Raw genomic sequence first — 55,550 nt, 5'->3', positions numbered from 1 at the left:
GCACCACCCAGAGCACCGACCGGTCGTTGCCCGCCGGCAGCCGGCGCAGGAAGGTGGCCCCCTCCGCCGCCGTGATCTCCGCGCGCTGTTGCATGGACGCGGCAATCAGATGGACCTCGGCGAAAGCCCGCAGCCACCGCCCGGGCAGTGGCACCTTCTTCTCCACCAGCGGACCGTCGAGAGTGGATACGGTCAGGTCGTCCGGACCCACCGACAGGTGCAGCGGGTCGATGCCGCCCACCCGGGCCAGCGCCTCCCGCAGCGGCGCGTTCACGTCGACGTTCGTGGTGCCGTGCTCGACGATGTCACCGTCGAACCCGGCCGGCACGACGTCCAGCCGCGCGTACACCCCACAGCAGCCGGAGAACGACTCGAAGCGCATCCGGTCCCGGCTGCCGGTGACCACAGGATCGAGGCTCGCCGGACTGACCGGCTGGTGATACCGGGTGCGGGCGACCTCGGCGACCGCCAAGAGCCCGGCGGCAGCCGCCGGCGGAGTGGTCAGAAAACCGGAGAAGAACCGCGGGTTGGTCGCGGGCCCGCCGCTGGTCTGCAGCGCCAGGTCACCCCGGTGCAGCGTGGACGGCTGGAGGTAGCGGTAGGTCTGCAAGGCGTTCACGGCTGCAGAACTTACGACCCACCCCCGACACGACGACTACGCTGCGAGCGTGATCAAGGGACTCCTGCTGGACTTCTACGGCACGGTGGTCGAAGACGACGACACGATCATGCAGGCGATAGCTGACCAGGTAGCCGCCGACGCCGCAACATCCGTCTCTCGAGGCCACGTCATGGACGCGTGGACCCGAGAGTACGAGGCGGTCGCCGCCGGCCCGCAGTTCCGAACGCTACGACACTGCGCGATGCGCAGCCTGGCCACGGTGATGGCCGAGGTGGGCTGCGCCGGTGACCCGACCACACTGTGCGCGGCGCAGTTCAGGTACTGGCAGTCGCCGCCGATGCGTCCAGGTACCCGGGAGTTCCTCTCCCAGGTCACGGTGCCCATCTGCGTGGTGTCCGACGTCGACCGCGCCGACCTGGACACGGCGATGGCCCACCATGGCCTGGCCTTCGCCGCCGTCGTGACAAGCGAGGACGTCCGTGCCTACAAACCGGACCGCGCCATGTTCGCCCGCGCGCTCGCCGCGCTGGACCTGGGTGCGGACGAGGTGCTGCACGTCGGCGACTCGATGAGCGCCGACGTGTACGGGGCGCACGCGTCCGGCATCCCGGCGGTGTGGATCAACCACCGTGGGCAGGCCCTGCCGAGTGGGACACCTGTCGCAGCTGAGATTACGGACCTCACCGGCCTGATCGAACTCATCGCATAGTCACGATCCGGATGCTCTGCACCCGCCGCTGCCCTGCCGGTGTTCGGCCGGGCTGAGACCGCGTACCCGTTTGAAGGCCGCGCTGAGTGCGAATGAGCTGCCGTAGCCGACCTGGCGGGCCACCGCGCCGACGGTGGCGTCCGGTTCGCGCAACAGGTCGGCGGCCAGAGCGAGCCGCCAGTTGGTGAGGTACGCCATCGGAGGCTCGCCGACCAGTTCGGTGAACCGACGGGCCAGCACCGCCCGCGAGATACCGGTGCCGGCCGCGAGGGTGGCCACCGTCCAGGGCTTCGCCGGGTGGTCATGCAACAGCCGCAACGCGCTGCCGACCACCGGATCGCCGTGCGCTCGGTACCAGGCGGGCGCCGCCGCCTCCGGCCGGGAGAACCAGGCCCGGAGTACGGCGATGAGCAGGAGGTCGAGCAGCCGGTCCAGGACCACGTCCTGCCCCGGCTCGTCCTTGGTCATCTCGTCGCCGAGCAACGGGATGAGCGGGCTGTCAAGTGCTCCGGCCGGCAGCACCAGGAGATGGGGCAGGACCCTCAGCAGCCGTTGGCTGACCTCGCCCTGCAACTGGTACGTGCCACTGAGCAGCACCGCCGACCCGTCAGCGCGTTCGCCCCAGGTCCGGAGACCCAGGTCCATCACCTCGCACAACTCGTCCCCGGTGGGCGTGGTGCTGTGCTCGCCGGGATGAATCACCGCCTGCGGCGCCGTGGCCGGGTCGTCGGCGATCGTGTACGGCTCCGGGCCACGGATGATCGCGACATCGCCGGGGCGTAGCGGCACCGGATCGCCCTGGTCCGGCACCACCCACGCTGTGCCGCGCAGCATGGTGACAAGGGTGATTGGCGCGCGATCCTGGATCCGCACCGACCAGGGTGGGTCGAACACCGACCGCATCAGGAACGCACCGCGCGCCCTCGGCCCGTCCAGCAGCCCCGCGAGCGCATCCATGCGCTCAGGTTAGCCCTGCGACGCGGGTGGTCGAGACGCCGGAACATGCGATCGAGAGTCTCGCCCATTCCCGGTGCGCTCGCCCTCGACTTGACTTGTCGGCATGACGAAGACCGCTGATGATCAGCCAATCCTCGTACTGGGCGGCACCGGCAAGACCGGGAGCCGGGTGGTGGACCGGCTCGCCGAACTCGACAGGCCGGTACGGGTCGGCTCCCGCTCCGGTGAGCCGCCGTTCGACTGGACCGACAAGCGCACCTGGGCACCCGTACTGGACGGGGTGTCGTCGGTCTACCTGGTGTACTACCCGGACCTGGCCGCGCCGGACGCCCGCGCGACGATCCGCTCGTTCACCGAACAGGCGGTGTCCGGCGGGATCCAACGGCTGGTTCTGCTTTCCGGCCGGGGCGAGGAAGAGGCCAGACTCAGCGAGCAGGTGGTCCAGGACTCCGGAGTGGCCTGGACGATCGTGCGGGCGAGCTGGTTCAGCCAGAACTTCAGCGAAGACTTCCTGACCGACCCGATACGCGGCGGCGAGGTCACCCTCCCGGCCGGGAACGTGCCGGAACCGTTCGTCGACGCCCGCGACATCGCCGACATCGTGGTCGCGGCGCTTACCGACGACAGGCACGCGGGGGAGGTCTACGAGGTGACCGGCCCGCGGCTGCTCACCTTCGCCGAGGCGACCTCGGAGATCGGCAAGGCGCTCGGTCGGGAAATCCGCTACCGATCGGTCTCGCCCGAGGAGTACGCCGCAGTGATGGCCGGGTACGACGTACCGGCGGAGCTCGTGGCGGTGCTGACCGAGCTGTTCGGCAAGGTGTTGGACGGCCGCAACGCGCAGCTCGCCGATGGTGTGCAACGGGCACTGGGCCGAAGCCCGCGCGACTTCACCGACTATGCCCGGGACGCCGCCGCCGCTGGTGCATGGGACACGTCACCCGATGGGGACTGGGCATGAACGCCACTCTGGCTGCCTGGTCGGCGGCGGCGACAGTGGCGGTGACGGGTGCGATCACCGGTGTCTACTACGGCTTCTCGGTGGCGGTGATGCCCGGTCTGAACGCCGCCGACGCCGGCACCGCGATCCGGGCCATGACGAGCATCAACCAGAGGATCCAGAATCCGCTGTTCTTCGTCACGTTCTTCGGCCCGCTCGTCGCCGCCACGGTGACAGGTGTGTTCCTGCTGATCCTCGGGATGCGGTCGGCGGGGGTGCTGTTCCTGATCGCCGCGGGGGTGTACCTGGTGGGCGCGTTCATCCCGACGGTGGCCATCAACGTGCCGATGAACGACAACCTCGACGCCACAGGCGTACCGACCGATCCTGCGGAGGCGGTCCGGGTGTGGGCTTCCTACTCGTCGGCCTGGACGCGGTGGAACTCGGTACGCGCCGGTGCGAGCCTGATCAGCCTGTTGCTGGCTGGACTCGGGGTCTACCTCTCGGGCACGTCCTGATGACGTCGCCGTCCGGTGCGGGCTGGGTGGCCAGCTCCGGGCGGCCGGTGGGCCTGCCCCACGTGCGGCCCATCGGTCTGGATCCGCTGGTCGCAGACCAACGGGTGGGTCGCGGCATGTCCGTAGCCGTACCGGGGCGGACATCTGCCGCTGACAGCGACGCGCGACTCGACGATGGGGTCTGCCGATGGGAGCGCAGGTGACCATCACGGCGGTGGGTGATCGGCGACAGATCGCTTGACCTGCCTCGGCCAGTCCGCTCGGACAAGGATGCCGGTGGCGACCTCGGCCGGGGCACTGTCGTTCGTGACCGTGAAGTCCTCGACGGCGGTCTCGGGTGGTGAATGCTCGTGCTTGTCCAGCGCCCTGAGGTGCTGCTCGAGCTTCGACCCGGTGTCTCGTTGGCGCAGGCGGGTGCGGACGGTATCTCCGTCCGCGATCAGCCTGACCACCTGGACGTCACAGTCCGCGAGGCTCTGCACATAGCGTTCTCGCTGGGCCGCGCTGTCGATGACCGCCGAGACGACGACGAATCGTGCGCCCGCGGCCCTGAAGTTCGTCCACACGGACGCCAGGTTGGCGCACTTGAGTTCGTCGTAGAGTTGTCCACCCGCGGGGCCCACATTCGGCGGCGGCCCGAACTGGGCCAGCATGTCCGTGTCCACGACGGCCGTGACGTGGCCCGCTGCGGTCAGCGCCCGTCCGAGTGCGTCCGCCACTGTTGACTTGCCGACGCCGCCGACGCCGGTAAGAAGCAAGGCGCGACCCGCAGAGGTCTGACGGGCGTCCAGACTCGAGACGGGGCGAACCGGCGCCGTCTCGGGCGGATTCAACAGGAACCAGTAGCTGACCGTGGGGCCCTGTGCGGCCAGGCCACCGCCCAGTGACTCGTAGAGTGCCCGCGCAGGGGCGTTTGCCTCACCGGTCGTCAAGAACATCCTGGTAGCACCAGCCTGCGCACCGGCCAACATGAATGCACGCAGAAGTGCCCGCCCGATTCCCCTCCGACGGTGTTCTTGCGCCACCTCCAGTCGATGAAGGTAGAGCATCGAGGAGGCATCGGGGCGGACCAGTTGGTGGCCCCAGCACCACCCGAAGATCTCTCCCGCCTCTGCGGCCACGAAGGCCAGTGCACTGGGAGCCTCCAGGAACGTCTGGCTGCCGCCCGACACCGCGTCGAACATGTTCCTGGCACTGTCGAAAAGTCGGAGGTCGCCTGCTGCCACTCGGTTGATCACACGTCATTCTGGCCCTCGACCTGTCAAGATCACGGGGCGCCGGCGTGCACCGATCTGCCGCGACGTGCGTCGCTGGCCCTGGAGCGCGGCGCACGGACGGAGGGGTCGCGTCCGTTACCAGGTGGATGGGGTGCACCTCTGCTGCGGAACCGCCAGGGCGACGCCTACTTCGGTGTGGTCAGGGCCAGGACGTCGCACAGGTATCGGCGAAAGGCCCGGGCTGCCGGCGACCTGTCGGTGCGCCTGGTGGTGGCGTATATCTGCCTCGTCAGGCCGGTCGGCCTGGCGATCGGCAGGTAGCTCACGCCGGGCTGCGCGACGGCTGCGAGCTGCGGCACGAGCCCTACCCCGAAACCGGCGCCGACCATTGCCAGGACCATCGGGTAGCTGTGCACCCGGATGTCGACGCGGGGGTCGAAGCCGGCCGCTCGGCAGGCCATCTCGGTGGCGGCCTGGAAACCGGTGCTGGTGAGCGCGGCGACCCACGGAGTCGTGGCGAAGTCGGCGAGGTCGGCAGCCTCGGTCTCGGCGGCTGTCAGGCCTCGGGGCACGGCCAGCAACATCGGCTCCCGGTAGAGCGGCCGCTGGTCGAGTCCGCGCTGATCAGGTCGCGACAGCGGAGCGTACTCATGGGTGACCGCCAGGTCGATGGTCCCCGCCTGCACCATCGGGAGCGCCTCGGCCGACTCCAGTTCGGTGAACCGCAACTCGATGTCGGGGTGCCTCCGCCGGAAGACGGTGAGCGCCGGAATGACGAAGCTGATTCCGGCGGTGGCGAACGCCGCGATCCTGATCGTGCCACCGCGCAGGCCGGCCACGTCACGGACGGCTCGTTCAGCGTCAGCGAGCGAGCTCAGCAGCCGTCCGGCATGGTCCGCGAGAACCCGGCCCGCCTCGGTGAGCCGGACGCTGCGCGCCGACCGCTCCAGCAGCGCGGCACCGACATCGCGTTCCAGGCCGGCGAGTTGCTGGGAGGCGGCTGCGGCGGTGCAACCGGCACGTTCGGCGGCGGCAGCGATGGTGCCGGTGACCGCCACGTCGCGTAACAGGCTGAGTCGCCGATAATCGAGCATCGGAGAAGCTTATGCTCAGTGCTCGCCGTCCGGTATGGATCTATCGCTGGGCTCCCGGCACGCTGAGACGATGCCGTTCGATCCGCAGTTGCTTGCCGCCTTCACCGCCGTCACGGTCGTTGCCATGATCGCGCCTGGCCCGGACATGCTGTTCGTGCTCAGCTGCGGGATGCGCGGTGGGCCGCGGGCCGGTCTTCTGGCCACCGCAGGGCTGGCCACCAGCGAGGCGATCCACGTGCTGGTCGCGGCGGCCGGTTTGACCGCCCTGTTCACCGCGGTGCCGCAGGCGTTCACATTGCTGCGAATCGCCGGTGCGGTGTACCTGGCGTACCTCGGCATCCAGATGATCCGGCAGCGCGGCGACATGATCCCCGGGACGGAGGCAGCCGGAGTGTCCGGTCGGCGCGCCTACCTCAGCGGTTTCCTGACCAACCTCTCCAATCCCAAGATGATCGCGTTCTCGGTGGCCTTTCTGCCGCAGTTCGTCGATCCAGCACTCGGTTCCGTCTGGGTCCAGTTCGCCGTTCTCGGGCTGATCCTGATCGCGCTGGAGTTCGTGGTGGACGGCGCTGTCGGAGTGTTCGCCGGCCGGATCGGAACGTGGCTGCGGCATCGCCGCACGCTGAGTCGTCGCATCGACGCAGTCACCGGCGGCGTTCTCATCGCCCTCGGCCTACATCTGGCCGCCGAACGGTAGGAACCTGACGAGATGTGGACGTTCCTACTTCAGTCGGGGCCGGCGGGCCGTGTGTAGGGGAGGGCACCGTGAAACGGCGCGTCGGATGCACTGCGGGTTCTGCGGTTGAAGCGGCTAGCCACGTATCTTCCGCGCCGCAGGGGGATGGGCTGTGCCGATCATTCGCCCCAGTCGAGCTGATGCTCTGGCACGCCGTTCAGTCTTCCGTACTGCACTGCGGCGTCCCTACCGGCGTGATCGCCAACGGTGTAGTGGAACACCCGCCCCGGATAGACGATCACATGATCCGTGCCGACGCGAAAGTCGGCGTACCAGCCCTGGCCGTCCGCGAGCGACCCGGCCAACGCCTCGGCCAGTTCATCCGCCGCCTCGTCCGGCGCTTCCACGTCCAGTAACGTCCAAACTGCTGGCTGCTGCGGTGCCCGCGACCCAGCGACGTCCTCACGAGCGATCCGGACTATCCGGAGCCCGGGCACCTGGATGTCACAACCAACGCGAAGGCTTTCGGCCAAGATCCGTCCGATCAGCATCGGCACATGCTGGCAGACACGCCGAAGAGACGCACTCTCAGTGGCCTGACCGCGATCGTGCCGAACGTCAGGTGGGCCGAAACCTGAGACCTTCGCGGAACCAGGAGACGGCCGGAGCGTAACCGGTCGCTGAGCACGAGGCGAACGCCGGACGCAACGGGGATGAGGGACGGACCCGAGCTTCTGATCAGGTCACCATGCCGGGCGGTGCGGGCCGGGTCAGGTGCCCCCGGCCTACCGAGTCGACGGGCCCATACGAGGGCACGGAGCCAGGTCGGCGACCTCGGCCGGTGGCAGCGGGTGCCCGGGAGCAGCTCGCGCACGTCGTAGACATAATTTATTAAATAATATTGACACTCGCGGTAACGGCTTGCAAGATCGATCGAAACAACCCAGGAGTACGGGCCTGCCCACTGCTGTGAAGGAACCCCCTCGTGAGACGACATCTGATCGCCGCCCTGTCCGCCGTCACGGCCAGCCTGCTGATCGTGCCCGCCCCGGTCCACGCCGCAGCCGCGAACGACGCTGCGGTAGCCGCCGACCATGCACCCCAGCAGGTGCTCAGCCCGACGCCCTACCAGGGCTGGAACACCTACTTCGGCCTCGGCGGCGACTTCTCCGAGGAGTCCGTACGGGAGGTCGCCGACTCGATCGTCAGCCGTGGCCTGGCCAGGGCCGGCTACGACATCGTCTGGCTGGACGGCGGCTGGCAGGACCCGGAGCCGCGGACGGCCGCCGGTGACCTGCAGGCCGACCGGAGTCGCTTCCCGAAGGGGCTCAAGCCGCTCGTCGACTACATCCACGCCAAGGGGCTGAAGGCGGGCATCTACACCGACGCCGGCCCGTACATCCCCGGCAAATGTGGGCTCGGCAGCGGCGGCGGCTACTACCAGCGCGACGCGGACCACTTCGCCGCCCTGGAGTTCGACGCGGTGAAGGTGGACTTCCTCTGCGGGATCGCCGCCGACCTGGACCCGAAGACCGCCTACACCGAGTTCGCCCGGGCGCTGCGGAACAACGCCAGCAAGCGACCGATCATCTTCAACCTGTGCAATCCGGTGACCTCCCCGGACTGGGGCAACTACCCGGAGCAGCAGCAGTCCACGTACTCCTGGAGCTATGCCCCGCAGATCGCGCAGTCCTGGCGGACCTACACCGACGTGGGCTTCGTCGGTGACATCAAGTTCAAGGACGTGCTGCGCAACTACGACGCGAACGCGCGACACCCCGAGGCCGCCGGACCGGGTCACTTCAACGACCCGGACTACCTGGCTCCCGGGCTCGGCATGTCCGAGGAGGAGTTCCGTACCCAGATGACGCTCTGGTCCGCGGCCGCCGCCCCGCTGGTGATCGGCAGTGACATCCGCAAGCTCAGCCAGGCCTCGATCGACACGCTCACCGACCCCGAGGTGCTGGCGATCAACCAGGACCCGGCCGGTGTCCAGGCCGTACGCGTCGGCCCCGCCGGCACGACCGAGACCTGGGTCAAGCGCCTGGCCAACGGTGACCGGGCCGTCGTGCTGCTCAACCGCGGTGAGAGCTCGACAATCATCACCACGAAGGCGGCGTCCGTCGGCCTGTCCGGAGCCCGCTTCACCGTCCGGAACGCGTGGACCAACCAGGTCACCGAGAGCGCGGGCACCCTCAGCGCCGCGGTTCCGGCACACGGTGCCGCGCTGCTCCGGGTGGCTCCGGCGCGGGGTCTGCCGGGTGCTCCGCACGTGACAGTGGGTCTTCCGCAGGTCACGAAGGTCGGTAACTCCGCCACGCCGGAGGGGACCGCGCCCGTGGTCGGTGGCGGGGACCAGGCGCGGGTCGAGGTTGTCGTCCGCAACGACGGCCTGCTGCCCGTCCTCAAGCCGCAGGTCCGGCTCACCGCGCCGGCCGGCTGGACGGTCCGGGCACTCAGCGGGGCGCCGATCCTGCTCGCTCCCGACCGGTCCACCACCTTCGCCTTCACGGTGACCCTGCCGGCCACCGCCGCCGCCGGGGCTGCCGCGCTTACCGCCGCCACGTCCTACGAGGTGGTCGGGCGCGACACGTCACGCCAGACGTCGGTGTCGTCGGTGCTTGTCGCCCCGGCGCCGCCGACCGGTGACGTCGTGCTGTCCCACCACACCTGGATCAGCGCCACCAGCGGCTGGATGACCCCGACTGTCGACCAGAGCGTCGGCGGCGGGTCACCGATCAGCATGATCGGCCAGGTATACCCGACCGGCCTCGGCGTCGCCTCGCCCTCCACGGTCCGTTACTACCTGGGCGACAGGTGCGACAGGCTGACCGCGACCGTCGGCCTGGACGACGCGGTACGCAACGTCGGTCCCGAGGGAGCCACCTCGACCTTCCAGGTGGTCGGCGACGGTCGGGTCCTGTTCGACAGCGGTGTGCTGACCCGTGACGACATTCGTCAGGTCGACGTCGACCTGACCGGCGTACGGGTGCTCGACCTGCTGGTCGGCGACGGCGGCGACGGTGGTTACAACGACCGCGCCAACTGGGCCGGCCTGAACGCCACCTGCTGACGCCCCGGACACTCCTCGCGTGATCGAAGCTCCGGCCCCGGGTTGAGCCCGGGCCGGAGCTTCGATCATTGAACAGGAGTGGGCCTTCGGGCTCGCACGAAGGTGGCGGGGGAGGGCCGCGCCGCCTGGTTACTGACGGTAGGTGGAGAGGAAGGTGCGGATCCGGGAGACGGCGTCGTCGAGGACGTCCGTGGCGGCCAGGAAGACCAGGCGGAGGTGGTCCGGGGTGTCGAGGTTGAAGCCGGTGCCGTGCGAGATCAGGAGGTGCTGCTGCTCCAGGAGGTCGATCACCAGACGCTCGTCGTCGTGGATCTTGTGGATCTGCGGGTCGAGGCGGGCGAAGAGGTAGAGGGCGCCGGCCGGCTTGACGCAGTCGACGCCGGGGATGTCGATCAGGGACTGCCAGGCGTGGTCGCGCTGGCGCAGCAGGCGGCCCCCGGGGCCGGTCAGATCCTCGATGCTCTGGTATCCGCCGAGCGCGGTTTGAATGGCATGCTGGGCCGGCACGTTCGGGCAGACCCGCATGTTGGCAAGCAGTTGCAGTCCGTCCAGGTAATCCGAGTCGGTGCCGCTGAAGCCGCTGGTGGCGAGCCAGCCGGAGCGGAAACCCGCAGCCCGGTAGGCCTTGGACAGGCCGCCCATACTGACCACCGGCACGTCCGGGGCGAGGGCGGCGAGCGTGTGGTGCGTCGCTCCGTCGTACACGATCTTGTCGTAGATCTCGTCGGCGAAGATCAGCAGATCGTGCTTGCGCGCAAGCTCGATCATGCCGAGCAGCACCTCCCGGGAGTAGACCGCGCCGGTCGGGTTGTTCGGGTTGATCACCACGAGCGCGCGGGTCCGGTCGGTGATCTGCGACGCCAGGTGCTCCAGGTCCGGTGCCCAGCCCGCGCTCTCGTCGCAGCGGTAATGCACAGCACGACCGCTGCACAGGTTTACCGCGCCGGTCCAGAGCGGGTAGTCCGGGCTCGGCACCAGCACCTCGTCGCCCGTGTCCAGCAGCGCCTGGAGCACCATCACGATCAGCTCGGAGACCCCGTTGCCGAGCAGCACGTCGTCCGGCTGCACGCCGGGCACGCCGAGAGTCTGGTAGTGCTGGGCCACCGCGACGCGGGCTGAGTAGATGCCCCGCGCGTCGCTGTATCCCTGAGCGGCCACGATGTTCTGCACGACGTCGGCGATGATCGGCTCTGGCGTGGCCAGCCCCCACGGCGCCGGGTTGCCCAGGTTGAGCTTGAGGATCCGGTGCCCGGCGGCCTCCAACTCCTGCGCCCGGCGCATCACCGGGCCACGGATGTCGTACCGGACACTCTTCAGCCGCTGCGACTGTCGCATCGGACCCCCTTCGCGAAACGTCGTGTGCCGAGGACCGATGCTATGTCCACGAGCGCGTTCGTGGCGCGTTGCGGACGAACCCCCGACCGGCGTCGAACGATTCCGGCCCGCATCTGGCCACAGCGTTGACCGCCTCGCGCGGGTCCTCCCCAACCGGTGCGGCACAGAGCACGGGCCGCGTGGGGCGACCGCCTGGACGGCATCCTCGGACATCACCTGGCACCCCGCAACGTCTATGCTGTGCCCTCGGCTACCGCACGATCTTGGCTGTCGTCACATGCCCTCAATGATCATGCGATGGCGTGCTCCAGTTGCGGCGGTCTACGGAGACGATGTGGCGAACCAGTTCCAGTACGCCATGCGGCTGATGCGCAGCCGCGATCCGCAGAAGCAGGAGGACGGATTCCACCTACTTCGACCCCACGCCGCGCAGCACCTCGACGAACTGATCACCGAGTTCAACCGCGAACCCGACCACGGTCTGCGCTGCTGGTTGCTTGAACTCATCGGCGACGCACGCTCGGCGGACGCGCTGCCAGTGCTGGTCGTCCAGCTCCACGGCGATGACGAGCGGCTACGCTTCTGGGCCGTCAAGGGCCTCGAACAACTCGACACCACACAAGCACGCCGTCAGCTGTATCAAGCGCGGTCCGCAGGTTTGATCCGCTGACCTCATCCGGCTGGATCGCAAAGTGTCACTGGGTGCTGGACGGCAGTGGGCGATACTGGGGTGATGCAGGGGCAGGTTTCGTGGTGGACGTTCCTGTCTCCGCAGGTGCTCGATCGGATCGACGAGCAACTACGCCAGCAGCGGCTGATCCATGCCGTCAGGCTGTTGCGCGTGGATGGCGGCCTTGATCCTCGACCGGGTCTGTACGAAGCCCAGGACCTGCTGGTTGAGCGCTTGGCGTGGCTCCGCGCGGAGGGTTGGGTAGAACCTGAACGACCGTCGGTCGAGGTGCCGCAGTTGGTCGAGACAGTCCGGGCGATCACGGACCGGGTTGTCGCTGTGGAAGCTCTCTGGGATGGGGACACCCAGGGCTGGCATGTGAGGCTGTACGCGATTGTGCGTCGGCCAAGCCACCACCATCCCTGCTTCGACGAGCAGCCGCTGGCGTTGTTCAGCCACGGCAGCGACCGCCGCTTGTTCGCCGGTGAGGTTCCGCCCTGGCCGGAAGCCGCGGAAGCCTCCGAGAAAGGCCGGGCGGTAGCGGACAGCATCGGCGTGCCGTTCTTCTTCGCCAGTCCGGACGTTCCCGATATCGACCTGCGCCGTTGGTGGGACCCGCCGGCTGATGAGTGACGCCCACCTCGGCGCAGCCGCTGGCCCGGACGTCCTCACCGCGCAGCAGGTCGGTTACGTGCCTCGGACGCTTCGCTGGATGCGCGCCCACGTGACGAGGCCTGGCGCACGACGAGCCAGTTCCCGATGATTGGCATCGCGTCGCCAAGGGTCTCGGTGACGTGGTGTGCGTCGGCCAGTTGGGCTGCGGTGTGAGTGGTGGTCAGTGCGATGACCGTCATGCCCGCCGCGCGAGCTGCTGCGATCCCGGCCGGGGCGTCCTCGATGACCAGGCAGCGCTCTGGCGAGGTTCGCAGCAGGTCGGCTGCCCGGAGGTAGCCTTCCGGGTCCGGTTTTCCGTGGGTGACCTGAGTGCTGTCCACAAGGACCGGGGGATCAGGCAGGCCACCTGCTCGCAGTCGTTGCCGCACGGTGAGGGCTCGGCCGGAGGTGACCACGCCCCAGGGCTGGTCCCGGACGATCTCCAGCGTGGCCGGGGCGTCGGCGTACACCGGGAAGGCGTCGCCCTCGTCTGCCATGAAGTCGCGTACCAGTCGGTATTCGGCTTCGGCGTCGAGGTGTGGAGCGACGACCGTGATGGTGTCGATCGGCCGACGGCCGTGGGTGTGCGCCCAGACGATCACCGGGTCGAGGCTGCGGTGCAGCGCCCAGCGGTCCCAGATGCGACGGTACGCGGCGTAGGAGTCGACAAGTACGCCGTCGACGTCGAACAGCACGGCAGCGCCGCTGATGCGAGCGAGGGACGTCATGGTCAGGCAGCCCTGTCTGCCGTTTGGGTAGTGCGGCGCACCTGCTCGACGAGGCGGTGCCGACGCAGTTGGCGGGTGGAGGCTTCGGTGGTCGCCAGGAAACGCGTGCCGAGCCACGCGCCCCGCGCCCCCGGGCCAGGACGGCGGCGTGGCCGGAGGTCAGGGCTGCCGGACAACCCTCCCTGCGCTTCGAAAACCGAATCACTGGCACGGAGGTACTGTATCGAAAATAGAAGCACCGGGAGAAGCGGGAGGAGACTGTGGCAGCGCCCACGCCGGGAAGACCGGTTCGCGGGTCGAGCACCGGTCGCCCCTTGATGGCGGCACTCGACCTGTTCGGACGTCGATGGAGCCTGCGCATCGTCTGGGAGTTGCAGCGCGGCGCACTCGGCTTCCGCGCGCTGCAGCAACGCTGCGACAACATGTCGTCAAGCGTCCTGCGGCAGCGGCTGACCGAGCTGGTGGAGGCCCGCCTCGTCGAGCAGGAGGCGGACGCCGCCTATGCCCTCACCCAGTTCGGGCAGGGCGCCTACCGAGCCCTGCGCCCCCTCGTGCGGTGGTCGCACGACTGGGCCAGCGCCCTGGCCGACGGCGACCCGGCCACCGAGGAGGAAACACCGACATGACCGGGAGTAGCGGCCACGACGTGACGATCGTCGACGCCTGCACTCGCCGCGGGGAAGGCGGCAGCCCTACCGCCGTGCTGATCGATGACATCGCGCTCAGCGACAGCGCTCGGCGGGCGATCGTCCGGCGAGCCGGCACCTCGCACGCGGCGTTCGTCGACCCCGACGCGGGCATCACGCCCGCGGTGCGGTTCTTCACCGCGCACGGGGAGCTGACCAACTGCGGGCACGGCACCATCGCCGCGCAGGCGGTCCTGTTACGCCGCAGCGGTGCCAAGGAACACCGGGCACGTCAGCGGACCGGTGGCCGCACCTTCGACACCACCGCCGTCCAGCGCGACGACGGCATCGAGGTCTGGTTCGACCAGGGCACCGTGGAGCTTCAGGGCTGCACTGCCGCAGAACTCGACAGCATCCTCGCCGCCCTCGGCGTCAGCCCGAACGACCTGGCCACCGACGACCTTCCGTGCGTCGCCTCACCGGGAACACCGCGGCTGCTCGTACCGGTGCTGGCGCTGCCGACCCTGCACGCGATGCGGCCCGACCTACGTCGACTCGCAGCCGAGTGTCGTCGTCTCGGCTATCTCGGCTGCTTCGTCTACACGCTGTCCCCGACCCGCGACGCAGCCACCGCGCGCATGTTCGCACCGGCGATCGGCGTCGGCGAGGACGTCGTCAACGCCAACAGCGCAGGATGCCTCGCGGCCCACCTGTACGCGACCCACCGCCACAGCAGCATCGAAGTCGAGCAGGGGCACGCCGCGGGACGCCCCTCGTTGGTCTTCGCCACCGCAACCGCCACCACGGACGGCATTTCCGCGAGCATCGGCGGAACAGCCACCATCGCTCCGGTCTCCGTGACCTGCTGACCGGTGGGGGCACGTTGGCGGGCGGTCGCGGAATACGGGGTCGCTGGATCGGCACCGACCGGGCATGATCCTCTACGCACTCAGCGAAGTCCCGGCCGTGCCGCTCAGGAGAACCCCTTTGCACTGTACGAAATGCGGAGCCGAACTCGACCATCCCGGTCAAGGCCACACGTGCCGGTCCTCGGCGCCTCCACCTGCGGTCCGGACAGCGGGTTGGGACGTCGCCACCTGGTGCGTGGTCGGTTTCGCCACCCTCTTCGCCCTGGCCGCGATCGTCGCGGCGGTCCTCGGCAGCATCGCGGGCGATGAGGCCGGGACACCCGCCCAGGCCAGCACCGGCGCGGCGATCGGTTTCGTCCTGGCCAACCTGCTCCTGATCGTCGCCATCATCGGCCTGGCTGTCAGCGGGCTCATCTGGGGTCGTGGTACCCGCCAGCTTGCCGAGGCACACGGCGCGCTCGGCCGCTCGTACAGCCGTCACTGGGGCACGCGCGTCTTTCCCCTCTGCCTTGTCCTCAGCGCCACCGTCGCGTGGCTGGCGGTCGACCGAACCGCCCCGGGCGTCCTGTTCGGGCAGGCGGCCCTGCGCACCCTTGGCGGGGCCGCGCTCGTCGGGGGCGTGCTGCACAGCCGGGCGCGGATCCGGCGGCTGATCGCCCACGCCGAGCGGGTCGGCGCCGGACACTCTTCGCCGGGCACCGGGCAGGACCCGGGGTGGCCGCTGTCGCCCACGCCGACGAGCCAGGACTGGGACGCCAGCCAGTGGGACCCCGACGTACTGCGCGACATCGAGGCCCGCCGTCACCGCGATGAGCCGCGGTAGGTCTCCTGTTGGCTGGCGCCCGTCGAGCTGGGTGCCGGGGGAGCGCGGGGCGATCACTCCCCGGCGGGGACTCGATGACCCGCTTCATCTCCGCGGCACCGCGCGCCGAGCGTTCCCGGACCAGGTCGGCCAGGGCGTGACACCGACTGCTACTCGGCTTCGACCTCGGTGCGATAGACGGTCAGGCCGCGTCGCTGATAGTTGCGGAGCGCATTCGGGTGGTCGAACGAGCACGTGTGCAGCCACACCCGCCGTACCGCCGGAGACCCCACGGCCGCGGTGTCCCAGGCCTGCCGGATGGTGAGCGTCAGTGCGTGGCCACCGAGACCCTTGCCGACGTACTCCGGCAACAGCCCAAAGGTGGTGATCTCCACGTCGCCGTCACGCTGGGGTTCCATATTCGCCACCCCCACGGCTTCGTCGTTCAGGGTGAGGAACCAGTACTGGCGCAGCGGATGACACCGCAGCAGTTCCTGCCACTCGTCGTCCGTTCGGGAGGCACTCCGCCACCCGTAGGGGGCTCCGACCTGAGCATTTGTGACCCGCACCAGCGGCAGGCCACCGTCGACGCGGCGGAGGAGAAGCTCCGGCACCACCTTTCCCGGTCGCAGGTCCCTGACGTCACGCATCTCCAGGTAGGTGACGACCTTTGCCATACCGGCAGACTACCCATCCATTCGAGTACGCCAGAGACGCGCACGTTCGGCAATCGGGCCCGGCTCGCCTGGTCCCGTGGTGTCGATCAGGACTCCTCTCTGCTCCCCAGCTGACGCTGCGCCCGCTCGGCGATCCCGTCGGAGGCCTTGCCCATCATCCGTCTGGCCCGGCCGAAGGCCGCCACCCCGAGACGACCGGCGGCGCCGACGCCCTCCGACCCGGTCTCCCGAACCTTGTCGCCCACCTCGGTGCCGGCGTCGAGGACCCTGTCGCGTACCTCGGTCCCCGTGTCGAGGACTCTGTCCCGCACGTCCACTGCCGCGTCCAGCCATCGCCTGGCGTTCCACGACTGCCGATCGCGTCCGAGGCCGAGCCGGGTATGGAAGTCGACGACAGTGGTCGCGACGTGATTCGCCGAACGCACCACGGCTCGGGAGGTGGTCGGGTTCAGCAGCACCTTCGCATTGGCCGTGCCGGCGGCCGCGTCCATTCGGGCGATCAGACGATCGGTGCTGCGGGAGATGAGTTCGAGGCGGTTCCGCCGGGCGGCCCGGATGGCGACGCGATGCTCCTCCAGCTCTCCCGGAGCCGCATCCAGCACCCGGTCGAGTTCGAGCACGGCGACCGCGTCCTGGAGTTGGAAGCAGCGGGCCAGCACGGCGAGCCACTCCTGGACCTTGATCTCGGCCGCCATGGACGTCTTGGCCAGGTCACCGACCTTGGTCTGGGTCTCCAGTCGCTCGGCGATGGCGTCGAGCTGCCGCAACGCGTACACCTGGGTCCGGGCCAGCTGCACCGGCGCGGCCTGGACCTTCGACCAGGTGATCTCGGAGACGCGGCCCACCTGCTGCCGGATCGTGAGGGCCTCGTCGATGACGAGTTCCGCCCCGATCATGTCCGCCACCACGGCATCGGTCTGGGCGCGGAGCACGGCGTCGACCTTCGCGTCGATCACGGCGAGATAGTCGGTGATCTCGTCCATGGTCTGTTGCATAGCGAGTTGCGCCATGAGCCCGGCGGCGCCGGTCAGGATCGCCGGGTTGGTCAGCAGCGCGCTGGGGGTCCGAACCACTTCGAGCAGTCCGTTGATCTTGCCGTGGTCGGTAAGTACGGCCCGGCTGACACCGTTCTCCGAGCCGGTCATCAGCTTGTACTTCTTCATCGCCTGGGCGGACTCCGCTGTCAACTGGACCCAGCGGCCGGAATGCTCGGCGATCTCCGAGCCGCCCTTGGCGATCGTGGACCCGGTACGGAGGGCGGAGCTGAGCCGCTGCAGTCCGAGGTCCTTCGACGGCAGCCGCTCGGTGCTGAGGAAACGATCGACAGCCGCCGGATGCCCGATGACCGCCAGGCCATCGCCGTCGCTGATCAGCTGAATGTCGTTGTCCAACGTCTGCTCCTAGCGGCGCGGGCACGGATTTGCCTCACGCTATCGGCGGCACCGCCGGCCTCACCATGGCCCGCTCGTCTCGATGATGTCCAGATCGGAGGAGGCGCGTCCGGCAGTCGGAGGCCCGGGACAGCCGGTGTGGCGCAGGCCCGACCGACCACTGCCGACACCCGCGAGCTGGTCAGCCGGCGTCCGGAGGCGCCTTCCGGTCGCGAGCGCCGAAGCCGTTGGTACGGCGCGCGAGCGCAGGGTGTGTCGGATGATCGCCAGGGTAGGGTCGCCGCGTGGAGCCGGTCGAATCAGTGAGCGCTGCCCCGGCCGTCGAGGTGGGCACTCTCGACAGTGCCACCAGCGGGGGCCGGGAGGAGCGGCGGTGAGCGCCAGCATGCGGTGGAGGCTGGCCATCCCGTTGATCGGCTTGAGCCTGCTGGTGGTATTTCCGACTCTCTACGGCACCTACGTGTTCTGGCCTGAGTTCGGCAACGCCTACCGTTCACTCAGCGTCGTCATCTGCCTGGTTCTGCTGGCCCAGCTGGCACTGGCCGTGTCGATCGGGGTACGACCGAGCCGGGACGTGCCCTGGATGCGGATCGGGCTGATCGCCGTCATGTTCCTGGCGGCGTGCGGTCTCGCGGCGGTGCGGAGGTCGTTCTGACCACGACCGCCGGGATGAGCCCGTCGCCACCGGGGCCGGCGGTCGTGCGGGACCGGCACCCGGTGCCGGTGGGTCGGATGAGGTTGTCCCCGGCGTCGGTCAGAGGCGGACAAGACCCTCGCTCAGCTGGTCGATGACCTGCCACTGCGCTTCGTCCTCGGTGGGTCGGGGGAAGCCACCGTGCTGGAAGGCCCAGTTCAGGTACGAGACCAGGGGCATGCCGGCCTCGCCGACGAAGTACGCGTCGGCGGATGCGTCCGGCAGGACGACGCCATAGGCACCGCCCCCGCTGACGTTGTCCTTGTGGCACTGGTCGGGGGCGACGGGCAGGAGGAACGGTCCGCCCTGGTCTTCCTGCCATGCCTCGATCTCGTCCGCGAAGTATCTGCGGATGTCGCTGTTCGGGTAGCGGTAGCCCGCCAACTCAAGCACGAGCGGGTCGGCCGCTGCCGAGTTGGGCCACCGCGGGTGGGTGCCGACCAGCCACACGTCACCCACGATCCGTATCCACGACGACAGCACCATCGGCAGGGGGCCGAGATGCTGCTCCAGCCAGGAGAGGTGCTCGTGCGCCCCGGCGTCGGGTGGCGTGTAGGGCTCTTCCGGAGTCCGGTCGTTGTCGTTGCGGTGGAAGCGGTAACCCTGCTCGCGCAGCCGCGAGACAATGGTTTCGATGTTGCTCCGGGCGCGGCGGGCCATCTCGTCGCACACCGCCTGCGCCTGCACGGCGAAGGCCGGCTCACGGACGCGGCTGCCGAGCTGCCGCAACTCGTGCCACACCCAGTCCTCTTCGCCGGCTGCGTAGCGGTCTACCCAGTCGAGGCGCTCACTCATCGCGGTCATGGTGCCGCAGGTGGTCCACGGAATCAACGGTCCCTGCGACATCGGGAGCTCGGTAGCGAAAGCCGTCCAGGCCGCGTCGTTTCGGCGAGATCGAGATGGTCGATGGCGGGTTGCTACAGTCGTGACGTCACGGATGTGTCCTGCTGACGGGGTCTGAGTTGACTGACGTCCACCCGGTGAGCAATCCCGACGATGCGGTCCTTGACGTCGTCTTCATCCACGGACTTGACGGCGATGCCCGCCTTACCTGGTCCCACGCGGATCGCGATTCGTTCTGGCCGTTCTGGTTGGCCGTGGACTTCAACCGGGTCGCGGTCTGGACAGTCGACTACGACGCCTGGTCGAGCGAATACCGCGGTCGTTCGATGCCAATTCAGGACCGGGCCGTCGAGGTGATGGCGCAGTTGCAGAACAGAGGCATCGGCGACCGGCCGCTGTGCTTCGTGACGCACAGCATGGGTGGCCTCCTGGTGAAGGAGATCCTCATGCACTCCGCGAAGGGGCGCACCGAGTTCCGTGACTTCGCGCCGGCGACGCGCGGTGTGGTGTTCCTGGCCACCCCGCACGACGGATCCAGCATCGCGACATTCGTCGAATCGCTCGGCCTGCTGTACCGATCGACAGACGCCGTGAAGGACCTGCAGCGGGAGGTCGTCTACCTGCGCCACCTGAGCGACGACTATCGGGACTGGGTCGACGAGGTGCGGATCCGCAACCTGGTGTTCGTCGAGGCGCACCCGACCTGGCGCGTCCGGGTCGTCACCGCCTCGTCCGCGAATCCCGGCCTCGCGGGCGTCAAGCCCATTCCCATCGACGCGAACCATGGCGATATCTGCAAGCCGTTGAGCCGCGATTCTGTCGTGTACGGACAGGTCAGGCGGTTCGTCGGAGCCATCCTCGGGGATACCGCCCGTCCGCCGCCACCACCGCCGCGGTTCTACGTCGACGCGCTGAAAACGGTGAGTGTCTTCGCATTGCCCGCCATCAGTCGCCTCGATCTCATTTCGGACAGCATCGATGCCGCCGCCGTGCCGGGCCGGATCAGTTGTCTCGTGGGCGAGGGGGGTTCCGGCAAGAGCGTCCTGCTGGCGCAGCTCGCGGAGGCGCTGGTGGCCGGTGAATCGAGCAGCGGGCCGGCCGTGGTCATCGTCCCCTGCAACGCGGTATCGCAGTCTGCGGATCTGGCCACCGAGGACAGCGTCGACGTCGCTTTCGCCAGGGCCGCGGCGTTGCCGCAACCCGAGCGAGGGCTCCGTAGCTGGATTGCGGACCTGCGGGCCGCGTACGGATCCGTCTTCCTGCTCGTGGACACGCTCGACGTCGTCAGCACCGAGGACACCGTGCGAGCCATCGCTGCGGTGCTCGGGGACACCGCCGACCACGCCCAGCTCTTCCTCACCTGCCGGGAGCAGGAGTTTCGCGAACTCTTCACGTCCGCGAACGAAGCGCTGCGTCTCGGATCACACCGGGGCGTCAGTCTGCTGATGCCCAAACTGGACGTGGCGGAGATCCTCCGCTGGGCATCGCAGTTCATGGCCGAGCTGGCCCGCGGGGAGGTGGAGACCGAACGCTTCATCGAGTCCCTCTCCGACGCCGTGCGCTCGGCGACAGTGCAGAACGTGTGTGCCGTACCGCTGCGGCTCGCGCTCGCGTGCGACCTGTACAGCTCGACCGGGACCGTCCCCGCTGATCTGACGATCACCGGCCTGTACGAGTCGTACTGGGACACGCGCGTCGCGCGGGACCGGGACGGCCGGGTCACCTCCCGCAGCCGGGCCCAGCAGGCCGACGCCCTCGAACTGGCGGCGATGATCCGGGCGCAGAGCTCCGCCCGACTGGCACTGACCGCGGCGGTGGCCGACGCGGAGTCTCGCACCGGTATGCGCGCTCTCGTGAGTGAAGGGGTGATACGCCGGCACGCGGGCCGCTACGAGTTCTTCCACCAGACCTACGCGGAGTTCGCCGTCGCGCGGTTGCTGGCCATCGAGGCGGACGTCGACCAGCTGGCCGAGCTGCGCACTGCCCTGAATGATCCACATTCGCACTTCTGGCCGGTGGCGCGACACCTCATGCTGCTGGGGTCAAGCGACGACCGGTACCGGGATCTGCGCCAGGCGGTCCCGCTCCGCACGACAGAAGGCGCCCAGATCCACCTGCTCTCGGCCCTGAGCCGCCGATCGGCCGACCTGATCGCGGAGGTCGCCCGATCCGTTCACGACGAGAACCCGTACCTGCTGCACTCCCTCGCGCCGCTGCTGGCCGACGCGCACGACTCGTGTGCCGAGACGGCCCTGGAGGTCGTCGTGCCGTTGCTTGAGGACACCGACCGCGGCGGGGTGACCGAGGCGGCCCGGACCGTCGGCGTCCTGCTGGCCAAGGCGCCTGGCCGCCTCCGTGTGCACCGGCTGGCCTGGGCCCTCGACCTGGTGCGCAAGCGCCGGGCCGAACTGCCTGTCGACGTGTGGCTCGGCCTGCCCGAACATCTCGCCCGCCCGCTCTGCCTCGCCCCGGACGAAGATGCCCTGCGGTTTCTCCAGCAGCACTATCCCGACCTGGGGGTGTGCGCCCAGCGACTGATCCTGCGTGCGACGCTGGCGGCGGACGAGGCGATGTCGGAAGCCTTCGCGATCTCCATGTTCTCTCAGCCGTGCCCGCCTGACATGGCTGCGGATGAGCCTGTCGAACTGCTCAGGCGCTGCTGGGAGAGCGGCGCGGTCCGGGTGCGCCTGGGCTGGTCCAGCTGGCGCGATGTCATCGAGGCCGACCTTGCCGAACGGTGGGACGCCGCGCAGGTCCGGCTGGTTCGCATCTTCGCCCAGGATCCGGAGATCCGGCGCGACCTGTTCGCCACCACGCTGTCGAGCGCCGACGTGGCATTCCGCGACCGATGGGTGAACGCCGCCAAGTTCGCCGCCGACGACTGGCCGGAGGAGGTCCTTGCCATCCTCTGCGCCCTGCCCGTAGACCTGGGTCGGGCGGGGTTCGGCTCAGCGGCCACGCTCTCCAACCACCTCGCGGACGGACTGTCGTCCGCCGAGCGTCAGGCGGTGATCGCATCGCTCGCCCGGATCGAGGGGTTGGACCGGCGGCGGATCTGGCCGGCGCTCATCAAGTTGGCGGGTGCGGAGCCCGGGCTGCACGAGCAGTTGTTGCGCACGTTCGTCGGCGTCGACACGGTCGAGGCGAGCGCACCACAGAACAGCGCGCCCTGGCAGATCGCCCGGACGAGTGCGCTTGACACCTGGCTGAACGTCGCGCCAGCGCACTTCCTCGAGCGGCAGCGGTCCTGGTTCCGCGCGGCGCTGCCGGCCACCGGCAAGCGAGCGACCCAGCGCAGAGCCAAGTTCGAAGGGCGGATCTGTCGTGTCGACGAGGTGGCCCGGGAGTGGCTGAGCCGGGCGCTGCTCGACGGTCCCAGCCCGGCCGCCGCCACCGCCGGCATGAATACCGTCGGGTCGACGATCCGCGGCGCTGGCGAGGCGCTCACGCCGGAGCTGTTCACCTGGGTTCGCCACCTCCTCGCGTCCCGGCACACCGAGGCGGCACGACAGACCGCCACCCTCCTGGCGGATCCGGTGATCACGCCGGACTCCCTGTTCGCGGACGGCACTCTTGAGGAGGTCGCCACCGCCGCCGCGGACCGCCTGGAAACGGCGATCGATGCCCGCGAGGACAGTCAGTTGGCGTCCCGGCTGGTGGAGCTCGTCATCCGGCTCGACAATGTGCGGCCGCTCGACGTGTCGCTGATCCGGCGCGTCGTGCGAAAGATGTCCGAGCCGGTCCTGGCCATCAGCGCGCGCCTCGGTGACGGAGCCGTGCTCTCGGTGCGAGAGAAGGCCGAGATGGCATCGGACTTCAGCCGGTGGGCGGAGACGATCGGGCCGTTGGGCCCGCGTCGGTTGCCGAGCGGCGAGGCGGCCGACCTCGTCCGCCGCGTCGCGTGTGGCTGGGACAGCCACGACCTGGGCACCAGCATCAGCCGCGTGATGGCCAAGGTTCTGCGGAACATGTTGAGCAACGACCCCACGTTCGGAGCGTGGCTGGAGGAGCGGCTGTGGCCCGCCGCCGGTGCGGGCACCAAGCTCGCGATCGCGGAGGCGGTCGCCGTGTATGAACGGGTGGTGCCGGGACACCGGGCGCTGACCCTGGCGCGTCGGCCCGACTGCCCGCCGGTCGTGGCGCAGCAGATCCACCGCTGGCTACGCGAGTAGCGCCGTGTGCTGACCGTCAGCACGGGCGGCCAGTGGTGCGCGCTCGTCGGCGGGCACGGTGGTCTGGCAGTGGCCACGGACCCGCAGTGGTCGGACCGGCGCCGAACGGCGGGATCAACGCTGACGCAACTCCGCCGGCTTCCGCCTCGTTGATGCAGCAAGGGGTGGACGGAGGCCAACGATGGCGGCGGGGCGGAGCGTCGGTTTGCTGCGTCCTCCGGACAGTTCGGGTCGCGCGACCTTCCTGGAGCTGTTCTTCGATCTGGCCTTCGTGGTGGCCCTCACGCGGGTCTCGCAACGATTCGCCGGCGTGAGCGATGACACCGGATGGGCGCTCGCCATCGGGTTCGGACGTACCCTGCTGCTCTTTCTGGCACTGTGGCTGATCTGGTCGCACACCGTCTGGATCACCAGTCGCTACGAACCAGAGCAGCCGCTCATCCAGGCCGTCGTGGTCGGCACCATGTTCGCCGGCCTGGTCATGGCGGTGACGCTGCCCCGCGCCATGGAGGAGCGGGCGCTGCCGTTCACTGCCGCGTACCTGATGGTGATGGTGGTGCGGCCGCTTGTGGTCGCCGCCGCGCTGCATGGCCACCCGCGACGGCTCGTGCCGATCCGGCTTGTGGTGTGGGCGTCGGCGAGCGCGCCGCTGTGGCTGGCCGGCGCGCTGGGTCCGGACCGACTGCGCCTGACGTTGTGGGTCGCCGCCCTCGCCATCGACTACCTCGCCTGGGCCCTGGGCTGGCCGTTGCCGTGGCTCGGGGCCTCGCAGGTGGGTCGCTGGCGGATCGCGGGCACGCATCTCGGTGACCGGTACCAGCAGATGTTCCTCATCGCGCTCGGTGAGTCGATCCTGGTCATCGGCGTGGTCTTCAGCGGTCGGGACTACTCCGCCGAGCGGGCAGCGGCCTTCGCCGTCACGTTCGCCACCAGCGCGCTGCTCTGGCGGATCTACTTCCACCGCGCCGGTCTGCTGCTGCCCGACGCGTTGGATCGGGCGGCAATGCCCGGCCGGCTGGGCGCGGTGTTGGAGCGGACGCACCTGTTGATCGTGCTCAGCGTGCTCGGCACGTCGGTCGGCTACGAGCTGGTGATCGACGATCCGTTCGGGCAGCCGCGGCCCAGTTGGCTGTTGTTCGTGGTGGGCGGTCCGGTGCTCTTCCTCGTCGTCCGGATGCGGCTGGAGTACGAGATCTTCGGCCGGGTCTCCCGTACCCGTCTCATCGGGGTGGTGGTCCTGCTGCTGTGCACGCCGGTGCTGGCCCGCTGGGCGCCGATGGTCGGGCTGAGCGTGGTGGCCGGGGCGCTGGCCCTGGTCGCGGTACTCGACGCGCTGCGGGGTTGGGGACAACCGCCGGAGGTTGCCTCCTCGCCGATCGGGCGGGAGGCAACCGACGTTCGCGACTCCGAGGCGTGACCAGCACGCCGTAACGGACCCGCCGCTACAGGCCCAGGCTGCGCAGCACCGGTACGGTCTGGCCCACCCAGGCGAGGGTGGCGTCCTCGCGGGCGCCCTGGGTGCGTTGGGTGCCGGCCAGGAACCACAGGAAGTAGGTGGTGTAACCCGGTGCGCTGACCACTGTGTGGTAGCCCTCGGGCATCATCTGCATCACGTGCTCGCGGATGGTGACGTTCTCCTCGTAGCCCTCGTCGGTGTAGACCCGGCTGATGCCGAACCCGTCCGCCGGGTTGACGCGGTAGTAGTACATCTCCTCGTGTGCCGCCTCGGCGGGCAGGTCGTCGACCCGGTGCCGGTGTGGCGGGTAGGTGCTCCAGTTGCCCGAGGGCGTGTAGGTCTCGCCGACGATGAGCCGGCGGGCGGGCAGGTCCGGTTGGGCGACCTCGGTGAGGATCTGGTGGTAGGTGCGGCCGAAGTTCGCCGCTCCCCAGCGGCCGCTGGCGACCTGCTCCGGCGCGATGACATAGGGGTCGGTGGCCAGGTCGCTGGGGGCGCTGGGGAGGGCGACCTCCACGTCGGTGACGGCCTTGATGGTGATCGGGGAGCCGGCCGGGAGGTAGACGGAGTGCGGTTTGCCGGAGAACACGTCCGGCCGTTGGCCGACGTGCGGGAAGTGGTGGCCGGCGACGGTGAAGCTGGCGGTGCCACCGAGGACGACGGCCAGGATCTCCCGGTCACCGGACTCGCCGGTCCAGGAGTCGCCGGCCGACAGCCGCAGCAGGGTGAAGTCCAACAGCTGACAGGGATTGACGGGCAGCGTGTTCCGGCCGACTTCGGCGGGGATGGAGCAGTGGTAGCGGTAGTCCATGGTCACCTTTCGGGAGACGCGGGTTGTGCGGGTCGGTCGCGGATCACCAGGGGCTGGTCCAACCAGGGATCGTGACGCGGGTGAGGGCTTCCAGGTAGAAGTAGTCGCCCCACAGGGTGCCCTCGTCGACGCCGATGCCCTTGGGTTTGTCGTAGACGCCGTGGCGGATCAGCGCGTTCGAGCCCGGCTGGCCGCCGGTGGAGTAGTTGTCGATGAGCGAGCGCAGGATCTCGGCGGCGGCGGTCCGGTACCGGCCGGCGCTGGTCGGGTCGGTGAGGCCGTCGGCGAGTTCGAGGAGGCCGCAGACGGCTATGGCCGCGGCCGAGCTGTCCCGCTCCTGGCCGCTGCCGTCGCCGAATACCAGGTCCCAGTACGCGACGCGGTCGGTGGGCAGGTGGGCGAGGAAACGGTCGGCGCAGGCGCTCGCGGCGGTGAGCAACGCGGGATCGCCGATGTGCCGGTGGTTGAGGCTGAACCCGTAGATGCCCCACGCCTGCCCGCGGGCCCAGCAGGAATGGTCGGCGTGGCCCTGTTCGGTCTCGCCCCGCAGTGGCACCCCGCTGTCCGGGTCCCAGTAGAAGGTGTGGAAGGTGGTGCCGTCCGGGCGCAGGATGTGCTGGCGCAGTTGAGCGGTGTGCCGGCGGGCCGCGGCGGCGTAGCGGTCGTCGCCGGTGCTCTGGCTGGCCCAGAAGAGCAGCGGCGTGTTCATCAGGCTGTCGATGATCGTGCGGCCGCGTTGGCGAGGGTCGTTGAGGTCGCCCCAGGCCTGGATGATTCCGGCGGGTTCGAGCACGCGCGTCATCAGGTGGTCGGCGGCGGCGAGAGCCGCGGCGCGGGCCCGCGGGTCGCCGGTACGACGGGCCGGGGTGACGCAGGCGAGGGTGTAGAGGAACCCGAGGTCGTGGGTGTCCAGGTCGACCCCGTCGGCCACCCGGGCCGCGAAGCTGTCCACGTGCGACAGTGCGGCCCGCAGGTGCCGGTCGTCGCGGGTCAGGTCGTGCGCCAGCCAGAGCATGCCGGGCCAGAAGCTTGTGGTCCAGCCGACGTTGCCTCCCTCGGGTTGGCCGGCGTTCGGTGGCCGGAGTGGGTAGCGGTCGGCGTCGGTGGTGTCCGCGGGGTACCGGTCGCCGAAGGTGGCGATGTTCGCGTCGACGGTACGTATCGCTGCGGTCACCGCCGCCGCCGTGGCCTCTGCGTCGGAGCTGGGACGGACGTCGGTCGCCGTCATGGATGCTGTTCTCCCTCGTGGGTCCGGTCCGGTGCCGGGCAGTGTGTCGTCGGCGTCCCGGCTCGGTGGCCGGAACGTGGGGTTCAGGTGGGTTGGGGGGCGGTCTCCGGTGGGTCGAGGGCGGCGCGCAGGGTGAAGCGGCTGTTGGCCCAGACGACGTAGAGCAGCGGCGCGGCGGCGAGGCCGAGCGCGAGCGCGGGGCGGGCCGCCAGGAGTTGGGCGAGCAGAGCGAGCGCGAGCAACGAGACGGTGGTGAGGTACCACCGGCGCACCGCCAGATACACGCAGGTGCGGGCCACGTCCCGCAGCCGCGCGGTGGGTCGTTCGGCGACGGCCACCAACCCGAGCAGTGTGGTCGCGACGGTGAGGACGATCAGGGTCGCCAGCACCGGCAGGGCGAGTGCCCCGACCCGGTGTCCCCACGCGGCGCGGGCGTCGACGGCGAGCACGACCAGGGCGGCCATGGCCCCCGCCGTCCAGAGCAGCGCCGGCCGGGCAGTGGCGCGCCAGGCGCGGCCGTAGGTGCGCAGCACGTCGCCGGAGTCACCGGCGGAGTAGGCGGACATGACCGCGAAGGCCGCGCAGAGCCCCGGCGCGCAGAGCGGAGCGGTGAGCGCGTAGAGCGGCCAGGACCGCGCCGCGTCGGTGGTGAACGCGAGCATCACCAGCGGCAGACACCCGAGCACCAGCAGCAGGTTGGTGACAAGCGCGACGTAGATCCCGTCGAAGACGGCGGTCATGGTGTGGTGACGCGAACGCATGGACCTCAACCCTTCAGTCCGGTCGAGGCGACGCCCTCGATGAAGTAGCGCTGGCCCAGGAGGAAGATGACGGCGACGGGCAGCACGGACAGCACCGAGCCGGTCATGATCAGCGCGTACTCGGCGTTGTACTGGGAGATGAAGGTGTTCAGCCCCAACTGGATGGTGCGCAGCTCCGGACTGCGCAGGTAGATCAGTGGGCCGAGGTAGTCGTTCCAGGTGGTCGTGAACATCAGCAGGGCCAGGCTGGCGAGCGCCGGCCGGGACAACGGCAGGATGATCCGTCGGTAGATGCCGTACTCGCTGAGCCCGTCGACCCGCGCCGCTTCGCTGAGTTCCTCGGGGATCGTCTCGTAGAACTGCTTCATCAGGAACACGCCAACCGCGCCGAACGCCTGGATCGCGACGATCGACCACAGCGTGTTCGACAGGTGCAGCTTCGACATGAGGATGAACTGCGGGATCATGTACGACTGCCAGGGCACCGCGATCGTCCCGACGTACGCCAGGAAGAGCGCGTTACGGCCGGGGAAGCGGACCCGGGCGAAGCCGTAGGCCGCGAAGCTGCCGGTGAACACCTGTAGGAAGGTGACGATCACCGACAGCAGCAGGGTGTTACCCAACCACGTCGTCATGTCCGAGCGCTGCCAGATGTCGACGTAGTTACGCCACACCACGGGATCGGGGAGCCAGGTGATCGGGATGGTGAAGACGTCGTTGTTGGTCTTCAACGACGCCACCACCATCCAGAAGAACGGCAGCAGCAGCCCGGCCGCCGCGAGCACGAGAGCGGCGTACCCGAGGAGCCGCCCGCCCCGGGACCTGACACGTCGGGCGGAGGTTCCGTGTTTGCCGGGCGCGACGACGGCCGGGACGGGCGTGGAGAGGTCGGTCGCGGTCATCAGCTGTTCCTCCGCTTGTTGACCATGAACTGGATGACCGTGATGCCGAAGCAGATGGCGAACAGGACGATGGAGACCGCCGAGGCGTAACCGAACTGGTTCTCCTCGAAGCCCTTCTGGAAGATGTACTGCGAGAGCACAAGTGTCGACTGGCCCGGTCCGCCGCCGGTCATCACGAGGATGAGGTCGAAGACCTTGAAACTCTCGATGGTGAGCAGCACCGTGACGAAGAACGTGGTGTGCCGCAGGCCGGGCAGGGTCACGTGCACGAACCGCTGCCACGGTGAGGCGCCGTCGGTCTCGGCCGCCTCGTAGAGCTGGGCCGGGATGGTCTGTAGGCCGGCCAGGAACAGCAGCATGTAGTAGCCCATGTACCGCCAGGTGCCGACGATGATGACCGCCGGCATCGACCAGGTCGCCGACGCGGTCCAGCCCGGCGGGTTGTCCACCCCGACGGCGCCGAGGAGAGCGTTGATCGGGCCGTACTCCGGGCTGAAAAGCTGGTTCCAGACGACCGCGATCGCCACGATCGAGGTGATGTAGGGGAAGAAGGCGATGGTACGGAAGAACCGCACGCCGCGCAGTTTGCGGTTGAGCAGCAGCGCCAGCCCGAGTGCTGCCGCGAGGGTCAACGGGATGTGAAAGACGGCGTAGTAGACGGTGTTCCGCAGTGCGGTCCAGAAGCTCGCGTCGTCCCACATCCGCCGAAAGTTGGCGGTGCCGGTCCACTCGGCCACCCCGAAGACGTTCCAGTTGGTGAACGCCACGTAGAACAGCACGACGACGGGTAGCAGGGTGAGCCCGACGAAGCCGAGGAAGTTGGGGAGGATGAACGACCAGCCGGCGACCGTGTTGCGCGACACCAGCCGCCGGTTCCTGGGTCTCGTGCGCGGCAATGTTGCCATAGGGAGTCTCCGGAAGCGTTCGGCCTGGGGGCGGGACCGGCGTGCGGCTCAGGCGCGCCGGGCCCGCCATCAGCTCACTGGTTGAGGACTTCGTTCTTGGCGCGGGACTGCGCCTTGCTCAGCTCCGCGTCGACGCCCTTGCTGTCGGAGAGGATCGCCGAGTGCGTCTCGTTGAGGAGGTTCTGCAGACCGGCGGTGTGCTTCGACACCGGGTTCTCCGGCTTGACGGTGTGCTTGGCGAAGGCGAACTTCGACAGGTCGTCCTGCGGTACGCCGTCCAGCCCGAACAGCGACGCGGTGACCGCGTCGGTGACCTGGGCCGGGGTGATGCCGATCCCGGCCAGCGCCTTGCCGGCCTCCGGGCCGGCCGCGTACTTGAGGAAGTCCTTGGCCGCGGCGGCCTTGGACTTGTTGATCTTCGGGTTGATCCCCAGGCCGGTCGGGTCGCCGAAGGTGACAGGTGTGGCGGAGGCGCCGGTGGTGGACTTGTCGAACTGCGGCGCCGGGGCGATCCCCCACTGGAACGTGTCGGCGTCGCCGCTCTGCCGCTGGTTGAGCAGCGTGGCCACGTACCAGGTGCCCATCAGCAGCATCGCCGACTGCTGCTTGCCGAACTGCGCCTGGTAGGTGAGTTTGTTGGTCTTCGCGGTGCCGAAGGTCGGCTGCGCGCCGGCCGCCTGCAGGTCGAGTGACCGCTCGTAGTACGGCTTCAGGTAGCCGAAGTCCCCGGAGAGCAGGTCCGCGTTGGGGGTCTGGGCGAGCGCGAAGCCCTGCACTGTCGACTGGAAGGTGTGCTGGTACGCGCCTGTCGCGTTCGAACCGGCCGCCTTCAGCCCGGTCTGCAGTCGCTTCGCCGCGTCGGTGTAGTCGTCCCAGGTCCAACTGCCGTCCGGCGGTGCCACCTTCGCCTTCGCGAACAGGTCCTTGTTGTAGAACAGCACCCACGAGTCCTGCCGGTACGGCACCGCGTACGCCTTGCCGTCGACCTGGTACGACGCCAGCGCGGGCGAGTTGAGACCGGAGGCGGCGTCGGAGACGTCGAGCAGTTGACCACCGCTCTGGTACGTGTAGAAGTTCTTGAGGTTCTTCATGACGTAGACGTCCGGGGCGGTGCCCGCGGCCAGGTCCGTGATCATCTGGGTGTCGTAGTCGTTGCCCGGGGCGTACTCCTTGAGCTCCACCGTCACGTTCGGGTGGGTCGCCTTGAAGCCGTCGGCGAGCGTCTTGAACTCGGGCGTGGACGCGAGACTCCAGCCGGCCAGGGTGATCGTCACCGGGGCATTGGGGTCGACTGGCTCGTCTCCGCCGCCGCAGCCGGTGAGAACAAGCGTCAGGGCCGTCGCAGCGCTGATGACGGCCGGTATCGCACGCTTCATCCCTTTCTCCTTTGGGTTGGGGGCCCGGACAGGCCCGCACTGCTACCAGGGCACCCGGTGGGCCCGGCATGCTCCGTGTCCAACCGGGTCGACGTGCTGATCCCGTCGGGCCAGTCGATTGCGAGGTGGAGGCCGTCGGTGCCCTCGTCGGCCACGACCTGGCAGGCCCGCCCGGTGGTGGCGGCCGGCACTGTGGACAGCTCGAGGAGGGCGGCGGACCACGCGCCGGGCCGGACGGGGTGGTCCAGCCAGGGCACGACCAGCCCGCCGGCCAGCGGCCCGCCGGGCGCGACGGTTGTGGCACCTGCCGTTCCGTCGCCGTTAACACTTTCGAGCCTGCTGGTCAGGCCGGCCCCGGTCACTGTCGCCACCCGGTCGTGCACTGTCGCCGTCGCGTCCCCGGCAACGGCCCATCCGCCGATCCGTAGCCGCAGCGCAGCCGCCTCGACGCCGTCGGCGAGGTCGTCGACGCGGGTCAGCCGGAGTTCCCAGGGGCCGCGGACCAGCGAGTACACAGTGACGTGCCCGGCCGGTCGGGACTGACCCGGACGGCCGCCGCCGTGATCGCGCTGACCCGGATCGGGGTCGACCCAGTGGGCGAGGGCACGTGACCCGGCCACCCCCACGCCGTCGCTGTCGACGTGCACACCCAGCAGGCGCATGCCGGCGCGGTGGGTGACCCGACCCGCGTCGTCGATGAGAGTGACGGACTGATCGAGCGGAGCGTCCCAGCCGCTGTCGTCGAGGACGGGGCTGGTAGCGGTGGAGTAGCCCAGCCGGGCGTAGAGCGGGGAATCTCCGCCGGTGGCACCCTCGACGGCGTGGTCGGTGCCGTGGTTGACGACGCGGACGACCCCGTCGGCACGGGTGCCGGAGACCAGCCAGCCGGGCGCGTGAATCGCCCGCAGGGTGTCCCGCTCCTCGACCGGCAGCGGCTCCTCGGGAGTCGTCCAGACCGGATGGTCGGCGGGTAGCGCGATGCCGAGCAGGCCCTTGCTGGCCCAGTACGGCGAGCCCGGCCCGGAGTACGACTGCGCCAGTCGGGGCCACGGCCGGTGCCAGCCGAGGGTGAGCAGGCCGCGTTCGTCAAAGGCGCCGTTGGCGACGAAGTGGCGCACGATCCCGGTGGCCGCGCGACGCAACTGGCCGAGGCTGACCGAGGGCACGCCGGCGATGGCACCGACCCAGAACGGCGCCGCCGCGGCGAAGCGGTAGATCAGGCTTCGCCCCTGGATCAACGGTGATCCGTCGGCTCCCACGAGCGCCACCGCGTCGGTCAGGAAGCGGTCGAGGCCGGCGAGGTCCCGTTCGTGGCGTTGCTCGGCCAGGTCGGCGGCGCCGGCCATTCGCGCCCACAGCGTCGGGTACAGGTGCAGGGCCCAGCCCACATAGTGGTCGTAGGCGCGGTGCGACCCGTCGGACATCCAGCCGTCCGCGCGGGCGAAGCCGTCGTGCGTGCGCAGGTCCTCGGCCATCTCGTCGAGCGAGTGCGGCCCGCCCACCGAACGCAGGAACGTCTGGACGACAAGCCGGAACCAGACCCAGTTGATCCGTGGGTACGTGTCGTCGCCGACCGCCGGGCGTAGGTAGTCGACCACCCGCTCCCGCACCGCGGACGGCATCCGGTCCCAGATCCACGGGCGGGTCAGGTCCAGAACCAGCGCGATGGAGGCGGCCTCCACCTTCGCCTGGGGGTGCTCGTCCAAGCGCACCCAGCGGTCCGGAGAGCTCGGGTCGGTACCGGCGGCGACGCCGGCCGCGTACCGGTCCACGAGCTCGTCGACGCCCACTCCCCGGGCGCCCGCGATGCGGAAACCGGCGAGCAGGAAGGTGCGAGCGAAGCCCTCCAGGCCATCGACGGCCCGCCCGTAGCCGCCCTCCGGACCGGGGAAGCTGATCAGGGCGTGGCCGGGTGACGCGAACGGCCGGGCGGCGGCGAGCATCCGGTCGGCGAGGGCCAACCAGTCATCCCGGTGCCAGGTCGCGGCGGCGGCCGCCGGGTCCGTTCCCGGTGCCGGCCAGCCGGCCGTCCCGAACGTCATCCGAGGTCCTGTCGCATCGAGCCGTCTCCGTGGCGTTGGGGCGAGCGGGGCATGGCCCAGGAATGTGACGTACAGACATCCGCAGGGTTTCCGAAGTAAAACGCTCACAACAGAGCAAGTCAATGCCCTTCGCAAGCCGATGTGGACAGGTCCGATCAGGAGCGCTCACGCTGTTGCCCTCACGCGCAAAGCGATCTGATACGATCACAATCGTTCATAGTCGCGCTATCGGTCCGAGGAGCCATGGCTGTCGCAGACCGCCTCGCAGGCCCGCTGGCCTCGGCCTGGTGCCGTAACCGGGCGAGAGTCTCGGCACCGGCGCTCGCGCCGCCGCACGAAGCGTTCCCCGGAGGTCCCGCATGACACAGGACAGCCCCGTCGTCGCCATGGCGGAGGGCTCCCGAGGGCCGCTTCAGGTCGCCCGCCGCCAACAACTGTTGGCAGCCCTGCAGCGGGACGGTTCGATGCGCATCTCCGACCTGTCTCACGTGCTGGGCGCCGCGCCGGTCACCATTCGGCGCGACATCGCGGAGCTGGCCGCCGAGGGGTTGGTACGCCGCGTCCACGGTGGGGTCGCCCTGATCCTGCCGGACGACGCCCCGGCCGTGGACGAGGCGCCGGGCATCGGCCTGGACCCGCTCGTCGGGCGGACCCTCGGCATGCTCGTGCCCTCGTTGGACTACTACTGGCCGGACGTGGCTCGCGGCGTCGAGGCTGCCGCGCGCGAGCTCGACATGCGCGTGGTGCTGCGCGGCTCCTCCTACGACAGCGAGGACGACCAGCCGCAACTGGCCCGCCTGGTGGAGCGGATCGGCGTCGACGCGCTCATCATCGCGCCGAGCATGGCCGCCTCGAGCGCCGCGCGCACCATCGATTGGCTCGACCAGGTCGGCGTCCCCGTCGTCCTGTTGGAACGTACCGCCACGGTGGGCAGCCACCGCGCGGTAATGGAATCGGTGGTCACCGACCACGCGCTCGGCGCGGCCATGGCGGTACGCCACCTCACCTCACTCGGACACCGCAAGGTCGGTCTGGTGCTCGACGCCAACAGCCCCACCAGCCAGCACGTACGGCGTGGCTGGCTCGACGCCGCTGCCGAGTGTGGCCTCGACCCGGACGCGACGGTGCTGGCAGTGGTGCCCGACGCGCGCTCACCGGAGCGGGACACCGTACTCAACGACGTCCTCGACCGGTGTCGGGCGACCGCGACGACGGCGCTGCTGGTGCACGCCGACGCCGAGGCCATCGCGTTGGTGCAGCACTGCGAGGAACGGCATCTCTCCGTTCCCGGCGACCTCTCCATCGTCGCCTACGACGACGAGGTCGCCGGGCTCTTCAGCCCGCCGCTGACCGCGGTCCGACCGCCGCGACGCTCGATCGGACGGGCCGCCGTGCGTCTCGTGGCCGACCGGCTCGTCGACCCCGACCGCCCCACCCACCGGATTGTCATCAGCCCGTCGCTGCGGATCCGGGAGTCGACCGCGCCACCGCCCGCGTAGGGGGTCTTCCTTCCCGGTCACCCGGGGGACCACCAGGACAACGACCCGGCCCGGTGGCTCGCCGAGGTCGCGCCGAATCCGCAGCCAGCCCTCACCGGCCCCCGGGAGCAGTGCCCGGGTTCAGCAGACTGGTGGGGGCAGGCGCTCCGCGTCGGCCCCCGGCCAGCAGCGGCTCACCCAGCAGCAGGGCGACAGTGCCGAGGGTCAGCAGTGCTCCCACGAGGAACGCGCCGCGCACCCCGAACGCCGACAGCGCGGCGCCGCCGACGAGGGCGCCGGCCGCCACGCCGACGTTGAAGGCTGCCGAACTCGCGGCGAAGCCGATCTCCGTGCGGCCCGGACTCACGTGCAGGATGCGGGCCTGGGCGGCCGTGAAGATGGGTGCGGCGGAACAGCCGAGCAGGGCGAGGCCGATGATCACCAGGGCCTGGTTGCCCGCTGACTGGAAGAGCAGCAGCATCGCTGCTGTCTGCGCGCAGACCGCGAGCACCAGGCAGGCACGCCGAGCAGGGTGGCGAGCGAGCCGCACACGGACGTCACGGCGAGGACCCGGCCGCGTATCTCCGGTGCGAACAGCCCCACCGCCACCGAACCCATGACGGCCCAGAACACCGCCTGCGCCACTGCCACAACGATCCGAGCGCCCAGCAGCACGCCGTACGACGTGGTGAGCACGGACCCGAGGGTCGCCACGGCCAGGACCACCAGGACGCCGGCGAGCACGAAACGACGGGGCAGGTGCCTGGTGAGTTGCGCCATCGGCAACGACACGACGGCGACGGCGAGACCGTAGCCGGTGACCAGGAAACCGGCGGCCGGCAGGGAGACGCCGAGGTCGGCCGACATCAGATTGAGCAGGCCGATCGGCAGGTTTTCCGTGGTGTTGAAGATGAAGGCGGACAGCGCGATGGCAAGCAGAACGCTCACCCGGCGTCCAACGTCAAACGACATCCGTCTGTTGTTCCCTCCGAGTCGACAAGTGTCCGCCAGGGTGTGCGAACCGCGACTCATCGGCACCAGCCCGTCGCCGTGCCCTGTCTAAGAGTCGTCCGGGAATGGCCTGCTTCCGATTTCGGTGGCAAATGCGGTGACGGGGGTGGCAAGACCGATGGTCGCCGAGTGACGTCCGTCGAAATCCTTCGGGAAAGGTACCGTACTTTGTGGGCGGTGCGGTGCCGGAGGTGCTGGCGCGATCCCGCGCGGCGGTCGAGCAGCAGGTCACGCCCGGTGCGGGGCGGGCCCAGGGTGTGGCGCGGTCGAATGCGCGACACCCAGTCGACCGGTCGCCCGGGCCAGGCACAGCCACCGATTGCGACAAGCCGCCGAAGGCGTGGTCCTCAGGGTTTTTGCGATTCCGCATCAGGGATTCCCCTGAGGCTCTGCTTCCACTTTCGAATCAGTGGAATCGTCCGCAGTGTCGACGCGGTAATCCCGGCCCGCCGATAGGTTGAAGCCGCGAAGACCGACCCGGGCCGCCCGGGGGCGAAACGCATCTCGATGACACCTCGACCGGACGGCGGTAGTCGACTGATGTTTCGGGCCACCTGGAAAAGCCTGCTGAGTCGCAAGCTACGGCTGGCGATGTCCGCCATGGCGGTCGTCCTCGGGGTCGCCTTCGTCTCCGGCGCGCTTGTCCTCACCGACACCCTGGGCCGCTCCTTCGACTTGATGTTCTCGTCGGTGTACTCGGACACCGATGTGGGCGTGACCGGCACGGCGACAGTGGACGTCGCCGAGGTCGACGGCGGTGCGGCGCCGACACGTGTGCCGGCGTCCCTGATCGACAGAGTCGCGGCGGTGCCCGGCGTGGCGAGGGTGACAGGTGTCGTGTCGGTCGACGGCGTCCGGGTGGTCGGCGGCAACGGCAAGGTCATCCCGTCGGTCGGCGCACCCCGCGTCGGCGAGAACTGGACCGGGGAGAGCCCGCTTGTCAGGTTGCGGGAGGGGCGGGGGCCCCTCGCGCCGGACGAGGTGGCGATCAACGCATCGCTCGCCGAGGCCGGCGGCTTCGCGGTCGGTGACTCGATCGACGTGTTGACGCTCGAGCCTCGGCGCGCCTTCACGCTGGTCGGCATCTTCGGCTACAGCGGCGGGCGGGACACCCTCGGTGGCACCATGTCTGTCGCCTTCACCGAGCCGGTCGCGCAGCGCCTGATGCTCGGCGGTGCTGACGTGTTCAGCAGACTCAACGTGCGGGCCGCGGAGGGGGTCGAGCCGGTCGAGCTTCGCGATCGGGTGCGCGTGACGCTCGGCGGCGAATACCAGGTGAGCACCGGTGCTGACCTGGCCGACGAGGCCGCTGCGGGCTTCCGGGACGGGCTGGCGTTCTTCGGCCAGATCCTGCTCGGCTTCGCCGCCGTCGCGCTGTTCGTCGGCCTCTTCCTGATCCTCAACACGTTCTCGATCATCGCCGCCCAACGTACCCGGGAGATGGCCCTGCTGCGCTCGATCGGCGCCAGCCGCCGGCAGATGCTGCTTTCGGTGTTGGCGGAGGCGACAGCCATCGGGCTGGTTGCCTCGGTGCTCGGTCTGGCTGCCGGAGTCGGCGTCGGCGCCGGGCTGGCGTCCCTGGTCAGCCGCTACAGCGGCAGCCTGACGCTGGCCGGGCTGGGCGTGCCGCCGTCGGCGGTCGCCGCGGCCTTCGGGATGGGCATCGGGGTGACCGTGATCGCGGCGATCGTTCCGGCGGTGCGGGCCTCCCGTGTCCCGCCGATCGCCGCGATGGTGGACACCGCCGGGCCGGACCGGCCGTTGACCCGTCTCGCGACGACCGGTGCCGTGATCAGCGGAGTCGGCGCGGTGCTGCTGGTCCTCGGCCTCACCGATGTGGTGCCCGGCGCGATCGTCGCCGTACTGCTCGGGGTGCTCGCGTCGTTCGTCGGGATTTCGCTGCTCACCCCCGTCATCAGCCGTCCCGCGGTGGCGCTGCTCGGCACGGTCTTCGCCGGCAGCATGCCCGGCCGGCTGGGCCGGCTCAACGCCGGCCGGAATCCGCGCCGCACCGCGATCACGTCAGCCGCGCTGATGGTGGGGATCGCGCTGATCACCGCCGTCAGCGTGGTTCTCGGCTCGGCGTCGGAGAGTATTCGTGGGCTGGCCTCCGGGTCACTGCATGCCGACCTGGTGGTACGCGGTGAGCAGACCGGACTCCAGCAGCCGGGTGTGCGTGCCGAGGTGTTCGACGAGGTGGCGGCGCTGCCCGGGGTGAGGGCGGCGGCAGCGGTCTACCGTGACCAGGCCATTGTCAACGGCGACCAACAGTACGTGACGGTCATCAACGACCTGGGCGCGCTGACCGAGGTCTTCGCGCTGCACCCGGTTCAGGGTGATCCGCGGACGCTCGGGCCCGGGGACATCGTGGTGGATCAGGACCACGCCACCGACCTGGGGTTGTCGCTTGGCAGCCCGGTCACCGTCCAGTTCGCCAAGGGGCAGCAGCGGACGTACACGGTCACCGGCATCTACCCGGAATCCGATCTACCCGGTGGAATGGCCCTGCCGGAGGACGCGGCGCGGTACCTGCGCGCACCGACGATCTCGCTCGGGTACGTGCAACTCGCCGACGACGTGCCGGTGGATCAGGTCAAGCCGCGGATCGAGGGGTTGCTCGCCGAGGATCCAGAGGTCTCCGTTGTCGATCTGTCCAGCTTCGCCAATCAGCAGACCGAGTCGCTCGACCAGATCCGGCTGATGATCCAGATGCTGCTCGGCCTGGCCATCCTCATCGCGATCCTGGGTGTGGTGAACACCCAGGCCCTGTCGGTCATCGAGCGGGTGCGGGAGATCGGCCTGCTTCGGGCGGTCGGGCTGAACCGGACGCAGACCATAAGGATGATCATGGTGGAAGCGGTGATCATCTCGCTGTTCGGCGCGCTGCTCGGTGTGGTCGTCGGAGGTGTCCTGGGGGCGGCGGCCGTGCAGGGTCTCGACGAGGAGGGCATCGGCGAGCTCGTCGTGCCCTGGGGGCAGATGGCGATCTACCTTGCGGGAGCCGGTGTGGTCGGCGTGTTCGCGGCGGTCCTCCCCGCGCTGCGCGCAGCCCGGCTCAACGTCCTGGACGCCATCGCCACGCCATGACGTACCGCCCGCCCCCGGGCCGGCCACCTCGTCGATTCGGTGAACCGGACACGTATCGCGCCGTGCTGTCGAAACGGCGCTTCTTCCCGGGGTCGTGGCGTGCGGCGCATCGCCTTCCGTGCCGTCGCCGACGGAGATAGAACGATCGGTCTTGACCGGAGCGATCCGAGTGGCTACGGTTCTCTAAGAAAGAACGTTCGTTCCACCCTGCGGAGGTCGGGTGGACGGCGGTGACTGAAGGAGAGCGCCATGCCCACCAAGATCACCCTGATCATCGGGAATCCGGCCACCCCCGACGAGTTCGAGAAGGTCTACGCCGACGTGCGTCGGGCCGCAGAGACGCTCCCGAAGCTCCAGCGGACCGAGTCGGCAAAGGTGTGGCCGAAGGAGGACAGCTCGCCCACCCCCGCGTACCGGACGCTCGACCTGTACTTCGCCAGCTACGAGGACGCCGCCGCCGCAGTCGCGACGCCCGTTGCCGGCACCGTCTTCGGCGGCCTCCAGGGCGCTCAGGTGGAGATCACGGGGCTGTTCTCGAACATCGAGTAGCACCCGCGTCGCGACCCGGCGGTGGCTCGACCCCCGCTGGGCGTCCCTTCGCTCGTCGATCAACAGAAGGATGACCATGACCACCGTTGCCGTTCCCGGCATCTCCACGACGGCCGCTGCCCTGCGGCGGTTGTACTTCGGGCGCTTTGCCTTCGCGATCGTCTGGGCTGCCGTGACGTTCCCCCTCGCCAAGCACCTCAACCCCCTCACCGCCGCGCTGCTCGTGGTCTACCCGCTTTTCGACGTGGCCGCCGCCATCGTCGACGTCCGCACGTCCCGGGCCACCGGATCGCCCACCCTGCTGTACCTGAACATCGCGATCAGCCTGCTCGCCGCTGTGGGCCTGGGCATCGCCGGCGCGTCCGGCATCCCGGCGGTCCTGCGCGTCTGGGGCGCCTGGGCGGTCGTGGCCGGGCTGATCCAGCTGATCGTGGGCCTCACCCGCCGCAGGATGGGCGGCCAATGGCCGATGATCATCAGCGGTGGCATCTCGGTGATCGCCGGTGGGTCGTTCTTCGCGGCTGCCTCCGCGGACAACCCCGCGCTCACCAACGCGATCGGCTACGCCATCCCCGGCGCGATCTTCTTCCTCATCGCGGCCATCCGACTCGGCCGCGTCGCGAAGGGAAACTGAGGTGGAGAACTCCACGTACGACGTCGTCGTCATCGGCGCCGGGCCGGTGGGGGAGAACGTGGCCGACCGCGTCGTGCGGGGCGGCCTGACCGCCGCGATCGTCGAGCGGGAACTGGTGGGTGGTGAGTGCTCGTACTGGGCCTGCATGCCGACCAAGGCCCTGCTGCGCAGCCAGACCGCGCTCCGGGCGGCTCGTCAGCTGCCCGGAGCGCGCGAGGCGGTGACCGGCGAGCTGGACGCGGCGGCCGTGCTGCGCCGCCGGGACGAGTTCGCCTCGCACTGGAAGGACGACGGTCAGGTGTCCTGGCTCAACACAGCCGGCATCGCGCTGTACCGGGGCCAGGGACGGATCAGCTCCGACCGGATCGTCGAAGTGACCGCCGCGGACGGCACCACGACCTCGCTCACCGCCCGACACGCGGTCGTCATCGCTACCGGAAGTAGCGCACTGGTGCCGGACATCGCCGGTCTGCCCGAGGCGGCACCGTGGACCAGCCGGGCGGCAGCCGCCGCCAGCGACGTTCCCGGCCGGCTCGCGATCATCGGTGGTGGCGTGGTGGCCGCGGAGATGGCGACCGCGTACGCGGGCCTCGGATCGGTGGTGACGGTGCTCGCGCGGGACGGAGTGCTCAGGCGGGCGGAGCCCTTCGTCGGTGAACGGGTCACGCAGGCCCTGCGGAACGCCGGCGTGTCGGTGCGCCCCGGTGTCGAGGCCACGTCGGTGAGCCGCGACGGCGACGGCACGGTGCGCATCGTGCTCACCGACGGTGCGCAGATCGAAGCCGACGAAATCCTCGTCGCGGTCGGCCGTACGCCGAACACGCACGACGTGGGCCTCGACCGGGTCGGTTTGACGCCGGGTGCCTGGCTCGCCGTCGACGACACCCTGCGGGTGGTCGACGGCGCAGGGGCGTTGGTCGGCGCCGGATGGCTGTACGCGGCCGGGGACGTCAACCGGCGGGCGCTGCTGACCCACCAGGGCAAGTACCAGGCGCGTGCGGTGGGCGACGTCATCGTGGCACGGGCCAGGGGCGAGGCGGCAGACGACCGCCCGTGGGGTCGGCACGTCGCCACCGCCGACGAGCGGGCCGTGCCGCAGGTCGTCTTCACCGACCCGGAGGTCGCGTCGGTGGGGCTGACCGCAGCCGACGCCGCGGCCACCGGGCTGCGGATCCGGGTGGTCGACTACGACCTGGCCGCCGTCGCCGGATCCGCGCTGCACGCCGACGGCTACCAGGGGCACGCCCGGATGGTCGTGGACGAGGACCGGCACGTCATCGTGGGCTTCACCCTCGTCGGTCCGGACGTCGCGGAACTGATCCACGCCGCGACGATCGCCATCGTCGGCGAGGTGCCCCTGGAGCGGCTGTGGCACGCGGTGCCCGCGTACCCGACGGTCAGCGAGGTGTGGCTACGCCTGCTGGAGGCGTACGGCCGCTGACCTGAGCCGTACGCCGACGGGCGTGCTCGCCGGCGGAGCGTCGCTGCGCCGAGAAGAGGACGAAGTCGGCTCGTTGCCCCTGCCGTGGCTGAAGGGCTGTCGCGCTGGGGCTAACGGGCCGACTCTGTCGACTGACGCTCGGAGTTGATTCTGAGGAGCCCTTCGACACCACGCAGGAAGGTCTCGGAGACGAGCGTGGGGTCGGAGAGGCATCCGGCCGCCATGGCACCGTCGCGCAGCATCACGAAGTGGCGCGCCGCAGGATCCGCCGTTCCTTCGTGGACCTGTGCCATGAGGGTGGTGATGGTGTCCAGGAACCATTGCCGGTGGGCCATGAGTTCCTGGTGCACGGGATGGTTCGGGTCGGGATATTCCGCTGCGGCGTTCAGGAACGCACAACCACGGAACCCGGGGGACTGGATGTTCTGAGCGATGGAACCGGCGATGGCCAGAAGGGGATCGGCGGAGGATCGATTGGCGGCGACTGCCTGGTCGACAATGCCGCGCTCCATCTGCTGTACCTCACGCAGGTAGGCCAGGATGAGGTCGTCCTTGCTGGGAAAGTGCCGATAGAAGGTGGCCCTGGTCACCTTCGCCTCGGCGATGATCCGGTCGACGCCGACGGAGTGAATGCCCTCGGCGTAGAAGATCCTGGTCGCCGTCTGAAGAAGCCGGAGTCGTGCCGCAGAGGGCCGGGCATCGGGTTCGTCGCGCGTCACCCGACCATCGTAGCGAATAGAACGTTCGGTCTGGACCGGGCGCGCGGCGTCGAGTTGTCCGCGCGCTCCGGGTCGGGTGCCGGCCGCCGGGATCGCTGACTGGGCGAGCTGCCGGATACCTGCTCCGTCGACCGGCCTTGTCGATCCGGTCCGCGTATCACACGCAGCGGGCGGCGAGGCCTCTCGAAAGGAATTCCAGATGAGCTCTGCTCCAGACATGACTGCCCAACATGCAGGAATGCCGACAATCGTGCTGATCCACGGGGCATTCGCCGACTCGTCGAGTTGGAGTGGGGTGATTGCCAACCTCAAGCGGCGGGGCTACCCGGTCATCGCCGTCGCTAATCCGCTGCGCGGCGTGCAGAAGGACGCCGCTTACATTCGCGCTCTTCTGGACAGCCTGCCCGGACCAGTCGTGATGGCCGCCCACTCCTACGGAGGGGTGGTCATGACCGAGGCCGCGGACGGTGCGTCCAACGTCAAGGCTCTGGTGTACGTCGCCAGCGTCAGCCCGGACGTGGGCGAGAGTGTGGTCGGGTTGCTCGTCAAACACCCCGGAAGTCAACTCACCTCCGCCATCAAGATGGTGCCGATCCCTGCCGACGACGGTGGCACGACAATGGATCAGTACATCCTGCAGGACAAGTTCCCGGAGGTGTTCGCCGCCGACGTCGACCCCGCGACCGCCGAAATCATGGCGGTAACGCAGCGGCCCGCCTCAGCGAGTGCCCAGGAGGAGAATGTGACCAAGGCCGCCTGGAAGACGATCCCCTCCTGGACCCTGATCAGCACGCAGGACCAGGGCATTCCGCCGGACCTGCAGCGTTTCCTGGCAGAGCGGGCGGGATCCACGACAGTGGAGGTCGCCGCCTCCCACGCTGTGGCAGTCTCGCAACCCGGCGCGGTCGCAGACCTCGTCGACACCGCCGCCCGCGCCACCGCGCGTTAGCTGTTCCGCCCAACGGGTCAGGCCCGCGATCCTGAACGTCGCGAGGGCGGGGAATCTCGTTCCCAGGGCTGGGTGCCGCGCCCGCACGGCGCGAACGCGTGCAGCGTGAGCCGGACGCCGTGGAGGCGGTCCCGCCCGAGATCTGGCTGGCCGAGGCGTGAGACACGTTGGCGATCATCGATGTGCCTGTCGCATCGTCGACCTATGACAGGCGTCTGTTCGTCCTCGCTGTTCCGCCGTCCGCGGCCGGGTCCGCTGGCCGTCGTCGTCGTGTCGGCGGCGGTGCTCGCCACCGCACTGGCCGCCGTACCGATGGCCGCTGCCGGCACCGTGGCGTACCCGGGAATCGCCCCGACGCCCGGCGGGGCCCCAGCGGCCGTCGCAGCGCCCAACGCGACCACGCCGCCGACGGTGCCGAGCACGCCGGGCACCTCGCCCTTCCCGCCGAGCGCGCCCACGAACCTGGCCGCCAGCGAGGTCCGGAGCGGGTCGGTCACCCTCACCTGGACGGCCGCCACGCCCGGCTGTTGTGCCATCACCGGCTACGACATCACGTACTACCAGGTGCTTGACGATGTCGTCTACACCGCCAGCGTCGGGGCCGTCACCACCACCACGATCACCGGCTACTTCCGCCCGGGCCTGGAGTACCTCTTCCGGATGACCGCCCGGGACACCCTCGGACACCGCTCGACCTCGACGGCCACCCTGACCGTGGTCATCCCGGTGACGGACACGCCGTCGCCCTCGACCTGCCGGGTGACCTACCGCAACCAGTCCGAGTGGCCTGGCGGTTTCGTGGCCACCCTGACTGTCGAGAACGTCGGGGCGGCGCCCATCGACGGCTGGACTGTCACCTTCGGCTTCCCCGGCGACCAGCAGATCACCTCGGGGTGGAACGCCACGCTCAACCAGACCGGCGCCACAGTCACCGCCGGCAACGTCGACTGGAACCGGGCCCTGGCGCCGAACGGCTCCGCGAGCTTCGGCGTACAGGGGCGGTGGAGCGCCAGTGCCGCGCCGCCGACCAGCTTCTCGCTCAACGGTGCCGCCTGCACGGTGGGCTGATCGTGGCCCGGCCCGTCCCCCGCCCGAGAAGGAGTCGCGTGAACACCTCTTCGACCACACCCCACCGTCGACGCAGGGCCCTGCTCGGGGCGGTCACGGCCGGCATCCTCACCGTCGGCGCCACCCTCGGTGGCACCACCGCGCCCGCCGCCGCCGCGAACACGCTCAGTATGCGGGGGGCCGACGTCTCCTCGTTGCAGCGCAGCCTGGACCTGGGTGCCAGGTACTACGACGCCGGTGGCGTCGCCCGCGACCCGCTCGACATCCTGAAGTCCGTCGGCGTCAACTACGTCCGACTGCGGGTCTGGAACAACCCGAGCAGCGGCTACAACAACAAGAGCAGGGTGTTGGCCCAGGCGCGGGCGGCCAGGGCGAAGGGCCTCAAGGTGCTCATCGACTTCCACTACTCCGACACCTGGGCCGACCCCGGCAAGCAGTACAAGCCGGCTGCCTGGGCCGGCCACACCCTGAGCCAGTTGCGTACCGACGTGTACACCTTCACGTACGACGTCTGCTCCAGCCTCAGCCAGCAGGGCACCCCACCGGACAGTGTGCAGATCGGCAACGAGATCAACGTCGGGATGCTGTGGAACGAGGGCAAGGTCGTCAACAACGACTTCGCCCCGCTGGCCGGCCTGCTGAAGCAGGGTTACAACGCGACGAAGGCGTGCGGCGGCGGCATCCCGGTGATGATCCACACCGCAAACGGCGACAGCAACGCCAACGCCAGGTGGTTCTACGACGGTATCCGCGCCCAGGGTGTGCAGTGGGACATCACCGCCCTGTCGTACTACTGCGTGTGGCACGGCACCCTGGCGAACCTCTACAACAACATCGTCGACCTACGCGGCCGGTACGGTAAGCCGGTGGTGATCGCGGAGACCGCGTACCCCTTCACCCGGAACAACGCCGACAGCGAGCCGAACGCCATCGGCGACGCGACCTGTGACGGCATCAGCGCGACCTGGTCCGGGCAGGCCCAGGAGTTCGACTGGGTGCAGAACACGGCCCGCAACGCGGGAGCGATCGGCGTCTTCTACTGGGAACCAACCTGGTACGCCATCAACGGCAACGGCTGGGACCCGGCCAACATCAACGGCACCGGAAACCAGTGGGACAACATGGCCGTCTTCGACTGGTTCGGGCGGGTGAACCCCGGCGTGCGCTGGACGCCCTGACCCGCACCCGGCGGTGACCGGTGGACGACCACCGCCGGTTCGGCCCGGGGTCAGAGCCGGGAGGTGAAGGTGGCCAGGAAGCGGTGTGGGGTGACCACGCCGGCGTTGTCGAAACAGATCACGTCGACGTCGGCGTTCGTGGTGTACGGCCAGGGCTGGGTGAGGTGGCAGTAGTTACTTCCGGCCCCCTGGGCGACCACCTGGACGTGCGTCTCCTTGAGGCCGACCTGCGGGAAGGTCGCCAGGTAGCGGCCTGCGGGCGCCAGCGGCGCCACAGTGTTCGCACCGACCCCGAGGACCGAATTATCGTTTGTCGGACCGCCGACGGCGGTACCCAGATAACCGAAGTACGACGGTGGGGCGAGGGAGCCGATCACCGGCCGCCGACGGTGGTACGAGAGGGTGAAGTCGGTGTCGATGAACGCGCCGGCCTGGTTGTAGCAGAAGACGTACACCTGCACGTCGGTGCCGACGGCGCTCCAGGAGTAGACCTTGCACCGGCGCGGCCCGGCGTTCGGTTGCCCGGCGGTGACCTGCACGTTTCCGGCGAGCACCCCGCCCAGCCCCACCCCGGGCAGCCGCACCAGGTACTGCCCGACGCCCAGCGGCCCGACAGTGTTCACCACGCCCGTGGAGTTGTACGACTGCGCCACCACGCCGCCACCCCACTGCACGTACGCGTGGGACGTGCCGGCGGGCAGCACGCCCGAGCTGGTCGTCCAGAGCACGGTGAACGGGGTGTCCTCGCGGGTGCCGCCCGGCCGGTGGCACTGCACGTCGACGATCTCGTCGGCGCCGGACTGGAACCAGCGAACCACCTCGCAGTAGTGCCCGGTCCGGTTCACCGGCGTCACGTGCGGCACGCCCCGCGAGCCGGCACCCACCTGGGGGAAACGCACCTGGAAGCGGCCGGGCGCGAGCTTGATGCCCTCGGCCCAGGCGGCCCGGAACGCGGTGATCCGTACCCGCGCTGACGCTCGTCAATGTTGCGAGAGTGCGTCCAGACGTGTTGGAATGGCTCATATCGCCGCAGCGCGGGGGCAACCGCGCTGGGAACGGCAAGCACGGGAGCAGCGCAGTGCCAGCAGCGGCGTCGCCGTGGCGGGCGCTCGCGCATCGCATCGCCGGGTCATCTTCAGGGCGGCGGGCACACTGCCAGGCCGCCATCCGCGCCCGCCGTACGTAGCCCCCGGTCCGTGTCCTCGTCGGCCGACGCGTTCGACGTTCGACAGCCCGGGGCCGTCCGATTCGGTCCGCCAGCGTGCAGAACCGGCGACGAGGTGAGAAGCAGTCATGATTTCCCGAGAGAGTCTCGTGGGTTGGTACCGGCACCGCTTGGTGTGGGTGGCGGTGATCCTGCTGGCGGTGTCGGCCGGCGCTGTCGTCCTCGTCAACCGGACCGACCCGGAGACGAAGCCGGCGGATCTGCAGACGCAGATCGTGGCCCGGATGCGTACCACGCTCGAACAGGTGGACCCGGGCCAGCACAACCACGCCGGGCACGATGCCCAGCAGGCGGCCACCGCGGAGAAGCCTCCGGTGATCTGCGGGGTGCGCGTGTACGGCTACGAGCCGGCCGAGGCGACAGCGCTCGCCGACGTGCGGACGGTGTACGGATTCCACCTGTGCGGGGTCGCCGAGCGGGGGCGTCCCTGGGACGTCGCGGTCAAGCTGGCCGGCCCGGTGATCATGGACATGTCCACCGATCCGCCGGGCATTCAGGTGGTCGAGGCGACCGCTGACGTCAGGTTCGTCGACCGGCTGCGGCAGATGTTCCCGGACAAGTACGAGGAGTTGGCGCTCAAGGAGGCGCTTGCCGAGTCGGAGATGGCCGACCAGCGCCGCCGGTACGACGCCGCGGCCGGGCTCTGACGCCGCCGGTACGACGCCGGGGTTGGGCTCTGGCAAAGCCGGGCGGTCACTCCCGCGCCCACCCGGGCGTCGGATCCGGGCCTGTGGCACCGCAGGCCGGCCCGTATCTGGCCCTTCGACAGTTGTGAACCGGTGCGCCGGTGCGGGCCCATCCGCGCGGCGCCGTCGAGGCGGGGGCCTTTGGCCGCGTCCGAAATTAGACAGATCAACATTGATATTTACAGACATCGATGTAACAGTTGGTTTGGGAGCGTTCCCATTGTGATCTTTAGTACCGAAGAGCGGAGGATGAACAGTGCGTCCACACACGTCCGATCTATCCGGCGGACGATCCCGGTCAACCGTCCGTCGATCCCTCCAAGCGCTCGTCCTGCTGTTCGCCATGGTGGTTGGCACGCTGCCCTTCACCGGGGCGGCCCAGGCGCACGGCACCATCATCAACCCGGCGAGTCGCGCCTATCAGTGCTGGAAGACCTGGGGCAACCAGCACATGAACCCGGCAATGCAGCAACAGGACCCCATGTGCTGGCAGGCGTTCCAGGCCAACCCCGACACCATGTGGAACTGGATGAGCCAGCTGCGCGACGGCCTCGCCGGTCAGTACGAAGCCCGTACCCCGGACGGGCAACTGTGCAGCAACGGCCTGTCCAGGAACGACTCGGTGAACCAGCCGGGTGCGTGGAAGTCGACGCCCGTCAGCCGTAGCTTCACGGTCCAGCTGTACGACCAGGCCAGCCACGGTGCCGACTACTTCCGGGTCTACGTCACCAAGCAGGGGTTCAACCCGAGCACCCAGCGGCTCGGATGGGGCAACCTTGACCTGGTCGCCACGACCGGGCGCTACGCGCCGGCGCAGAACATCTCGTTCAACGTCTCGACCTCCGGGCGCAGCGGAAACCACATCCTGTTCGTGATCTGGCGGGCGTCCCACCTGGACCAGACCTACATGTGGTGCAGCGACATCACCATCAGCTGATCGACAGGAGCGACAACCGCGGCACTGCCCCGGCCCAGGACTCCAACGCCCTGGGCCGGAGCAGTGCCGCTGACCGTTGGGTCACCAGGCCCCTACTGTCGTCGCTCTTCGGACGACCGCGGCGTCACCGCTCGAGGTGGAGTTCGCGGGCGAGCCGGTCCACCGCCTGCTTCGCCTCGACCAGGCTGGCACCGGTCTGGTTGCGGTAGGCGCGAACAGCATGAATCGTCTGGCCGCTCTTGAGATGCCGGACGACTTCCGGGTCCATCGGCTCGGCGATGCCGAGGTGGTCCATTATCAGATCGAGCTTGCGCTGGACGGCCGCGAGTTGCATCGCCGAGCGGCGCTTCTCCTGGGACGCGGCTCCGACCGCAGCCGCGACCGACCCGACAATGGCGATGACGAGAAACGCTACTTCCCACGGACCCATTGGCACATCCAACCACCGGCGCGCAATCGGGGCGCCAGGGCGGTCCAGTGCTACGCGACGACGAGCAGGCCGCCGGTCGGCTGGACAGTGCGTACCCCCGGACGGCGTTTCGCGAGGAGGAACGTCGGCGGCGGGTCGCGACCGATCCGCCATCGTGGTTGCCAGTGGCGTCGGAATCATCACGGCCGCACTGCTCCACCACAGTGGAGTGGATTTTTCGTCGGCGGTGGTCGGGGGAGGCGTGGCCGTCGGCGGGACCATGACACTCGCCCTGGAGGTGCTCAAGTACCTGCGCGGCCGGTGATCTCGATGACCGTGAGACCGGCTCCCGCACCTCCTGGAACCAGCCGTCCGGCCATCGGCGGGGCCGTGACCAGTGCTGTCGATCTCTACGATGTGGTGGTCGTACGAGAGCGGGGAGGGTCGGCCGTGAGCGTCTGCACCACCTGCCGGGTGGAGGATCGGGTCCTGGTGCGAATCGACAGCTGGGGCGTCCCGCACGGCACCTCCGGACACCAGATCAACCACCGCTGGACCAGCCTGTCCGCCTGTCCGCAGTGCGAGACCGGCCGCCTCGTGCGCTTTGACCATGACTGTTTCCACATGCCGTGGGAGGAGCCGTGGGACATGGCCTGGTCCTGGTGGGTCGCCGTCGACGGGGTGCGACGGTTGAAGGCCGCGCTCGCCAGCTGCCCGGACGCGCTGCGGCCGTCGTGCGAGTGCCCGGTGCACCGGTCGCTGCGGGACAGCACCGACAGCTCGCCGTCGCCTGAGGTGCAGGTGACGGTCATGGTGACGGCGGACGGGTTGCCCCAGGTGCGACAGGCACCCGTGCCGTGAGGGTTGTCGTAGGGACAGTGGTTCCGGATTCTGACGTTCTCCGGGCCTGCCGGACCGTGCTCGCCTTTCGAACGTCGGAAACCGCGAGGAACATGACAGGCAACGGGATCGTCGTGCTGTCCGGCCCACCGTGCTCGGGCAAGACCACTGCCCGACAGGTACTGGCCAAGGAACGCGCCTACTCAGGTCGGGTCCACCTGGAGGTGGACTCCCTGTTCGACCTCCTCTTCCCCGAATCCGACCGGAATCGTGACGACCGCATGCACGCGTACGCAGGCGCGCATCTCCTCGCCCGGATGCTTGTCGATCGCGGAGAGACCGTACTCCTCGAATGCACCTACGCTCGCCGTGACCAGCGAGCCAGCCTGGTGGAAGCATTGGCCGGCTCCGCCGCGCCGCTCTGGGTCGTCGAGTTCCTCGTGACTCCCGACGACGCTGCGAGCCGATTCCGGGAGCGCCACCAAGCCACGGATCTCGACGAAGCGCTCGTCCGCGAGCGCGCGGAGGCGTTCCGCTACTTCGACGGCGCACTCCGGGTGGAGTCGTCCGCGGGGACCCCCGAGGAGCACGCGCAGCGCATCAACACGTGGCTGCGTCAAGGCCCTACCCCGGTGGACCAGGACGCCTGGGTGCGGGCCGGAAGAGCCTGGACCTGAGCGCCGCGCTCACCTCGGCCCCGCCGTGCTGCCGAAGGGGCGTCCCGGCGGGGGCCACACCGCGGTCAGCTCAACGTGAACGTCACGTCGTCCACGTCGAAGGCGGTGGCGCCGTTGCCGGCGGTCTCGCTGGCGACGAAACTGACGGTCGCGGTGCGCTCGGTCGTCGCCGTCCCGGTCGCCATCGTGTACTGCCGCCACTGCGCGCCGCCGTCGAAGGCCAGCGAGAACCTGGTCTTCGGGGGGATCCCGGTGACAGCCAGCCCGACGTTCAGGTAGTCGCTGCGGCTGGTCTCGGTGGTGAGGGTCCGGACCCAGAAGCGGACCGTCAGGTCACAGTTGGCCGGCACCGTTGCGGTGGTGCGCAGCAGGTCGCCCCGCGTCACGTCCAGTCCGGCGAAGGTGGCGTACCCGCGTCCGGTGTGTGCGGGTCGGGTCGCGTCGCCGACCACGACGATGCGGGGGCCGGCGGTCCAGCCGGTGGCGCCGTGCTCGAAGCCCGGGTTCGGATGGATCTGGCCGGCGCAGGGCGCGTCCGTCGCCGGCCGGCCGCCGGACGCGCCGCCCGTGGTCAGGAGCAGCATGGCCGCAACCGAGGCGGCGGTGACAAGGGCCTTCATCAGTCCTCCCGAGTCGCGATACATCTGAGTCTGTCGATATATGTCGACCATGGCCGCTGGGCGACGGTGCGTCAAGTCCTTCCCGGCCCCGACCTGCCGCTGGCCCACTGAGGTACTGTCACGCCAGCTCAGCGGCTCGTTGAAGGTGCGTGAGCGGGCACACTGCCGCTGCCTGCGACGCCTCGACCCGCGTGGCCAGAGGAGTGGATGCCCGGATGACGGTAGGGCGGTCAGTGCCCAGCCGAGACGACGTGCTCGGCTACTTCGACACCCTGTCGAACTGGGGACGGTGGGGCGACGACGACGAGCGCGGGACGCTCAACCACATCACCGACGACGTCCGGCTGGCGGCGGCGCGGGCGGTCCGGCACGGCCGGAGCGTGTCGTGCGCGTGGGACATCACCGTGCCGCAGGACATGGAACGGTCGACGACGACGTGCCCCTGCGCCGCCGACATGCCGGGTGCCGAGAACATCCCGGTGCCCGCCTTCCACGCCGACCGGCGTTGGGGTTTCTCGTCCGAACGGCTCGGCCTCACGTTCCACGGCAACACCCTCACCCACGTCGACTCGCCGTGCCACATCTTCTGGGACGGCGCGATGTACAACGGGCGGTCGCATTCGTCTGTCGACGCCGCTGCGGGATCGGCGTGGGCAGCCGTCACGGCGGCGGCGGACGGGATCGTCACCCGGGGCGTCCTGCTTGACGTCGCGGCGGTCCGCGGTGTGCCGTGGCTGGAGCCGGGGGAGGGGGTTTTCCCCGCTGACCTGGAGGCCGCCGAGCGCCGCCAGGGGGTGCGGGTACGACCCGGGGACGCGGTGCTCCTACGGACCGGATTCGGCCGCTCGCGGCACGAGACCGGTGCGGCCATCGGTCTCACGCAGGCCGGCTGGCACGCGTCCTGCCTGCCGTGGCTGCACGAACGGCAGGTCGCGCTGATTGGCGCCGACACGCCCCAGGACGTTCAGCCGTCGGGGTACGACGACGTGTTGATGCCGGTGCACGCGGTGAGTCTCGTCGCGATGGGCCTGTGGCTGCTCGACAACTGCGACCTGGAGGCGTGCGCGAGCACAGCTGCCCAGCTCGGTCAGTGGGACTTCCACCTGGCGGTCGCGCCGGTCCGCTTCGCCGGCACCTCGGGCAGCCCGGTCAACCCCATCGCCACCTTCTGAATCCATCTCCCGGCGGGGGCCGCGAGCGGTCCTCGCCGGAGGCAGCGCGCACGTCGGACTGGCAGGTGCGCGACGATGGCACCGTGTCGATGAAGCGCGTGGAAGACCCAGCCGCCCTGTTGGCCTGGCTCGCCGGCCGGCCCGAGCACGAGACGCACACCGGCTACGCTCCCGCCGGGTGGGGGGCGTCGACGTGGATTCTGCACGCCATGTACGAGAACGCCAGCCACGCCGGGCGGGGCACGCACCATGAGGTGCGCCGCCGCGGGCTCGAATCGGGCGACCTCGCGCCGCTGATCGTCGGCGGGGTGGACCTCGACGATGGCACCATCGACACCGGTACGCCGCTGGGCTTCGTCGTCCGGCCGGGAAGCGCCTGGCGTCGCGTGCTCTGGTCGCAGCAACCGGGACAGGCACCAGATCCGCGATACCCGCCATGCCACCGCTGGTTCCCGCACCAGAGTTGGCCGGTCGCCGTCCAGCCGCCACCCGAAGGTTCCCTGGACGAGGAGAGCCTCACGGCCCTGCTGGACACCCTGTGCCGGCACTCGGTCGACGGGTCGGGCACTGACTGCGTCGCCTTCTTCGCGTCCCTGCCAGCCAACGACTACGACCACGTCCACGTGTGGCGCGGGCCGTTGTCGGCAGTTCCCGAACTGCTCGAGGAGCGCGGCGGCAGCTACCTGTTCTCCCCGACGAATCTGTGGCCCACCGACCGGTCCTGGTTCGTCTGGACGGACTACGACCTGCAGGGCACCAGGGTCAGCGGACCCACGCCCCTGATCGAGGCCGTCCGGAGCAATCCCGTCCTCGAGACGGTGGACTGGCCGGGGTGACGCCGGGCGGCGCTTCGCCGAGCACGGCACAGAGGCGATGAGGTAGCGACACTAGTCGATATTGCTGGATCGGCTGCGAGTGTGCTGGAATGGCTCGCATCGCCGCGGCACGGGGGCAACCGTGCTGGAAACGGGTAGCACGGGAGCAGTGCAGTGCCGGCGTCGCGCCACTTCGGCGCACGACGCCGCATCGCCGGGCCACTGTCACGACGACGGGCAGGTGCCGGTCGTACGTGTCCCCGCCCCGTATTCCCCCGACACCGAGACGCCCACCCCGCCGCCGTGCCGACGCATCGAGATCGGCGACGCGGTGAGCAGCGATCGGGATGTTCGGGGAACGCACTCTGGCCCCGCCCGCCCGCGGGAGGGCCCCACGTCATGGAGGATGACCATGCGCCGTTTCCTCGCGGTGTGCACCGCCGCCCTGATCCTCGGCACCGCTGCCGGCAGCGTCCCGGCCGCCGCGTCCGGTGTCTCCCCGCGTTCGTGTACCCGTGGCCTGCTCTTCTGCGAAGACTTCGAGCGGCTGCCGCCGGGCGGGGCCAGCACCCTGGACTGGGGCGTCGACACGCGCAACGGCACTCTCACCGTCGAGCGTGCCCGCCGCGGCAACCAGGTGCTGCACATCCACACTGTGGACAACGGGCGGGCCTTCCTGCGCGTCGACGATTTCGCCGCGCCGGGCAACCGCTTCTACGGCCGGATGCGGCTGCGCGTCGACGCCTTCCCCACCGCCCCCGACTGGGCGCACTTCACACTGGTGGAGGCGACCGGCACCGGCAGCCCGGAGGTCGTCCGTCCCGTCGGCGGTCAGTACGCACCCACTGTCCCCGGAACCTTCTGGGGGGTGGGCGCCGACGGCGGCCCGACCGGCGACTGGACAAACTGGCGGGAGTCCGCCCCGGTCACCGAGGACACCTGGCAGTGCTTCGAGTGGAAACTCGACCCGACGGACAACCGCGTCTCGGTGTGGATCGACGGCGTGGCGAACCCGGAGTTGACCGCTTCCACGACCGAGCATGGCGGCAACGACGTGCCCTTCGTGCTGCCGACGGTGAACACCGTGAAGATCGGTTGGCAGCTCTACCAGGGTGGCACCACTCCGGGTGAGTTCGACCTCTGGATCGACGACGTCGCGCTCTCCACCAGGAGGCTCGGCTGCTGAGTCCCGCGCAGGTGTCACGGCGGCCCGCTATCTGGGCCGCCGTGGCCGGCCGATATGAGCGGCTTCGGCAGCGGCGCGTCGTCCACCCCCAAGATCCTTTAAAGGCATCGCGAGCGGCACGCGGGAGATCGTTCTTGGCCTGGTCGCGCAGATTGTGCGAGATATGCGACTCGGGTAGGGCGGGAAGTTCGTTGGGTGTCTATGTTCGAGTGACTGTGGGTCGAGTTCACGGGAGGGGCTTCGGATGGGTGCGAAGTTTTCGATCACCGACAATGCGGTCAATCAACACTCGTCGAATCTGGACACTTCGGTCGCGGCGTTGAACAGTCAGGCGCGGTCGTTCATCAGTGCGATCGAGCCGTTGCCGGCGGTGTGGAAGGGTTCGGCGTTTCAGAGTTGGGATCAGTTGACGCAGCGGTGGAACACGGCGATGGCTGATCTGAACAAGGCGTTGACGGATATTACGAGCCGGGTTGGTTCGGCGGGGCAGCTCTATGACACGTACCACTCGGAGCAGACGAGCCAGTTGCAGTCGACGATGGGGTCGGCGAACTGGGACAGTGCGAAGTTCCGGGGCTGACGGGAGAGGGTGCGGGGATCATGGGTGATGTCTTCAGTTACGACGAGTCGACGGCGGGGTCGGCGCAGGGCGATATTGCGTCGGTCGCGAACGGGGTGCAGGCGAGTCTCGATGATCTGACCAACTTCGTCACCCGGGTGAAGGCCAACTGGGAGGGCGACGAGATGGAGATCTACAACGGTATTCAGATGCAGTGGAACACTGCGGCGGACACCGTGAAGCAGATCCTCGACTCGGTCAAGGGTGCTCTGGGTCAGACCACGACGTCGGTGCAGGAGATGCGCGGTCAGGTCCGGGGGACGTTGCAGGGCTAATCGATTGGTACGACCGCGTCCGGGCATCGATCGGGGCCCCGGGCGCGTCGTCGTGGTGGCACACGTCGTCGGGAGTCGACTGCTCGTCCCACGTGACCTTCGGACGGCACTCGACCGGTTGGCTGGCGCTGATCTCAGCAGGGGACGGGGTATACCTGCGTGGTCAGGAAGATTTCCGGGCCTGGCTCGCCGAGCTGAGTGGTCGGGAGCGGCGCCATCCGGGGGGAGCGTTTCGTGTGGACGATGATCGGAAGGCGATCTCCGAGAGGGTCGAGGCGCAGGTGGGCGCCCGGCCGCCGGAGGCCCTGCTCGACGTGTGGACGGGCGTGCGGCCGGTGGACGACGAAGGCGACGTCTACGTCTACGGTCCCGACGAGATCGCCGAGCGCAACCTGACGTACGAGGTCCGGAAATATGCGCCGGGTCTGCTGCTGATCGGCAGCGACGGCGGGGGAGTCGGCCTGTTCGTCGCGACGAACGTCCCCGATCCCGAGGTCGTCCTCATCGATCTCGGGGCGGTGGGCACGTCCGACGGCACGCGCGCCGGTCGGTTGTCGGTCCTGGCGGGGGAGGGCTTCCGTTCGATCAATCCGGCGGCGGAGCACGCCAGGACCGAGGCAGCGGCCGGGCCGATCGACGTCGTGGTCACCCACCACCCCGGCGTGAAGGCGCTTGTGGAGATCCGCAAACTGTTCCACCTCACGCTGCCGATCAGCGCGCTCACCGCCGCGGATGCCCGTTACCCGATGGTGGTCCTCGCCGGCGTCTACCACGGCAAGTACGCCGAGGCCGTCGACCAGATCAACCTGCGCCACCGGTGCCTGGCTGTCCGCCCACACGTCACCGCGTAGAAGGCCCCGGTGCGACCCCGACCCCGTCAGCGGAGATCGGCCGCGCCGTCTGCGTTGCAGACTGTGCGAGATTTGCGACTGAAGTCACCATCGTAGTTCGTCGCACGTCTATGTTCGATATTCGGCGCGGCTGGTTGGCGTGGACACGGGGAGGTCCGGGCGCGATGGCTGAATTCCCAGCGCATTTGTTCAGGATGGATGGTGATCCGTCGGCGGTTCGGTCGTCGGCGGGTCGGTGGCAGGGGTTTGGTGCGGCGGCGTCGCAGGCGGCGGCGCAGATTACGGGTTTGGATACGAGTCAGTTCGTGGGTCCGGAGGCGGATCTGTTCCGGGAGGGCCTGAATGCCCAGATGCCGGGGCATTTGCGGGTGACCGG

General features: G+C 69.4%; 55 protein-coding genes (1 of these 55 running past the window's edge). 32 read left to right on the top strand and 23 right to left on the bottom strand.

Annotation, left to right across the window (positions count from 1 at the left end):
- A protein-coding gene (locus AB0B86_RS32180) for an SWIM zinc finger family protein (protein ID WP_357411969.1) crosses the window boundary here: on the bottom strand, positions 1-619 show its 5' end (the start). Its footprint begins 716 nt before the window's first position; 619 of the gene's 1,335 nt are visible here — the first part of the coding sequence; the start codon lies at positions 617-619; its stop codon lies beyond the left edge, outside the window.
- Positions 620-668: 49 nt separating this feature from the next.
- Between AB0B86_RS32180 and AB0B86_RS32175 the strand changes: the two genes are divergently transcribed.
- Positions 669-1,331 carry an HAD family hydrolase gene (locus tag AB0B86_RS32175; protein ID WP_357420437.1) on the top strand — a complete coding sequence of 221 codons (663 nt, stop codon included), beginning with the start codon at positions 669-671 and terminating at the stop codon, positions 1,329-1,331.
- Here the strand turns inward: AB0B86_RS32175 and AB0B86_RS32170 are convergent, their stop codons facing one another.
- Positions 1,332-2,288 (bottom strand): AraC family transcriptional regulator, encoded by a 957-nt coding sequence (locus tag AB0B86_RS32170; RefSeq protein WP_357411967.1) that lies wholly within the window; start codon positions 2,286-2,288, stop codon positions 1,332-1,334. It abuts the gene before it with no gap.
- Positions 2,289-2,391: 103 nt separating this feature from the next.
- On the opposite strand from AB0B86_RS32170, the gene AB0B86_RS32165 reads away from it, so the two are divergent.
- Both AB0B86_RS32165 and AB0B86_RS32160 read left to right on the top strand, forming a co-directional pair.
- Entirely contained in the window at positions 2,392-3,249 is an 858-nt protein-coding gene (locus tag AB0B86_RS32165) for an NAD(P)H-binding protein (protein ID WP_357411966.1), read from the top strand.
- Positions 3,246-3,746 (top strand): anthrone oxygenase family protein, encoded by a 501-nt coding sequence (locus AB0B86_RS32160; protein WP_357411965.1) that lies wholly within the window; start codon positions 3,246-3,248, stop codon positions 3,744-3,746. Before AB0B86_RS32165 ends, AB0B86_RS32160 begins: the two co-directional genes overlap by 4 nt.
- A 206-nt stretch (positions 3,747-3,952) precedes the next feature.
- On the opposite strand, the gene AB0B86_RS32155 is transcribed toward AB0B86_RS32160, so the two are convergent.
- Entirely contained in the window at positions 3,953-4,930 is a 978-nt protein-coding gene (locus tag AB0B86_RS32155; protein ID WP_357411964.1) for a GNAT family N-acetyltransferase, read from the bottom strand.
- Between the two features lie 218 nt (positions 4,931-5,148).
- Positions 5,149-6,057 (bottom strand): LysR substrate-binding domain-containing protein, encoded by a 909-nt coding sequence (locus tag AB0B86_RS32150; RefSeq protein WP_357411963.1) that lies wholly within the window; start codon positions 6,055-6,057, stop codon positions 5,149-5,151.
- A 70-nt stretch (positions 6,058-6,127) separates the two neighbouring features.
- Here AB0B86_RS32150 and AB0B86_RS32145 point away from each other — a divergent pair, with 70 nt between their 5' ends.
- On the top strand, positions 6,128-6,754 hold the full coding sequence (locus AB0B86_RS32145; protein WP_357411962.1) for a LysE family translocator: 627 nt from the start codon (positions 6,128-6,130) through the stop codon (positions 6,752-6,754).
- Between the two features lie 158 nt (positions 6,755-6,912).
- Here AB0B86_RS32145 and AB0B86_RS32140 read toward each other — a convergent pair whose 3' ends face one another.
- Positions 6,913-7,284: a hypothetical protein gene (locus tag AB0B86_RS32140; protein WP_357411961.1), complete on the bottom strand. Its 372-nt coding sequence runs from the start codon at positions 7,282-7,284 to the stop codon at positions 6,913-6,915.
- A gap of 434 nt (positions 7,285-7,718) precedes the next feature.
- Here AB0B86_RS32140 and AB0B86_RS32135 point away from each other — a divergent pair, with 434 nt between their 5' ends.
- Positions 7,719-9,806, top strand: coding sequence for an NPCBM/NEW2 domain-containing protein (locus AB0B86_RS32135; protein ID WP_357411960.1), 2,088 nt, complete (start codon positions 7,719-7,721; stop codon positions 9,804-9,806).
- A 129-nt stretch (positions 9,807-9,935) separates the two neighbouring features.
- Here AB0B86_RS32135 and AB0B86_RS32130 read toward each other — a convergent pair whose 3' ends face one another.
- Complete coding sequence (locus AB0B86_RS32130) at positions 9,936-11,141, bottom strand: pyridoxal phosphate-dependent aminotransferase (protein ID WP_357411959.1); 1,206 nt, start codon at positions 11,139-11,141, stop codon at positions 9,936-9,938.
- Between the two features lie 334 nt (positions 11,142-11,475).
- On the opposite strand from AB0B86_RS32130, the gene AB0B86_RS32125 reads away from it, so the two are divergent.
- Positions 11,476-11,811 carry a HEAT repeat domain-containing protein gene (locus AB0B86_RS32125; protein ID WP_357411958.1) on the top strand — a complete coding sequence of 112 codons (336 nt, stop codon included), beginning with the start codon at positions 11,476-11,478 and terminating at the stop codon, positions 11,809-11,811.
- 63 nt (positions 11,812-11,874) lie between these two features.
- Entirely contained in the window at positions 11,875-12,444 is a 570-nt protein-coding gene (locus tag AB0B86_RS32120) for a hypothetical protein (RefSeq protein ID WP_357411957.1), read from the top strand.
- A gap of 35 nt (positions 12,445-12,479) precedes the next feature.
- On the opposite strand, the gene AB0B86_RS32115 is transcribed toward AB0B86_RS32120, so the two are convergent.
- Positions 12,480-13,193 carry an HAD-IA family hydrolase gene (locus tag AB0B86_RS32115; RefSeq protein ID WP_357411956.1) on the bottom strand — a complete coding sequence of 238 codons (714 nt, stop codon included), beginning with the start codon at positions 13,191-13,193 and terminating at the stop codon, positions 12,480-12,482.
- A 317-nt stretch (positions 13,194-13,510) separates the two neighbouring features.
- On the opposite strand from AB0B86_RS32115, the gene AB0B86_RS32110 reads away from it, so the two are divergent.
- The 3 genes from AB0B86_RS32110 to AB0B86_RS32100 all read left to right on the top strand — a co-directional run bounded on the left by AB0B86_RS32110 (position 13,511) and on the right by AB0B86_RS32100 (position 15,511).
- A complete protein-coding gene (locus AB0B86_RS32110) occupies positions 13,511-13,819 on the top strand; it encodes a helix-turn-helix domain-containing protein (RefSeq protein WP_357411955.1) in 309 nt (102 codons plus the stop codon).
- On the top strand, positions 13,816-14,688 hold the full coding sequence (locus tag AB0B86_RS32105; protein ID WP_357420434.1) for a PhzF family phenazine biosynthesis protein: 873 nt from the start codon (positions 13,816-13,818) through the stop codon (positions 14,686-14,688). The genes AB0B86_RS32110 and AB0B86_RS32105 overlap by 4 nt, the downstream gene beginning before the upstream one ends.
- A gap of 235 nt (positions 14,689-14,923) precedes the next feature.
- The gene (locus AB0B86_RS32100) at positions 14,924-15,511 is read left to right on the top strand and encodes a hypothetical protein (protein WP_357411953.1); all 588 of its coding nucleotides are present in this window, start codon (positions 14,924-14,926) and stop codon (positions 15,509-15,511) included.
- A 149-nt stretch (positions 15,512-15,660) separates the two neighbouring features.
- Here the strand turns inward: AB0B86_RS32100 and AB0B86_RS32095 are convergent, their stop codons facing one another.
- Together AB0B86_RS32095 and AB0B86_RS32090 are read right to left on the bottom strand one after the other, a co-directional pair.
- The gene (locus AB0B86_RS32095) at positions 15,661-16,167 is read right to left on the bottom strand and encodes a GNAT family N-acetyltransferase (RefSeq protein WP_357411952.1); all 507 of its coding nucleotides are present in this window, start codon (positions 16,165-16,167) and stop codon (positions 15,661-15,663) included.
- A gap of 86 nt (positions 16,168-16,253) precedes the next feature.
- The gene (locus tag AB0B86_RS32090; RefSeq protein WP_357411951.1) at positions 16,254-17,558 is read right to left on the bottom strand and encodes a hypothetical protein; all 1,305 of its coding nucleotides are present in this window, start codon (positions 17,556-17,558) and stop codon (positions 16,254-16,256) included.
- 373 nt (positions 17,559-17,931) lie between these two features.
- Between AB0B86_RS32090 and AB0B86_RS32085 the strand changes: the two genes are divergently transcribed.
- Positions 17,932-18,213: a hypothetical protein gene (locus tag AB0B86_RS32085; RefSeq protein ID WP_357411950.1), complete on the top strand. Its 282-nt coding sequence runs from the start codon at positions 17,932-17,934 to the stop codon at positions 18,211-18,213.
- A 99-nt stretch (positions 18,214-18,312) separates the two neighbouring features.
- Here the strand turns inward: AB0B86_RS32085 and AB0B86_RS32080 are convergent, their stop codons facing one another.
- Positions 18,313-19,047 carry a hypothetical protein gene (locus tag AB0B86_RS32080; protein WP_357411949.1) on the bottom strand — a complete coding sequence of 245 codons (735 nt, stop codon included), beginning with the start codon at positions 19,045-19,047 and terminating at the stop codon, positions 18,313-18,315.
- A 167-nt stretch (positions 19,048-19,214) separates the two neighbouring features.
- On the opposite strand from AB0B86_RS32080, the gene AB0B86_RS32075 reads away from it, so the two are divergent.
- Together AB0B86_RS32075 and AB0B86_RS32070 are read left to right on the top strand one after the other, a co-directional pair.
- Positions 19,215-23,267, top strand: coding sequence for a hypothetical protein (locus tag AB0B86_RS32075; RefSeq protein ID WP_357420432.1), 4,053 nt, complete (start codon positions 19,215-19,217; stop codon positions 23,265-23,267).
- 181 nt (positions 23,268-23,448) lie between these two features.
- Entirely contained in the window at positions 23,449-24,684 is a 1,236-nt protein-coding gene (locus AB0B86_RS32070; RefSeq protein ID WP_357411947.1) for a low temperature requirement protein A, read from the top strand.
- A gap of 25 nt (positions 24,685-24,709) precedes the next feature.
- On the opposite strand, the gene iolB is transcribed toward AB0B86_RS32070, so the two are convergent.
- The 7 genes from iolB to AB0B86_RS32035 form a co-directional block, all read right to left on the bottom strand.
- Positions 24,710-25,534 carry a 5-deoxy-glucuronate isomerase gene (iolB, locus tag AB0B86_RS32065; protein WP_357411946.1) on the bottom strand — a complete coding sequence of 275 codons (825 nt, stop codon included), beginning with the start codon at positions 25,532-25,534 and terminating at the stop codon, positions 24,710-24,712.
- Positions 25,535-25,577: 43 nt separating this feature from the next.
- Positions 25,578-26,762, bottom strand: coding sequence for a glycoside hydrolase family 88 protein (locus AB0B86_RS32060; RefSeq protein WP_357411945.1), 1,185 nt, complete (start codon positions 26,760-26,762; stop codon positions 25,578-25,580).
- 83 nt (positions 26,763-26,845) lie between these two features.
- Complete coding sequence (locus AB0B86_RS32055) at positions 26,846-27,523, bottom strand: hypothetical protein (protein ID WP_357411944.1); 678 nt, start codon at positions 27,521-27,523, stop codon at positions 26,846-26,848.
- A 5-nt stretch (positions 27,524-27,528) separates the two neighbouring features.
- The gene (locus AB0B86_RS32050) at positions 27,529-28,425 is read right to left on the bottom strand and encodes a carbohydrate ABC transporter permease (RefSeq protein ID WP_357411943.1); all 897 of its coding nucleotides are present in this window, start codon (positions 28,423-28,425) and stop codon (positions 27,529-27,531) included.
- Complete coding sequence (locus AB0B86_RS32045; RefSeq protein ID WP_357411942.1) at positions 28,425-29,288, bottom strand: sugar ABC transporter permease; 864 nt, start codon at positions 29,286-29,288, stop codon at positions 28,425-28,427. The genes AB0B86_RS32050 and AB0B86_RS32045 overlap by 1 nt, the downstream gene beginning before the upstream one ends.
- A gap of 116 nt (positions 29,289-29,404) precedes the next feature.
- Positions 29,405-30,706, bottom strand: coding sequence for an extracellular solute-binding protein (locus AB0B86_RS32040; RefSeq protein ID WP_357411941.1), 1,302 nt, complete (start codon positions 30,704-30,706; stop codon positions 29,405-29,407).
- A complete protein-coding gene (locus AB0B86_RS32035; RefSeq protein WP_357420429.1) occupies positions 30,703-32,748 on the bottom strand; it encodes a DUF2264 domain-containing protein in 2,046 nt (681 codons plus the stop codon). Before AB0B86_RS32035 ends, AB0B86_RS32040 begins: the two co-directional genes overlap by 4 nt.
- 359 nt (positions 32,749-33,107) lie before the next feature.
- Here AB0B86_RS32035 and AB0B86_RS32030 point away from each other — a divergent pair, with 359 nt between their 5' ends.
- Positions 33,108-34,247, top strand: a complete 1,140-nt coding sequence (locus AB0B86_RS32030; protein WP_357411939.1) for a substrate-binding domain-containing protein — start codon at positions 33,108-33,110, stop codon at positions 34,245-34,247.
- Between the two features lie 91 nt (positions 34,248-34,338).
- Here the strand turns inward: AB0B86_RS32030 and AB0B86_RS32025 are convergent, their stop codons facing one another.
- Together AB0B86_RS32025 and AB0B86_RS32020 are read right to left on the bottom strand one after the other, a co-directional pair.
- Entirely contained in the window at positions 34,339-34,707 is a 369-nt protein-coding gene (locus tag AB0B86_RS32025; RefSeq protein ID WP_357411938.1) for an MFS transporter, read from the bottom strand.
- The gene (locus tag AB0B86_RS32020; protein WP_357411937.1) at positions 34,665-35,198 is read right to left on the bottom strand and encodes an MFS transporter; all 534 of its coding nucleotides are present in this window, start codon (positions 35,196-35,198) and stop codon (positions 34,665-34,667) included. The genes AB0B86_RS32025 and AB0B86_RS32020 overlap by 43 nt, the downstream gene beginning before the upstream one ends.
- A 579-nt stretch (positions 35,199-35,777) precedes the next feature.
- On the opposite strand from AB0B86_RS32020, the gene AB0B86_RS32015 reads away from it, so the two are divergent.
- The 4 genes from AB0B86_RS32015 to AB0B86_RS32000 all read left to right on the top strand — a co-directional run bounded on the left by AB0B86_RS32015 (position 35,778) and on the right by AB0B86_RS32000 (position 40,948).
- Entirely contained in the window at positions 35,778-38,324 is a 2,547-nt protein-coding gene (locus AB0B86_RS32015) for an FtsX-like permease family protein (RefSeq protein ID WP_357411977.1), read from the top strand.
- A gap of 249 nt (positions 38,325-38,573) precedes the next feature.
- Positions 38,574-38,873: a hypothetical protein gene (locus tag AB0B86_RS32010; RefSeq protein ID WP_357411936.1), complete on the top strand. Its 300-nt coding sequence runs from the start codon at positions 38,574-38,576 to the stop codon at positions 38,871-38,873.
- A gap of 76 nt (positions 38,874-38,949) precedes the next feature.
- The gene (locus AB0B86_RS32005) at positions 38,950-39,507 is read left to right on the top strand and encodes a hypothetical protein (protein WP_357411935.1); all 558 of its coding nucleotides are present in this window, start codon (positions 38,950-38,952) and stop codon (positions 39,505-39,507) included.
- Position 39,508: 1 nt separating this feature from the next.
- Positions 39,509-40,948 (top strand): NAD(P)/FAD-dependent oxidoreductase, encoded by a 1,440-nt coding sequence (locus tag AB0B86_RS32000; protein WP_357420427.1) that lies wholly within the window; start codon positions 39,509-39,511, stop codon positions 40,946-40,948.
- A gap of 110 nt (positions 40,949-41,058) precedes the next feature.
- Here the strand turns inward: AB0B86_RS32000 and AB0B86_RS31995 are convergent, their stop codons facing one another.
- The gene (locus tag AB0B86_RS31995; RefSeq protein WP_357411933.1) at positions 41,059-41,667 is read right to left on the bottom strand and encodes a TetR/AcrR family transcriptional regulator; all 609 of its coding nucleotides are present in this window, start codon (positions 41,665-41,667) and stop codon (positions 41,059-41,061) included.
- Between the two features lie 238 nt (positions 41,668-41,905).
- Between AB0B86_RS31995 and AB0B86_RS31990 the strand changes: the two genes are divergently transcribed.
- The 3 genes from AB0B86_RS31990 to AB0B86_RS31980 all read left to right on the top strand — a co-directional run bounded on the left by AB0B86_RS31990 (position 41,906) and on the right by AB0B86_RS31980 (position 44,862).
- A complete protein-coding gene (locus AB0B86_RS31990) occupies positions 41,906-42,616 on the top strand; it encodes an alpha/beta hydrolase (RefSeq protein WP_357420425.1) in 711 nt (236 codons plus the stop codon).
- A gap of 204 nt (positions 42,617-42,820) precedes the next feature.
- On the top strand, positions 42,821-43,684 hold the full coding sequence (locus tag AB0B86_RS31985) for a cellulose binding domain-containing protein (protein WP_357420423.1): 864 nt from the start codon (positions 42,821-42,823) through the stop codon (positions 43,682-43,684).
- Positions 43,685-43,722: 38 nt separating this feature from the next.
- Positions 43,723-44,862 (top strand): glycosyl hydrolase 53 family protein, encoded by a 1,140-nt coding sequence (locus AB0B86_RS31980; protein WP_357420421.1) that lies wholly within the window; start codon positions 43,723-43,725, stop codon positions 44,860-44,862.
- A gap of 50 nt (positions 44,863-44,912) precedes the next feature.
- Here AB0B86_RS31980 and AB0B86_RS31975 read toward each other — a convergent pair whose 3' ends face one another.
- Positions 44,913-45,725 (bottom strand): hypothetical protein, encoded by an 813-nt coding sequence (locus tag AB0B86_RS31975; RefSeq protein ID WP_357420419.1) that lies wholly within the window; start codon positions 45,723-45,725, stop codon positions 44,913-44,915.
- Between the two features lie 430 nt (positions 45,726-46,155).
- Here AB0B86_RS31975 and AB0B86_RS31970 point away from each other — a divergent pair, with 430 nt between their 5' ends.
- Both AB0B86_RS31970 and AB0B86_RS31965 read left to right on the top strand, forming a co-directional pair.
- On the top strand, positions 46,156-46,734 hold the full coding sequence (locus tag AB0B86_RS31970) for a hypothetical protein (RefSeq protein WP_357411928.1): 579 nt from the start codon (positions 46,156-46,158) through the stop codon (positions 46,732-46,734).
- A 382-nt stretch (positions 46,735-47,116) separates the two neighbouring features.
- Positions 47,117-47,710: a lytic polysaccharide monooxygenase gene (locus AB0B86_RS31965; protein WP_357411927.1), complete on the top strand. Its 594-nt coding sequence runs from the start codon at positions 47,117-47,119 to the stop codon at positions 47,708-47,710.
- 124 nt (positions 47,711-47,834) lie between these two features.
- Here the strand turns inward: AB0B86_RS31965 and AB0B86_RS31960 are convergent, their stop codons facing one another.
- A complete protein-coding gene (locus tag AB0B86_RS31960; protein WP_357411926.1) occupies positions 47,835-48,140 on the bottom strand; it encodes a hypothetical protein in 306 nt (101 codons plus the stop codon).
- Positions 48,141-48,569: 429 nt separating this feature from the next.
- Here AB0B86_RS31960 and AB0B86_RS31955 point away from each other — a divergent pair, with 429 nt between their 5' ends.
- Entirely contained in the window at positions 48,570-48,980 is a 411-nt protein-coding gene (locus AB0B86_RS31955; protein WP_357411925.1) for a hypothetical protein, read from the top strand.
- A 92-nt stretch (positions 48,981-49,072) separates the two neighbouring features.
- Entirely contained in the window at positions 49,073-49,636 is a 564-nt protein-coding gene (locus AB0B86_RS31950; RefSeq protein ID WP_357411924.1) for an AAA family ATPase, read from the top strand.
- 65 nt (positions 49,637-49,701) lie between these two features.
- Here the strand turns inward: AB0B86_RS31950 and AB0B86_RS31945 are convergent, their stop codons facing one another.
- Positions 49,702-50,256 (bottom strand): hypothetical protein, encoded by a 555-nt coding sequence (locus AB0B86_RS31945; RefSeq protein WP_357411923.1) that lies wholly within the window; start codon positions 50,254-50,256, stop codon positions 49,702-49,704.
- A gap of 215 nt (positions 50,257-50,471) precedes the next feature.
- Here AB0B86_RS31945 and AB0B86_RS31940 point away from each other — a divergent pair, with 215 nt between their 5' ends.
- From AB0B86_RS31940 to AB0B86_RS31910, 7 genes are all read left to right on the top strand, one after another.
- The gene (locus AB0B86_RS31940) at positions 50,472-51,428 is read left to right on the top strand and encodes a cyclase family protein (protein WP_357420417.1); all 957 of its coding nucleotides are present in this window, start codon (positions 50,472-50,474) and stop codon (positions 51,426-51,428) included.
- An 83-nt stretch (positions 51,429-51,511) separates the two neighbouring features.
- Entirely contained in the window at positions 51,512-52,264 is a 753-nt protein-coding gene (locus AB0B86_RS31935) for a hypothetical protein (RefSeq protein WP_357411921.1), read from the top strand.
- Between the two features lie 391 nt (positions 52,265-52,655).
- Positions 52,656-53,429: a hypothetical protein gene (locus AB0B86_RS31930; protein WP_357411920.1), complete on the top strand. Its 774-nt coding sequence runs from the start codon at positions 52,656-52,658 to the stop codon at positions 53,427-53,429.
- A gap of 244 nt (positions 53,430-53,673) precedes the next feature.
- The gene (locus AB0B86_RS31925; protein ID WP_357080014.1) at positions 53,674-54,009 is read left to right on the top strand and encodes a WXG100 family type VII secretion target; all 336 of its coding nucleotides are present in this window, start codon (positions 53,674-53,676) and stop codon (positions 54,007-54,009) included.
- Between the two features lie 20 nt (positions 54,010-54,029).
- Positions 54,030-54,323 (top strand): WXG100 family type VII secretion target, encoded by a 294-nt coding sequence (locus AB0B86_RS31920; protein ID WP_357080017.1) that lies wholly within the window; start codon positions 54,030-54,032, stop codon positions 54,321-54,323.
- A gap of 236 nt (positions 54,324-54,559) precedes the next feature.
- Positions 54,560-55,174 carry a hypothetical protein gene (locus tag AB0B86_RS31915; protein ID WP_357413803.1) on the top strand — a complete coding sequence of 205 codons (615 nt, stop codon included), beginning with the start codon at positions 54,560-54,562 and terminating at the stop codon, positions 55,172-55,174.
- Between the two features lie 164 nt (positions 55,175-55,338).
- A partial coding sequence (locus AB0B86_RS31910; protein WP_357413805.1) for a hypothetical protein occupies positions 55,339-55,550 on the top strand: 212 nt, incomplete at its 3' end.

The sequence above is a fragment of the Micromonospora sp. NPDC049047 genome, from assembly GCF_040649135.1.
Classification (GTDB): domain Bacteria; phylum Actinomycetota; class Actinomycetes; order Mycobacteriales; family Micromonosporaceae; genus Micromonospora.
Note: the sequence above shows the minus strand (reverse complement) of the source record. Positions and strands in the feature narration are given on the sequence as shown.

Coding starts and splice junctions, on each gene's coding strand:
- AB0B86_RS32170 (WP_357411967.1), bottom strand. CDS start 2,288: ATGGATGCGCTCGCGGGGCTGCTGGACGGGCCGAGGGCGCGCGGTGCG.
- AB0B86_RS32165 (WP_357411966.1), top strand. CDS start 2,392: ATGACGAAGACCGCTGATGATCAGCCAATCCTCGTACTGGGCGGCACC.
- AB0B86_RS32160 (WP_357411965.1), top strand. CDS start 3,246: ATGAACGCCACTCTGGCTGCCTGGTCGGCGGCGGCGACAGTGGCGGTG.
- AB0B86_RS32155 (WP_357411964.1), bottom strand. CDS start 4,930: ATGTTCGACGCGGTGTCGGGCGGCAGCCAGACGTTCCTGGAGGCTCCC.
- AB0B86_RS32150 (WP_357411963.1), bottom strand. CDS start 6,057: ATGCTCGATTATCGGCGACTCAGCCTGTTACGCGACGTGGCGGTCACC.
- AB0B86_RS32145 (WP_357411962.1), top strand. CDS start 6,128: ATGCCGTTCGATCCGCAGTTGCTTGCCGCCTTCACCGCCGTCACGGTC.
- AB0B86_RS32140 (WP_357411961.1), bottom strand. CDS start 7,284: ATGCTGATCGGACGGATCTTGGCCGAAAGCCTTCGCGTTGGTTGTGAC.
- AB0B86_RS32130 (WP_357411959.1), bottom strand. CDS start 11,141: ATGCGACAGTCGCAGCGGCTGAAGAGTGTCCGGTACGACATCCGTGGC.
- AB0B86_RS32120 (WP_357411957.1), top strand. CDS start 11,875: ATGCAGGGGCAGGTTTCGTGGTGGACGTTCCTGTCTCCGCAGGTGCTC.
- AB0B86_RS32115 (WP_357411956.1), bottom strand. CDS start 13,193: ATGACGTCCCTCGCTCGCATCAGCGGCGCTGCCGTGCTGTTCGACGTC.
- AB0B86_RS32110 (WP_357411955.1), top strand. CDS start 13,511: ATGGCGGCACTCGACCTGTTCGGACGTCGATGGAGCCTGCGCATCGTC.
- AB0B86_RS32105 (WP_357420434.1), top strand. CDS start 13,816: ATGACCGGGAGTAGCGGCCACGACGTGACGATCGTCGACGCCTGCACT.
- AB0B86_RS32095 (WP_357411952.1), bottom strand. CDS start 16,167: ATGGCAAAGGTCGTCACCTACCTGGAGATGCGTGACGTCAGGGACCTG.
- AB0B86_RS32080 (WP_357411949.1), bottom strand. CDS start 19,047: ATGAGTGAGCGCCTCGACTGGGTAGACCGCTACGCAGCCGGCGAAGAG.
- AB0B86_RS32070 (WP_357411947.1), top strand. CDS start 23,449: ATGGCGGCGGGGCGGAGCGTCGGTTTGCTGCGTCCTCCGGACAGTTCG.
- iolB (WP_357411946.1), bottom strand. CDS start 25,534: ATGGACTACCGCTACCACTGCTCCATCCCCGCCGAAGTCGGCCGGAAC.
- AB0B86_RS32060 (WP_357411945.1), bottom strand. CDS start 26,762: ATGACGGCGACCGACGTCCGTCCCAGCTCCGACGCAGAGGCCACGGCG.
- AB0B86_RS32055 (WP_357411944.1), bottom strand. CDS start 27,523: ATGCGTTCGCGTCACCACACCATGACCGCCGTCTTCGACGGGATCTAC.
- AB0B86_RS32050 (WP_357411943.1), bottom strand. CDS start 28,425: ATGACCGCGACCGACCTCTCCACGCCCGTCCCGGCCGTCGTCGCGCCC.
- AB0B86_RS32040 (WP_357411941.1), bottom strand. CDS start 30,706: ATGAAGCGTGCGATACCGGCCGTCATCAGCGCTGCGACGGCCCTGACG.
- AB0B86_RS32035 (WP_357420429.1), bottom strand. CDS start 32,748: ATGACGTTCGGGACGGCCGGCTGGCCGGCACCGGGAACGGACCCGGCG.
- AB0B86_RS32030 (WP_357411939.1), top strand. CDS start 33,108: ATGACACAGGACAGCCCCGTCGTCGCCATGGCGGAGGGCTCCCGAGGG.
- AB0B86_RS32025 (WP_357411938.1), bottom strand. CDS start 34,707: ATGCTGCTGCTCTTCCAGTCAGCGGGCAACCAGGCCCTGGTGATCATC.
- AB0B86_RS32020 (WP_357411937.1), bottom strand. CDS start 35,198: ATGTCGTTTGACGTTGGACGCCGGGTGAGCGTTCTGCTTGCCATCGCG.
- AB0B86_RS32015 (WP_357411977.1), top strand. CDS start 35,778: ATGTTTCGGGCCACCTGGAAAAGCCTGCTGAGTCGCAAGCTACGGCTG.
- AB0B86_RS32010 (WP_357411936.1), top strand. CDS start 38,574: ATGCCCACCAAGATCACCCTGATCATCGGGAATCCGGCCACCCCCGAC.
- AB0B86_RS32005 (WP_357411935.1), top strand. CDS start 38,950: ATGACCACCGTTGCCGTTCCCGGCATCTCCACGACGGCCGCTGCCCTG.
- AB0B86_RS31990 (WP_357420425.1), top strand. CDS start 41,906: ATGCCGACAATCGTGCTGATCCACGGGGCATTCGCCGACTCGTCGAGT.
- AB0B86_RS31985 (WP_357420423.1), top strand. CDS start 42,821: ATGACAGGCGTCTGTTCGTCCTCGCTGTTCCGCCGTCCGCGGCCGGGT.
- AB0B86_RS31970 (WP_357411928.1), top strand. CDS start 46,156: ATGATTTCCCGAGAGAGTCTCGTGGGTTGGTACCGGCACCGCTTGGTG.
- AB0B86_RS31965 (WP_357411927.1), top strand. CDS start 47,117: ATGGTGGTTGGCACGCTGCCCTTCACCGGGGCGGCCCAGGCGCACGGC.
- AB0B86_RS31960 (WP_357411926.1), bottom strand. CDS start 48,140: ATGGGTCCGTGGGAAGTAGCGTTTCTCGTCATCGCCATTGTCGGGTCG.
- AB0B86_RS31950 (WP_357411924.1), top strand. CDS start 49,073: ATGACAGGCAACGGGATCGTCGTGCTGTCCGGCCCACCGTGCTCGGGC.
- AB0B86_RS31945 (WP_357411923.1), bottom strand. CDS start 50,256: ATGAAGGCCCTTGTCACCGCCGCCTCGGTTGCGGCCATGCTGCTCCTG.
- AB0B86_RS31940 (WP_357420417.1), top strand. CDS start 50,472: ATGACGGTAGGGCGGTCAGTGCCCAGCCGAGACGACGTGCTCGGCTAC.
- AB0B86_RS31930 (WP_357411920.1), top strand. CDS start 52,656: ATGCGCCGTTTCCTCGCGGTGTGCACCGCCGCCCTGATCCTCGGCACC.
- AB0B86_RS31925 (WP_357080014.1), top strand. CDS start 53,674: ATGGGTGCGAAGTTTTCGATCACCGACAATGCGGTCAATCAACACTCG.
- AB0B86_RS31920 (WP_357080017.1), top strand. CDS start 54,030: ATGGGTGATGTCTTCAGTTACGACGAGTCGACGGCGGGGTCGGCGCAG.